Genomic DNA, 56,811 nt, shown 5'->3' on the forward strand with positions numbered 1-56,811 from the left:
TCGTCGACGAGGTGGAAACCGTCCAGCATCTCGCGGAACCGGTCCGGGCCGATCGCGATCATCAGCGACAGCCCGATCGCCGAGTCGAACGAGTAGCGCCCGCCGACCCAGTCCCAGAACTCGAACATGTTCGCCGTGTCGATGCCGAAGTCCGACACCTTCTCCGCGTTCGTCGACAGCGCCACGAAGTGCTTCGCGACCGCCTTCTCCTCACCGAGCCCGGCGAGCAGCCAGGAGCGTGCGGAGGTGGCGTTGGTGATCGTCTCGATCGTGGTGAAGGTCTTCGAGGCGATGACGAACAGCGTCTCCGCCGGGTCCAGGTCCCGTACGGCCTCGTGCAGGTCCGCGCCGTCCACGTTCGACACGAACCGCACCGTCAGCGAGCGGTCGGTGAACGGCCGCAGCACCTCGTAGGCCATGGCGGGACCGAGGTCGGAGCCGCCGATGCCGACGTTCACGACGTTCTTGATGCGCTTGCCGGTGTGCCCGGTCCACTCGCCCGAGCGGACCCGCCCGGCGAAGTCCGCCATCTTGTCCAGGACCGCGTGCACGGCCGGCACGACGTTCTCCCCGTCGACCTCGACCACCGCGTCCCGCGGCGCCCGCAGCGCGGTGTGCAGCACCGCCCGGTCCTCGGTCACGTTGATCTTCTCGCCCCGGAACATCGCGTCCCGCAGCCCGAACACGTCCGTGGCGGTGGCGAGTTCCTGGAGCAGGGCCAGGGTCTCGTCGGTGATCAGGTGCTTGGAGTAGTCGATCCGCAGATCGCCGACCCGGACGACATGGCGCTCGGCGCGCGCGGGGTCGGCGGCGAACAGGTCACGCAGCCGCGGGTGGAGCAGCGCGGTCGCGCGGTGGTCCTCCAGGGCCACCCACTCCGGACGGCGGGTGGGCTTGGGGTAGTCAGACACGGGGGGTCTCCTTGGGGGCCTCGCCGCGCAGGGCGATGGCGTACATCTCGTCCGCGTCCAGGCGGCGCAGTTCCTCGGCGATGAGCTGGGAGGTGGAGCGCACCTTCAGCGCGAGGGTGCGGGAGGGCTGGCCGGGCAGGGACAGGGTCGCCAGCGGGCCCTCGGGGCGGTCGATGACGATCTCGCCGTTCTCGGTGCCGAGGCGGACGGCGGTCACTACGGGGCCCGCGGTGACGACACGCTCGGTCTTGACCCGGAGGCGGGCCTCCAGCCAGCGGGCCAGCAGTTCGGCGCTCGGGTTCTGCGCCTCGCTCTCGACGGTCGCCGAGATCACCTTCGTACGGGCCTGGTCGAGGGCCGCCGCCAGCATGGAGCGCCAGGGGGTGAGCCGGGTCCAGGCGAGGTCGGTGTCGCCCGGCGCGTACGAGGCGGCGCGGGCGTCCAGCGCCTGGAGCGGTGCCTCGACGGCGTACATGTCGGTGATCCGGCGCTGGGCGAGGGCGCCCAGCGGGTCCTTGACCGGGTTGGCGGGCGCGTCCACCGGCCACCAGACGACGACGGGGGCGTCCGGCAGCAGCAGCGGCAGGACGACCGAGTCGGCGTGGTCCGAGACCTCGCCGTACGTCCGCAGGACGACCGTCTCGCCGGTGCCCGCGTCCGAGCCGACGCGCACCTCGGCGTCGAGTCGGGGTTTGGTGCGGTCGCGCGGGGTGCGGGCGACGCGCTTGATGACGACGAGGGTGCGCGAGGGGTGCTCCCGCGAGGCCTCCTCGGCCGCCTTGATGGAGTCGTAGGCGTTCTCCTCGTCGGTGACGATGACCATCGTCAGGACCATGCCCACGGCGGGGGTGCCGATGGCCCGGCGCCCCCGTACGAGCGCCTTGTTGATCTTGCTTGCCGTGGTGTCGGTCAGGTCGATCTTCATGGCCTGCGCCAGCTCCGTCCGTCTCGTGCGAGCATCTCGTCGGCTTCCTCCGGGCCCCAACTGCCCGAGGGGTACTGCGCGGGCGTGCCGTGGCTCTCCCAGTACCCCTCGATCGGGTCGAGGATCTTCCAGGACTCTTCCACCTCCTGGTGGCGGGGGAAGAGATTGGCGTCGCCGAGCAGGACATCCAGGATCAGCCGTTCGTACGCCTCCGGGCTGGACTCGGTGAACGACTCGCCGTACGCGAAGTCCATGGTGACGTCCCGGATCTCCATGGAGGTACCCGGCACCTTGGATCCGAAGCGCACGGTCATGCCCTCGTCGGGCTGGACGCGGATGACGATCGCGTTGGCGCCGAGCTCCTCGGTGGCCGTGGAGTCGAACGGGGAGTGCGGGGCGCGCTGGAAGACCACCGCGATCTCGGTGACCCGGCGGCCCAGCCGCTTGCCGGTCCGCAGGTAGAAGGGGACACCCGCCCAACGGCGGTTGTCGACCTGGAGCTTGACGGCGGCGTAGGTGTCGGTCGTCGACGCGGGGTCGATGCCGTCCTCCTGGAGGTAGCCGCGCACCTTCGCGCCGCCCTGCCAACTCGCCGCGTACTGGCCGCGTACGGTGTGCTCGCCCAGGTTCTCCGGCAGCTTCACGGCTCTGAGGACCTTGAGCTTCTCGGCGAGCAGCGACTCGGCGTCGAAGGCGGCCGGTTCCTCCATGGCGGTCAGTGCCATGAGCTGGAGCAGGTGGTTCTGGATCACGTCCCGGGCGGAGCCGATGCCGTCGTAGTAGCCGGCCCGGCCGCCGATGCCGATGTCCTCGGCCATGGTGATCTGGACGTGGTCGACGTACGACCGGTTCCAGACGGGCTCGTACATCTGGTTGGCGAAGCGGAGCGCCAGGATGTTCTGGACGGTCTCCTTGCCGAGGTAGTGGTCGATCCGGAACACCTGGTCCGGGTCGAACACGTCGTGCACGATCCTGTTCAGCTCGCGGGCGCTCGCCAGGTCGTGACCGAACGGCTTCTCGATGACCGCGCGCCGCCAGGACCCCTCGGGAGGGGTCGCCAGCCCGTGCTTCTTGAGCTGCCGCACCACCTTCGGGAAGAACTTCGGCGGTACGGAGAGGTAGAAGGCGTAGTTGCCGCTGGTGCCCCGGGAGGCGTCCAGCTCATCGACGGCCGCGCGCAGTTGCTTGAACGCCGTGTCGTCGTCGAAGTCGCCCGGGATGAACCGCATGCCCTCGGCGAGCTGCTGCCAGACCTCCTCGCGGAACTCGGTCCGCGCGTGCTCGCGCACCGAGTCGTGCACCACCTGCGCGAAGTCCTGGTCCTCCCACTCGCGGCGGGCGAACCCGAGGAGCGAGAAGCCCGGCGGCAGCAGACCCCGGTTGGCGAGGTCGTACACGGCCGGCATCAGCTTCTTGCGGGACAGGTCGCCGGTGACACCGAAGATGACCAGGCCGGAGGGGCCCGCGATCCGGGGGAGCCGGCGGTCGCGCGGGTCGCGCAGCGGGTTGTCCCAGTCGGCCGCCACACCGAGCGCGTGGGCGAGGACCTCGGTCGCCGAGTCACCGAGCCCGCGGGCGAGGATCTCGGTCGCCGCGTCGCCGAGGACCTCGGTCGCCGGGACGGCGAGCGCCGCGGCCGGGGCTCCGTGCGTCAGGCGGTCCTGTTCCACGGCCGGGTCACCGGATCCCTGCGCCGCGGCGGCCGCATCCTTCGGGTCGCCGTCGGAAAGCGCCTCACCCTTGGTCATTCCCCTTCAACTCCCTTGCCGCGCAGCGAGGTCGCCACCGCTTCGAGAAGGTCCTCCCAGGCCGCCTCGAACTTCGCGACGGCCTCGTCCTCCAGTTGCCCGACGACCTCGTCGTAGGAGATCCCGAGCGCCTCGACCGCGGCCAGGTCGGCGCGCGCCTGAGGGTAGCCGCCGGTCACCGCGTCGCCGTGGATGTCACCGTGGTCCGCGGTGGCGTTCAGCGTCCCCTCCGGCATGGTGTTGACCGTGCCGGGCGCGACCAGCTCGTCGACGTACAGGGTGTCCTTGTACGCGGGGTCCTTGACGCCCGTGGAGGCCCACAGCGGACGCTGCTTCCGGGCCCCGGACGGGGCGAGCGCGGTCCAGCGGTCGCCGCCTCGCGCCGAGCCGTCGACCGAGCCGAACACGTCCTCGTAGGCCTCGTAGGCCAGACGGGCGTTGGCGAGCGCCGCCCTGCCCTTGAGCGCGAGGGCCTCGTCCGTGCCGGTCTTCGCGAGCCGCCTGTCGATCTCGCTGTCGACGCGGGAGACGAAGAAGGAGGCGACGGAGTGGATGCCGGTGAGGTCGATGCCCGCGGCCAGCGCCCGCTCCAGGCCCGCCAGATAGGCGTCCATGACCTCGCGGTAGCGCTCCAGGGAGAAGATCAGCGTGACGTTGACGCTGATGCCGAGGCCGATGACCTCGGTGATCGCCGGAAGGCCGGCCTTCGTCGCCGGGATCTTGATCATCACGTTCGGGCGGTCGACCAGCCAGGCGAGCTGCTTGGCCTCGGCGACGGTCGCGGTGGTGTCGTGGGCCAGCCGGGGGTCGACCTCGATGGAGACCCGGCCGTCCCGGCCGCCGGTCGCCTCGTACACCGGGCGCAGGATGTCGGCGGCGGCGCGCACGTCCGCGGTCGTCATCATCCGGACGGCCTCGTCGACCGTCACGCCGCGCACGGCGAGGTCGGCGAGCTGCTGCTCGTACCCCTCACCGGAGCCGATGGCGGCCTGGAAGATGGACGGGTTGGTGGTGACGCCCACCACGTGGCGGGTCGCGACGAGTTCGGCCAGGTTGCCGGACTCGATCCGCTTGCGGGAGAGGTCGTCGAGCCAGATGGAGACGCCTTCGTCGGAGAGGCGCTTCAGGGTTACCGCGGGCGCGGTCGCTTCGGTCACAGTGATCATCTTCCTTTGTGCGAACGGATCAACCGCGGACTGCGGCAAGAGATTCCCGCGCGGCGGCGGCGACGTTCTCGGGGGTGAAACCGAACTCGGCGAACAGGGTCCCGGCGTCGGCCGAGGCGCCGAAGTGCTCCAGCGAGACGACGCGTCCGGCGTCACCGACGTACCGGTACCAGGTCAGGGCGATCCCGGCCTCGACCGCCACGCGGGCCCGTACGGCCGGCGGAAGGACGCTCGCCCGGTACTCGGGGGACTGCTCCTCGAACCACTCGACGGACGGCATCGACACCACGCGGGTGCCCACGCCCTCGGCCTCCAGCAGCTCACGCGCCGCGACGGCGAGCTGCACCTCGGACCCGGTCGCGACGAGGAGGACGTCCGGGGTCTCGGTGGAGGAGTCCCGCAGGACGTAACCGCCGCGCGCCGCGTCGGGGTTGACGGGGTGGGTCGGTACGCCCTGACGGGTGAGGGCCAGACCGTGCGGGGCCGGGTTCGTGGCGTGCCGCTTGAGGATCTCGGCCCAGGCGATGGCCGTCTCGTTGGCGTCGGCCGGGCGGACGATGTTGAGGCCGGGGATGGCACGGAGCGAGGCGAGGTGCTCGACCGGCTGGTGGGTGGGGCCGTCCTCGCCGAGACCGATGGAGTCGTGCGTCCACACGTACGTCACCGGCAGCTGCATCAGCGCGGAGAGGCGGACGGCGTTGCGCATGTAGTCGGAGAACACCAGGAAGGTGCCGCCGTAGATACGGGTGTTGCCGTGGAGCGCGATGCCGTTCATCTCCGCGGCCATGGAGTGCTCGCGGATGCCGAAGTGGATCGTGCGGCCGTACGGGTTCGCCTCCGGCAGCGGGTTGTCCGCCGGGAGGAAGGAGGAGGTCTTGTCGATCGTCGTGTTGTTCGAGCCGGCGAGGTCGGCGGAGCCGCCCCACAGCTCGGGGAGCACGGCGCCGAGCGCCTGGAGGACCGTGCCGGAGGCGGCGCGGGTGGCGACGTTCTTGCCCTCCTCGAACACCGGCAGCGCGCTCTCCCAGCCCTCGGGAAGCTGGCCGGCGACGATCCGGTCGAAGAGCTTCGCGTTCTCGGGCCGTTCGGTGCGCCACGCGCCGATCCGCTTGTCCCAGTCGGCGTGCGCCTCGGCGCCCCGGTCCAGGGCCTGACGGGCGTGGGCCAGCACGTCGGCGTCGACCTGGAAGGTCTGCTCCGGGTCGAAGCCCAGGAGCCGCTTGGTCGCGGCGATCTCCTCGGCGCCCAGCGCCGAGCCGTGCGAGGCCTCGGTGTTCCGCGCGTTCGGCGCCGGCCAGGCGATGACGGTGCGCATCGCGATGATGGAAGGACGCCCGGTCTCGGCCCGCGCGGCCGTGAGCGCGGTGTACAGGGCATGGACGTCGATGTCGCCGTCGGGCGAGGGCTCGACGCGCTGCACGTGCCAGCCGTACGACGCGTAGCGCCCCAGCACGTCCTCGGAGAAGGCGGTCGCCGTGTCGCCCTCGATGGAGATGTGGTTGTCGTCGTAGATGAAGACGAGGTTGCCGAGCTTCTGGTGGCCGGCGAGCGAGGAGGCCTCCGCCGAGATGCCCTCCTCCAGGTCGCCGTCGGAGACGATCGCCCAGATGGTGTGGTCGAACGGGGACTCGCCCTCGGAGGCCTCGGGGTCGAACAGGCCGCGCTCGTAGCGGGCCGCCATCGCCATGCCCACCGCGTTGGCGGCACCCTGGCCGAGCGGGCCGGTCGTGGTCTCCACGCCCGCGGTGTGCCCGTACTCGGGGTGGCCGGGCGTCTTGGAGCCGTGGGTGCGGAACGCCTTCAGATCGTCGAGGCCGAGTTCATAACCTGACAGGAAGAGCTGGGTGTAGAGGGTCAGCGAGGTGTGGCCGGGGGAGAGGACGAAGCGGTCGCGGCCCGTCCACTCCGGGTCGGCCGGGTCGTGCCGCATCACCTTCTGGAAGAGCGTGTACGCCGCCGGGGCCAGGCTCATCGCGGTCCCGGGGTGACCGTTGCCGACCTTCTGCACGGCGTCGGCGGCCAGAAGGCGGGCGGTGTCGACGGCGCGGCGGTCGAGCTCGGTCCAGGTGAAGCCGTCGGAGCTCTGCGTACTCATCTTCAAGAAGTCCTCACGGGATGCGCTGAAACAGGGTCTGTGCCTTCAAACCTAAAAGTCAGACTTTTGCTGGGGAAGGTGCCCGTGTGTCAGCCTTCGGTGAAAGTGGGACACATGGAGCCGTGGCGAGCCGACGCGAGAAGGACATGAACGACAGAACCACCCAAGGCGGCACCGGCGGTGAGCGCGGCCGGGACGGGATCAGGACCTTTCCGTTTCCGGCCGATCTGAGCCTGTCCGGCGTGGGCATGCAGGTCGGAGCGATGGGAACCGGACGCACCTGGCACGCCGACGCCCCGCTGGAACGCGTGCACCGCATCGACTTCCACGTCGTGATGCTCTTCCACGAGGGGCCCGTACGGCACATGGTCGACTTCGCCGAGTACGAGGCCCGCGCGGGCGACCTCCTGTGGATCCGGCCCGGCCAGGTGCACCGCTTCTCCAGCACCGACCCCTACCGCGGGACCGTCCTGACCATGCAGCCGGGCTTCCTGCCCCGCGCGACCGTCGAGGCGACCGGCCTCTACCGCTACGACCTGCCCCCGCTGCTGCGCCCCGAGGCCGAACGGCTGGCCGCGCTGGAACACGCGCTGACCCAACTGGAGCGCGAGTACGTCGACACCACCACGCTGCCGCTCAGTCTGCACACCGCGGTGCTGCGGCACTCGCTCACCGCGTTCCTGCTGCGTCTCGCCCACCTCGCGGCGAGCTCCGCCGGGGCGACCCACGAGCACACGGACACCACGTTCACGCGGTTCCGGGACGCGGTGGAGAGGGACTTCGCCGTCAATCACAGCGTCAGCGCCTACGCCGACGCCCTCGGATACTCGCGCCGCACCCTGGTGCGCGCCGTGCGGGCCGCCACCGGCCAGACGCCCAAGGGGTTCATCGACAAGCGGGTCGTCCTGGAGGCCAAACGGCTCCTCGCCCACACGGACATGCCGATCGGGCGCGTCGGGGCCGCCGTCGGCTTCCCCGACTCGGCCAACTTCTCGAAGTTCTTCCACCAGCACACGGGGGCGACCCCGGTGGCCTTCCGGACGGAACTGCGCTGAGCGGGACGGACCGCGTACGTCCGTCCCGCCCGGCCTCGCGACGGGTGGCTGCTTGTCCCCTCTCCTGTCGGTGACCGACCGGAGGACGAGTGACCGCCCGTCATTTCACCTGTCAGTGACCGAAGTCGAACCAGTTGACGTTCACGAAGTCCGCGGGCTGGCCGCTGGTGAAGGTGAGATAGACGTCATGGGTTCCGGTCACGGAGCTCATGTTCGCCGGTATGGTCCTCCAGGACTGCCAGCCGCCGGTGTTGGCCAGCGCGAAGCTGGCGACCGGTGTGCTCGTACGGCTGTCGAGGCGCACCTCGACCAGGCCGCTGACCCCGCCCGCCGCGCCGCTCGCGACCCGGCCGTAGAACTGGGTGGCCGCCGAGGAGCCGAAGTTGACGCCCTTGTAGAGCGCGTAGTCGCCGTTCGCGATGGTGCCGATGTCCTGGCCGCCGCCGGTGTCCGTCGTGGTCTCGCTGACGACACCGCTCTGGCTGTCGTAGGACTCGGCCTGGATGGCGCTGTAGGCGTCACGGTTGCCGGTGGGCGGCGGAGTGGTGCCACCGCCGCCACCGCTGCCGGCCGCCTGGAGCACCTGGACGTAGTCGACGACGAGCGGGTGACCGGGTTCCGTGCCGCTGTCGGGGCCGCCGCCGAAGGCGCCCGGGAAGCCGCCGCCCATCGCGACGTTCAGGATGACGAAGTAGCCGTGGTTGGTGGCGTTCGCCCAGGTGGTCGCGTCGACCTGGTTCGCCTTCACCGTGTGGAAGTTGACGCCGTCGAGGTAGAAGCGGACCTCCTCGGGGCTCGTCGACCTGTCCCACTCCATCGCGTAGGTGTGGAAGCCCGCCTGACAGGTCGTGCCGGTGCAGGGCGTGTTGTTGCCGATGCCGCTGGTCTCGTTGCAGGGGCCGCCCGGGCTGGTGCCGCAGTGCATCGTGGCCCACTCGGTGTTGAGGCCCTGGACGTTCTCCATGATGTCCAGCTCACCGACGCCCGGCCAGTTCTGGTAGTTGCCGCGGTAGGGCGCGCCGAGCGCCCAGAAGGCGGGCCAGTAGCCCTTGGCCGCGGCGCCGGTCACGTTCGGCATCTGCAGCCGCGACTCGATGCGCAGCTTGCCCCCGGCGGGGGGCTCGAAGTCGGTGCGCTTGGTCTCGATGCGGCCCGAGGTCCAGTTGCCCGACGCGTCACGGCGCGGGGTGATCAGCAGGTTGCCGTTGCCGTCCAGGGCGACGTTGTTGGTGCTGGAGGTCATCGTCTCGACCTCGCCGGTACCGAAGTTGGCCGGCCCGCCCGGGTAGCTCGTACCCGTCGTGTACTGCCAGTTGGTGGTGTTGACGCCGCTCCCTGCCGACCCGGTGAAGTCGTCGACGAAGACCTGGGACCAGCCGGAGGGGGGTGTGGGCGCGGACGCGTTGGCCGGGAGGGTGGCCGCGGTCGCCGCGGCCGCCGCCAGGCTCAAGGTACTGAGCACGGCGATGAGGACGCGCCGGGCCGAGCCGCGTCTGGGTGTGCCGGAAGTTTCACTCATGGGTGCCTCTTCGCGTACGGAGTGTGGGGTGCGCGGGTGGGGGAGCGCTCCCATGGAGACCTTGAGAGCGCTCTCAAAAAAGGTGCGCGGCCAATGTGCTCTCTGTCACTCCGGTCGTCAAGAGGTGAAGCCGAGAAAGTCCTTACGCCCCAAGGGAGTTCACGCCGTGAAGGAAGGGAGAAGGCCCGATGAGCGCCCCACGGCGGGCCGTTGAAGTCCGCTCATCGGGCCTGACCCTCACAGGGCGCTGCCGGCCTTCCAGTCGGCCCACGACAGGTTCCAGCCGTTCAGACCGTTCGACGCTTCGACGGTCCGCTCGCCCGAGTTCCGGACGACCACCACGTCGCCGAGCATCGAACTCTCGTAGAACCGGTAGCCCGCCACGGAGCCGTCGTTCGCGCCCTTCGTGTCGTGCAGGCCGACGCAGCCGTGGCTGGTGTTGCTGCCGCCGAAGACCGAGGGCGCGGCCCAGTAGTTGCCGTGGATGAAGGTCCCCGAGGTGGTCAGGCGCTGGGCGTGCGGCACGTCCGCGATGTCGTACTCGTCGCCGAGCCCGACCGTGGAGGACTCCATCCTGGTCTCCTTGAACCGCTCGCTGATCACCATGATCCCGGACCACGTGGTGTGCGCCGGGGCGCCGCCGCTCACCGGGTAGCTCGCGAGCGCCGCCCCGTCCCGCTCGACGGTCATGGTCTTCTTCGCGAGGTCGACGGTGCTCACCTGGCGGCGGCCGATGCGGAAGGTGACGTCCTTGGACTGGACGCCGTAGACGCCGTCCCCGCCCTCGACGTCCTTGAGACGCAGGCTCAGCGTGATCTTCGTGCCGGCCGCCCAGTACTCGGCGGGGCGGAAGTCGAGCCGGGTGTTCCCGAACCAGTGACCGACCACCTCGACCGCGGGCTCCGCGGTCACCGTGATGGCCTTTTCCACCGCGGCCCGGTCCGTCACGGCCCGGGTGAAGTTGATCGACACGGGCATACCGACGCCGGAGGTCGAATTCGCCTCCGGCGTGAAATAGCCGGCGAAGGTCTCGCCCGGAGACTTCGTGACGAACGTCGCGGTGTGCTCCGCGGCGCCCGTCGCTTTCGCCGTCACCGTGTATTTGGTACCCGAGTACGGATTCCCGGCCGAGGTCCAGCGCGTACGGTCGTCGTTGAAGGATCCGGCCAGAGTGGAACCGTCGTTGCCGGAGACCTCGACCGCCGACAGTGTGCCGTCCGTCACGGAGACCACGACCGGATCGGTGAAGCCGGCCTTCCTCGTACCGTCCGCGGGGGAGACGGTGACCGTCGGCGTCTTCACCTGGGCCTTCGCCTTCGACCCGGCCCCGCCGGACCCCGTCGCCTTCGTGTCCTTGCTCTCGGCCGCGCCCGCCGGGCTGCCGCACCCGCTCAGCGCGAGGACCGGAACGGCCGATCCGACGGCCGCGAGGACTCCGCGCCGTGACCAGGCCGGACGCCCCGGACGCCGCCGTGTCCACCCCGGGTCCCGCGGTGCGGACTCGGGCCGATTCGATATCTCAGGGACGCCCACGGAACGCCTTTCCTCGCGTGTTTCTCTCACCATCACTGCCGGTGCATCCTGCGGGACTTCCCTGGGTTGATTCTTTGAATACGGCTGCCCCAGCCTGAGATTCCGGTGAAGACACCCGGAGAGACGGCCTGAATCCACGGTTGCCGGGCCGCCCCGAATCGTGAACAGAGTATGAAGTGCCCAGCCCGCTCCCTGAGATTTCCGTGAGATCCGCGTTCCCGGTGCCCTTTCCGGCCTCTGCGGCCTCTGCGGCCGCACGAGTGAAGGAGGAGTTCCGCTTGTCGGATCCGCGACGACCCACGCCGGAGGCATCAGTGAGTCCAGCCCGTGAGAGGCACACCCTGGCCATCGTCGGAGTGGGCGCCGCCGGCACGCTCACCGCCGTGCAGCTCTGCGAGACGGCGACCCGCCGCCGCACCCCGCTCGACGTCTTCCTGGTCGACCCCGCCCCCGAAGCCGGGCGCGGCAGCGCGTACGCCACCACCGATGCCCGGCACCGGCTGAACGTGCCCGCGGGCGGCATGAGCTGCTATCCCGACGACCCCGGCCACTTCACCCGCTGGCTGTGCCGGCACGGCGAACCCACCGTCAGGGCGACCGACTTCGCCACCCGCTACCGGTACGGCGCCTATCTCGCCGACACGTTGGCCCAGGCGATCGTCCACGCCCACGGCACGGTCGCCGTGCACCGGCTGCGCACCAGGGCGAAGGCCTGCGTCCCCGCTCCGGACGGGGGGCTGGAGCTGCGGCTGGCCGACGGGCGCGGCCTCGTCGCCGACGGTGTCGTCCTCGCCACCGGACCGGCTGCCACGACGAGTTCCTGGGCCCCGCCCCGACTCCGTACCTCCGGACGCTTCATCGGTTCACCCTGGGCGCCCGGCGCGCTCGACGGACCGCTCGCCGAACCCGCCGACCGCGCGCGAACGGGCGCGAGCGACGACGTCCTGCTCGTGGGCACCGGGCTCACCGCGGTCGACCTCGCGCTCAGCCTCGACCGCCCCGGACGCACCGTCCACGCCCTCTCGCGCACCGGACTGCTGCCCCAGCCGCACGCTCTCGACCCCGCACCCGCGATGGCCTCGCCGGAAGGGCTCGACGCGCCGACCCTGCCCGCGCTGCGCCGGGCCGTCTACCGCCACATCGGCCGCGCCCTGCGCGCCCACGGCGACTGGCGCCCCGCGCTCGACAGCCTGCGCCCGCACACCGCGCACCTGTGGCGCAGCCTCACACCCGAGGAACGCGCCGCCTTCCTGCGCGGCGAGGGCGCGCTCTGGAACACCCACCGGCACCGGATGGCCCCTTCGACGGCCGAGTCGCTGGACCGCGCCCGCACGGCCCGCCGCCTGCGCGTCCACGCCGGCAGCGTCACCGACGCCGTCCCCCGCCCGGACGGCTCCGAGCTGATCACGCTCTCCGACGGGCGGCGCATCACGGCCGGCTGGGTGATCGACTGCACCGGACCGGGTCCGCGCCCCGAAGACCCCCTGTGGGCCTCGCTGTTCGACACGGGCACCGCCGTGCCCGGCCCGCTCGGCCTCGGTGTCACGACCCGCGACGGCCGGCTCCTCGACGCCGAAGGCGGCGCCGGGCCCGCGGTGTTCACCCTCGGCGCACCACGCCGTGGAGAACTCTGGGAGACCACGGCGATCCCCGAGATCCGAGTCCAGGCCGCCGAACTGGCCGAGCGGTTGCTCGCACCCCTGGCCCCCCGGCGCCGCCCCGCGCGCCGCCGGCCCCTCGACGCGCACGGACTCCCGCTGTCCACCCACGCCGAGGCGGCGGCCGCCCACCGCACCGGCCTCGAACGCGTCCTCAAGGTCAGGGCCGGTGCCGAGGACGCCTTCGCGCGCGCCGTCGCCCTCGACCCCGGCTTCGCGCTCGGGCACGCGGCCCTCGCCCTGCTCGGCCACGAGTGCGGCGCCGACGTCGACGTACCGCGAGCCCTGGCCGACGCACGGCGCTGCGCACGGGAACGGGCCGACGCGCGCGAACGCTCCTTCGTCGACGTGGTGAGCAGGCGCGTGCACGGCGACAGCCCGGACACCGGTACCCGTGCCCTGCTCGGGCATCTGGCCGCCCACCCCGCCGACGCGCTGGCGCTCGCCGTGGCCGTGCCCACCATCGCCTTCTCCGGCATCAACGACCTCGACACCACCTACGCGCCGGACCTGGTCGAGCGCTCCCTGCCCGCCTACGACGGCCACTGGTTCCCCGCCTCGCTCCTCGCCTTCCTGCGCCAGGACCAGGGCCGCCACGACGAGGCGGCCGAGCTGGCCGGGCGCGCGCTGGACGCCGAGCCCGCCTCCGGCCACGCCGTGCACGCCCTCGCCCACGTCCACTACGAGTCGGGAGCCCACGCGTTCGGCCGTGACTGGCTGGACGCCTGGGTGTCCGGGCACGGACGGGGCGCCGTCCACCGCGCCCACTTCTCCTGGCACATCGCCCTGCACGAACTGGCCCTGGACGATCCCGCCGCCGTCCGCCGACGCTGGTTCGCCCAGCTCGCGCCCGGACGGGTGACCGGGGTACGCGCCCTGGTCGACTCCGGGTCGCTGCTGTGGCGCGCGCGGATCAGCGACAGTTGGCGGGGCCGGGTGCCGGCGGCGGACGTGCTCGACAGCGTCGCCCGCGAGATCGTGGAGCGGCCCGCGACCGCCTTCACCGCGCTGCACGCCGCCGTCGCGCTCACCGCCGCCGGTGACATGGCGGGACTGCGCCGGCTGCGCGACCACGCCGCGGGCGCCGATCCGGTGCAGCGGGAGGTCGTCGTCCCGCTGTGCGAGGCCCTCGCCGCGCTCGTCGAGGAGCGCTTCCACGAAGCGGCCCGGGGGCTCGACGCCCTGCTGCCGGTCCTCGTCCGGGTCGGCGGCAGCGCGGCCCAGCGCGAGGTCGTCGAGGAGACACTGCTGTACGCCCTCGTGGCGGCGGGCCGCTGCGAAGCCGCCCGGCGCCTCCTGGACACCCGTCTCGACCGCGGCCACGCGCCGCGCGACCGGCGCCTGCTGGCGGCACTGCCCCACTGAGGGCCTGCCCGCGCGCACGTCAGGCGCCCGGCTCCGCGCGGGGTGCCGGGCGCCAGCCGAGGGCCCGGGAGATTCCGCGGGCGGCCAGGCGCACCGCCGGGATCAACGCCGGTACCCGGGCCTCGGCCCGGGGCACGACGAGCGATACGGCCGCGACGACCGAACCGTCCGCGCCACGCACCGGCGCGGCCACCGACAGGGCATCCTCCGTCACCTGACGGCTGCTCACCGCGACGCCCGTCCGGCGTACTTCGGCCAGTGCCCGGCGCAGGCGGACCGGATCGGTGATCGTGTACGGGGTGTAGGCGGCCAACGGCCCGGCGCAGTAGGCGTCCTGGAAGGCGGGCTCCGCGTGCGCGAGCAGCGCGAGCCCGACGCCCGTCGCGTGCAGCGGCCAGTGGGCGCCCACCTGGATGCGGACCCCGACCGAGGAACGGCCCGAGATCCACTCGGTGTAGACGACCTCGGCGCCGTCCCGGACCGCCAACTGCACGTTCTCGTGCGTCGCTTCGTACAGGTCCTCCAGAAACGGCAGGGCCGTCTGGCGCAGCGCGAGGCCACGCGGGGCGAGCGCCGCGAGCTCCCACAGGCGCAGGCCCACGTGATAGACGCCGTTCATGTCCCGCTCCAGCGCGCCCCACCCGGCGAGCGCGGCCACCAGTCGGTGCGCCGTGGTGAGGCTGAGGCCGGCCCGGCGGCTGATGTCCGTCAGGGACAGCGCGGTGTGCTCGTGGTCGAAGGCACCGAGCACGGCGAGGAGACGGCCGGAGGCGGACGGGGCGGTCATGATGCCTGGATCCAACAGGCCGGACGGGCGTGACGGCAACGGCCGGTGCCGAGGAAAGACGTCCGAGGGGCGGCCGGTCCTCGGGAACGGACGCGCGCGATGGCACGCTGCTCGTCGGAAGACCTGGGTGGAACAGGCGGCCGGCGTGCTCCCTCGCCGCGCGGCCTGTGGCACCGTACGAACTGCGAAGGTGGTACTTGCGTGAGGCTGACCATTCTGGGCGGCGGCGGATTCCGTGTCCCGCTCGTGTACGGGGCACTCCTCGGGGACCGGGCCGAGGGCCGCGTCACACGGGTCGTGCTGCACGATCTGGACGCGGGACGGCTCTCCGCCGTGGCCCGCGTGCTCGCCGAGCAGGCCGCCGGGGACCCGGACGCACCGGAGGTGACCGTCACCACCGACCTCGACGAGGCCCTGCGCGGCGCCGACTTCGTCTTCTCCGCGATCCGCGTCGGGGGTCTGGAGGGCCGGGCCGCGGACGAGCGCGTCGCCCTGGCCCAGGGGGTCCTCGGCCAGGAGACGGTCGGCGCAGGCGGCATCGCGTACGGGCTGCGCACCGTGCCCGTCGCCGTGGACATCGCGCGGCGGGTGGCCCGGCTGGCACCCGACGCCTGGGTCATCAACTTCACCAACCCGGCCGGACTGGTCACCGAGGCCATGTCCCGGCACCTCGGCGACCGCGTGATCGGCATCTGCGACTCGCCGGTCGGCCTCGGGCGCCGGATCGCCAAGGTCCTCGGCGCGAACCCGCGCGAGGCGTGGATCGACTACGTCGGGCTCAACCACCTCGGCTGGGTACGCGGCCTGCGCGTCGCCGGCCGCGACGAACTCCCGCGCCTGCTCGCCGATCCCGAACTGCTCGGCTCCTTCGAGGAGGGCCGGCTCTTCGGCCCGCAGTGGCTCAGGTCCCTGGGCGCCGTCCCCAACGAATACCTGCACTACTACTACTTCAACCGCGAGACCGTCCGCGCCTACCAGCGGGCCGAGAAGACACGCGGCGCGTTCCTGCGCGACCAACAGGCCGGTTTCTATGAGGAGATGAAGCACCCGGAGGCGGCGGCCCTGGCTGCCTGGGAACGCACCCGGGCCGAGCGCGAGGCCACGTACATGGCGGAGAACCGGGACGCCGCCGGTGCCGGGGAACGCGAGGAGGACGACCTCTCCGGCGGCTACGAGAAGGTGGCGCTCGCCCTGATGCGCGCGATCGCCCGCGACGAACGGACCACCCTGATCCTCAACGTCCGCAACCGCGGCACCCTGGGTGTCCTCGACGCGGAGGCCGTCATCGAGGTGCCGTGCCTGGTGGACGCCAACGGGGCCCATCCGGTCGCGGTCGACCCGTTGCCGGGGCACGCCGCCGGACTGGTGTGCGCGGTCAAGGCGGTGGAGCGCGAGGTGCTCTCCGCCGCCGAGTCGGGTTCCCGTACGACCGCGGTGAAGGCCTTCGCCCTGCACCCGCTCGTCGACTCGGTCGGCGTGGCGCACGCGCTCGTCGACGGCTACACGTCGGTACACCCCGGTCTCGCCTATCTGACCTAGGGTCCGCGAGCGAGCCGGACCGGGCGCGGGCGGGCGGTGACGGGTCCCTCCCGATGACGCCCGCTTTGCGCACCGGACTTGCCGACGCCTTGACGATCCGTTCCCTGCGTGTTCAGCCGGCTGTCCGTGCCCGCGTTGTGTAGCGTCCCTAAGGTCCCTGAGTGCTTCGAGTGCGTCGAGTGCTTCGAAGGAAGGGACCCATGGACAGACCCCTCGCCGTCCGGGCTCGCGGGATCACCAAGTGTTTCGGCGACGTCGTGGCACTCGACGGCGTCGATCTGGATGTGGCACGCGGTCAGATCCACGGCCTGGTCGGACCGAACGGCGCCGGCAAGACGACCCTGCTCGGTCTGCTGCTGGGCCTGGCCGTCGCCGACGAAGGCCGCCTGGAGATCCTCGGCACCCCGGTCGGACGGGCGCTCGCCGCCCCCGGCGGTGTCGCCGGCTTCGTCGACGGACCCGGCCTCTACCCCTCGCTCACCGCCCGGCAGAACCTCGCCGCCCTGGCCGCACTCCGCGGCCGGAGCGCGCGGTCGGCCGGCGTCGACGACGTGCTCGGCCAGGTCGGGCTCACCGATGTCGCCGACGACCCGGCCCGCGGCTACTCCCTGGGGATGCGTCAGCGGCTCGGCCTCGCCGCCGCGCTGCTCACCGAGCCCCGGCTGCTGGTCCTCGACGAACCGTCCAACGGCCTCGACCCGGCGGGCAAGCGCCATGTGCACGGTGTGCTCGGCCGGCTCGCCGCGAGCGGGACCGCGGTCGTCCTCTCCAGCCACCGCATGGACGACCTCCAGGCCCTGTGCTCCGAGGTCACCATCCTCGCGACCGGACGGGTCGTCTTCAGCGGCCCGCTGGGCAAGCTGGCCGCCGAGAACCGTGAACTCGACTACCGGCTGCTCACCTCCGACCCGGCGGCCGCCCGCTCGCTGGCCCTGGACACGGCCGGGATCCGGGTCGTCGACGACGCGGCACCACGGCACGCCGCCGACGTGCTCGTCGTACGCGCTCTGGTGCCCGCCGTGGACGGACTGGTGGTGCGGCTCGTGGGCGCGGGCGTCGCGCTGCGCGAGCTCGCCCCCGTGGTGTCGCCCCTCGAAGCCGCGTTCCTCGCCCTCACCGAGCAGAAGGAGACCGGCGGATGACCACGACCGTCGCCGAGGACGCCGGCCCCGAAGCGCCGGGCCCGGAGGAGGACGGTGCCGCCGCCCCCCGTGTGCCGGTCGGCCGCGTCTACCGCTTCGAACTGGTCAAACTCGTCTCCCAGTGGCGGATCCGGCTGCTGGTCCTCGCCTGCTGGATCGTGCCCGCGCTCTTCGTCGCCGCCGTCGGCCAACAGAGCACCCTCCCCGTCGACACCCTCTTCGGCCGCTGGATGCACGCCACCGGATGGGCCGGAGCGCTGGTCGTGCTCGGCTTCGCGGGTACCTGGGCGCTCCCGTTGCTGACCTCGGTCGTCGCCGGTGACGTGTTCGCCTCCGAGGACCGGCTCGGCACCTGGCGCCATCTGCTCGTCGCGATCCGGTCGCCGCGCCGGATCTTCGTCGCGAAGACACTGGCCGGCCTCACGGTCGTCCTGCTGCTCGTGGCCGGACTGGTCGCCTCCAGCTCGGCCGGCGGGGCCGTGACGATCGGCGTCCATCCGCTCGTCGGCCTCGACGGCCGTCTGCTGACCCCGGCGGACGCCGCCGGCAGGGTCCTGCCCGCCTGGCTCTGCGTCCTCGCCCCGACCCTGGCCCTCGCCGCGGTGGGACTGCTCGGGTCCGTCACGCTGGGACGCTCCCCGACGGGACTGCTGCTGCCGGCGCTCGTCGCGCTCGCGATGCAGCTCGCCCAGATGATGCCGCTCCCCGTCGCCGTGCGACTCGCCCTGCCCAGCTACGCCTTCATCGCCTGGAGCGGTCTGTTCACCAGCCCCGCACAGCTCGGCCCGCTCCTGATCGGCGTCGTCGTCAGCCTGGCGTGGGCGGCGACCGCGACCGGGTCGGCCTATCTGCTCTTCATGCGGCGGGACTTCACCGACGCGGCCCACGACGGCTCGGGCCGCGGCGCGGTCACGGGAGGCGTTCTGCCGCTCGTCGGGCTGGCCGCCGTGACCGCCGTGACCATCGGGCTCACCACCGGGGCCACGGGCTCCGGGATCGAGCAGGACAAGGTGCAGCGCTCGGCCGCGACGGCGTTCGCCCACCTCTACCGGCTGCAGACCAGTGAGCTCAACCGCCCGGCCGTCACCGAGGCGCAGCTCAGGGCCACGGCGGCCTGTGACAAGGGCAGCGTCAAGGTGGCCGCCGAGGGGCCGGGCAACGACTGGCGCTGTGTCATCACCTGGCATCTTCCCGGCGTCGACGGCGTGGGCACGGCCGTCTACCAGCTCGACATCACCCCGGACGGCCGCTTCATGGCCGACGGCGACGGACCGAAGGAGGTGAACGGCTACTTCCTGGTCCGCACACCGGCCGGGGACGCACCGAACCCGCTGTGGCAGTTCGACGGCGACGTCGACCTGCTCGCCACCTCGAAGGGATGACTCCATGCAGGTAACGCGTCGCCGAAGGAGTGCGGAGAAGGGCCGTTCGAGCCCTCTCGGCAGACACACGGGACGACGGATACCTCTGGTGACGGCGGGCATCACCGTGCTCGCCCTCGTCGCGGCAGGGGCCGCGTTCGCCCAGACACATCAGTTCGGTACCGACCAGGTCGGCCAGGTCACCGATCGCGGCCAGGTCGTCTCCAGCGACCAGTACATCGCCCCGTACGGCGACCGGCTGGTCCTCCAGAACGGGAAGATCATGTCGTCCTCGGTCAGCCCGGACGGCACCCACCTCGCGGCCTCGGTCACCGACGGCGGGAGCGCCTTGTCGATCGTCGACCTGAAGAGCTGGAAGGTGCAGCAGCTCGTCGGCAGCTCCGCCTCCTCCGTCCCGCGCATCAGCGGCAACAGCGTGGGCCAGGAAGGCCCGACGTACTCGCCCGACGGCTCGCAGCTCTGGCTCGGCCAGACCGACGGCTACACCCGGTTCACCGTGACCGCGGACGGCGGCGTCACCAGCCCGGTGTTCGTCCCGATCGCGGCGGACGGGCCCCGGCACGCGCTCGTCGGCGCGGCGGTGTTCTCCTCCGACGGCGCCACCGTGTACTCCGCGGTCAACGGACAGAACCGGGTCGTCGCCATCGACGCGGCCACCGGGACCGTCCGGCAGAGCTGGAACGTGGGCAACGCCCCGCGCGGCCTGGCCGAGGCGGGCGGCAAGCTCTACGTGAGCAACGAGGGCGGGCGCCCGGCGCGGGACGGCGACACCACCATCAACTCGTACAACACCCAGGTGCCCGCGGACCCGGTCACCGCCGCGACCACGACCGGCACCGTCAGCGTCATCGACCCGGCGGATCCGGCCGCCGCCGTCACGAGCATCCCGGTCGGCCTGCACCCGACCGCGCTGTACGCCAAGGGCCGGGCGCTGTTCGTCACCAACACCGCCACCAACGACGTGTCGGTCATCGACACCGTCAGGAACAAGGTCGTCCAGACCATCGCGACGCAGCCCTGGCCCGAGGCCTCGGTGGGCTACGAGCCCGACGCGGTGACACTCACCGACGACGGGCACCTGCTGGTGACCCTCGGCCGTGCCAACGCCGTGGCCGTCTACCGGTACCGGTCGCCGCAGGATCCGGTCCGGTACATCGGGCTGCTCCCGACGGACTACTTCCCCGCCGAGATCGCCGCCGTCGGCAAGGACATCGTGGTGTCCAACACCCGTGGTGTCGACGCCCGCCGGACCACCACCGCCGCCGGCCACGGCACCCACGACACCACGTCGAGCGTGCAGCGCTTCACCTTGCCCGACGACAGCGTGGTCCGGGCCCGGACGGCCGAGGTCTTCCGGCAGAACGGCTGGACCAGCGGCTCGGTCGCCCGGTCCAGGGGCAGGATCCACGCGAAGCCGGTGCCCGTCCCCGGGCGGCTCGGCGAGCCCTCGACGATCAAGCACGTCTTCCTGATCGTCAAGGAGAACCGCACCTACGACCAGGTCCTCGGGGACGTCCCGGAGGGCAACGGCGATCCCTCGCTGGCGCAGTTCGGCGAGAACGTCACGCCCAACCAGCACGCGCTGGCCCGGCAGTTCGGCCTGTACGACAACACGTACGACATCGGCACGAACTCGGCCGAGGGCCACAACTGGCTGATGCAGGCGGACGATCCGGAATACACCGAGTCATCGGCCGGTGAGTACGCGCGCAGTTACGACACCGAGGACGACGCCCTGGGCCACCAGCGGACCGGCTTCCTGTGGACCGGCGCGCAGGCCGCGGGCAACTCGGCGCGGGACTTCGGCGAGTTCCAGCAGTTCCTCACCAAGCCGGCCGACGCCACCTGGCAGAACCTGTACTGCGACTCCCGGAACATGACGTCGACGGGACAGGACACCGCGTACACACTGAACTCGTCCTCACCGATCCCGTCGCTCAACGACGTGTCCGTGCACGGCTTCGCGAAGTTCGACACCAGCGTCCCGGACATCTACCGGGAGGAGATCTGGAAGCGTGACTTCGAGAAGAACGGTCCGGCGAACCTGAACATGTTCTGGCTCTCCAGCGACCACACCGGCGGTCCCGCGAACGCGGCCGCCCAGGTCGCGGACAACGACCTCGCGACCGGCAGGATCGTCGACGAGATCTCGCACAGCGCGTACTGGAAGGACTCGGCGGTCTTCGTCGTCGAGGACGACTCCCAGGCCGGTCTCGACCACGTCGACGGCCACCGTGCGCCCATCCAGATCATCAGCCCCTGGGCCCGGCGCGGCGTCGTCGACAGCCACTACTACTCGCAGATCACGCTGATCCGGACCATCGAGCAGATCCTCGGCGTCCACCCCATGAACCAGAAGGACAGCGCGGCCAGCCCGATGCGCGCCGCCTTCACCGGGCACCCCGACTACACGCCGTTCACGGCGCTGCCCAACCGGACCTCGCTGACCGACGGCCTCAAGACCGCGCCCTCCTGCGGTCTCGACACCCCGGCGCCCCAGAATCCCGCCGCGGCGCCCGTGCCGTCGGCGAAGGTTCCGGCGGACAAGCGGGCGCTCGCGGCGAAGTGGGACACCTGGAAGTCGCACCAGCGGCTGAGCGGGCCGAACGCCGTTCCGGACTTCGCCAACCCCGCGCAGATGAACCACTTCACCTGGTACCAGACGCACGGGTGGACCAAGCCGTACCCCGGCGAGCACGAGATCTTCGCGCCGCAGGACGTGCCGGGCGCCTACCTCCCGTCGTCGGAGTCCGACGGCTGACGTACGAAGGCGTGCGGGGCGTGAGCACGACGCGACGGGCCGCCCGGATTCCCCGGGCGGCCCGCCGTGTTCGCTCCGTCGACGTCAGCCCGTGAAGCCGGCCGTGATCGACGTGAACTGCCAGGTGCTCTGGCTGATGCCGGAGCAGTTGCTCACCACGCCGCCTCCGGGGCAGGACCGGTCGCGGTTGACCGACCAGTAGGCGAGCCGGGCGATGTGGTGGCTGTTCGCCCAGTCACGGATCGAGGTCCAGATCGCCGGGGTCGTGTTCTCCTGCTGGTCGGACAGACCGTTCATGCCGGAGATGCCGATGTGCGAGTAGGCCGTGGTGTCGTCCCAGCCGAACGTCGACTTCAGCTTGGTCTTCAGCCCCTCGGTCGCGTTGACCGTGTTGCCGTACATGTCGGAGCCGCCGCCGAAGTCGAACGGCATGATGGTGAAGACGTCGATGTTCGCGTTCAGCGACTGCGCCTGCTCGATGAGCCGGTTGCCGTAGTAGGTCGGGCCGGTCGTCGAGGTGCCGAAGGTGACGATCGTCTTCAGGCCGGGGTTGTTGGCCTTGACGGTCTTCAGCGCGGTCAGGATCCTGGCCTGCACGGCCTCGTTCTCGAACTCGTCGGTGTTCTCGATGTCCATGTCGATCGCCTTGAGGCTGTAGGCGTCGATCACCTTCTGCAGCGCACCGGCGAGCGCGCTCGCCGAGGAGCAGTTGGCGCCGAGCTTGCTGCCCTGCCAGCCACCGAACGACGGGACGATGTCACCGCCCGCGGAACGGATCTGGTTGATCGCCGTCTGGTCGACACCGCCGGTCAGCGCCCGGCTTCCGTCCCAGGCGGGGTTGCAGCCGCCGGAGTCGAGCACGAACGCCATCGTGAACCACTTGATCCCGGTCGCGCTCATCACCGTGGTCGGGTTCGGGGGGTCGCCCCAGCCCTCGTACAGATAGGGAGCGGCCTGCTTGAAGCCCGTGCCGCCCCCGCCGCCCGCGCTCGTCGTGACGCTCACGGAGTTGGAGGCCGCCGAGGTGTTCCCGGCCGCGTCACGCGCCTTCACGGTGAACGTGTACGCGGTGCTCGCCGACAGCCCGCTGACCGTGGCACTCGTACCCGAGACGGAGAGCACCTGGTTGGAGCCGCTGTAGATGTCGTACGCGGTCACGCCGACGTTGTCGCTCGACGCGCCCCACGACAGCGAGACGCTGGAGGAGGTCTTGCCGGTGGAGGTCAGGCCGGTGGGCGTGGTCGGCGCCTGGGTGTCGGAGCCGCCACCGCCACCGCCGGGACCGTCGAGGCTGATGTCGTCGGCGTAGTAGGTGCCCTGGGCGTACCAGCCGTGGGCGTAGATCTTCGCGCTGGTCTGCGAGGCCCCGGTCGTGAAGGACACGGTGAGCTGGCTGTACGCCGACGGGGAGGTCGTCCAGGTCGAGGCACCGCCGTCCACACCGAGGTAGACATAGCTGCCGCGCACCCAGCCGGAGAGGCTGTACGTCGTGTTCGGCTTCACCGAGACGGTCTGGGTGCACTGGGCGTTGTCACTCGAACTCGCCGCCCCCGCAAGGGCTTTGGAGCCCCCGTGCACGGGGCTGGAGACGATCGACCCCAGGTTGCCGGAGCAGGACCAGGGGGAGAGGCTGCCGGTCTCGAATCCCGGGTTGGACAGGATGTTGGCCGCCTGGGCGGTACCCGGCAGGGCGACCGCGCCGGCGAGGGCCAGCGCGGCCGTGCCCAGCAGGGCGAGGAAACGATGTCTGGAACGTCTGAGGATGGTCATGCGCACGCGATCTCCCTGGAGATATGGGGGTGTTCGGGAGTGCAGAGAGGTGCGCAACCAAGTTGGTATGGACCAATCGCGCTGTCAAGACACTGCGCGATAATTGGTCCAGACCGGTAAAGGAGAAGAGGTGACCCGGCCTCCCCGGCCGGGGTCGCGGGCCGTGTCCGCTAGGCGGGCGCGATCGCCGCGGTGGCCGCCGCGGCCGACGGGGCGGGGACGGCGGAGGCGGTCGCCTCGACCGGCGCGGGCTGCGTGGAGGTCACGGACTGCGCGGGCTGTACGGGCGGTGCCGACTGCAAGGACGGCACGGGGTGTACGGGCTGCGGGGACGCCGGTTCCGTGGCCTGCGCCGGCATCGCGGACAGGGTGGGCACGCCCGGCTCGGTTCGCTGCGCCGGCAGCGACACCGGACGCACCGGACGCGGCCCCGCGACCACCGTGTAGTCCGGTCCGAGGAACGGCGGGACCACCTCGCCCGTCTCCTCGCCAAGCGCCAACTGCACGGCCGCCCATGGGGCGTTGACGCCGCACTGGGCGATCTGGTGCAGCCCGCCCGCCGGACGCGTGTTCACGTCCATCAGCACCGGCTCGTCGCCGTACATGCGGAACTGGATGTTGGACAGATAGTGCAGCCCGAACGCCTCGGCGAGCAGCCGGGCGGGCCCGATCCACGCGTCGTCGAGGGTGAACCCGCGACGACGGCCGTTCTTGGTGCGGCCGATGGCCATGCGGACCCGGCCGTCAGGCCCGGTGAGGCAGTCCACCGACACCTCCGGCTGTCCGAGGTGCGGCATCACCAGCCAGTCGACGGGCTCGTCGGACGTGCGCAGCGCCTCCACCACCAGATCCAGGGGGACGTACGCGCTCGGGAACCCGTTGAGGTGCATCATCGAGAAGGAGGAACGGGTGATCACCCGGAAGCCCACCCCGCCCGCCCCGGCCGCCGGCTTGAAGCAGGCCCGCTGACCCGCGGCCTCCAACTCCTCGACCGCCGTCATGAGTTCCTCCGCCGTGCGCACGCGGTACCAGGGAGGAACCGGGATGCCCACGGCCTCCACGGCCTGGTAGGCGACGGCCTTGTCGTGGAAGACCGCGACCGCCTCCGCCGGCGGCGCCAGCAGCGCCGTCCCGAGCGCCGCGAACTCGGCGCGCTGCGCCACGATCGCGTTCTGGTGCAGGACCGGCACGAACACGTCGACGGAACGGCGTGCGCACATGTCGAGCGCGTACTCGACGTAGGCGCGCGGCGACAGGCCCTCGGGCTCCGGCTCGGCGGTGTCCGCGGCGGCCAGGACGGGGGAGTCGGCGTCACCGTGGGTGGCGTGGATCTCGACCGCGCGGTGCTGCGGATTGTTCCGCAGCTGGTCCATGAAGAACACGTTCTCCGCGTACGTGCGGTTGAGCCAGACGCGTACGCGAGAGCCCATGCAAGCCACCATTCGGGGTGTGCGGGCACGGCGGAGCGGGCCGAGCCCGGCCAGGGGAGGGGAGGTACACCGAGCCGTCGCACGCGAAAGCAGATTGGAGCGGTGGTGTTGGGGCGATCATAGGGGTCGCGGAACCCCGATGCTGCTACGGGGATGTTACGGATTCGCCTGCCTGCCCGACCGGGCCTCCTTGTCCGGCGGCGGGAGCGTGTGCTGTTGTGTCGGTATTCGCTTTCTACGGGGGTGGCGCGTGCGGCCGACAGACGGCGGTGCCGGGCATCTGCTGGCCATCAGCGACCTGCACATCGGCTACGCCGAGAACCGCGCCCTCGTCGAGAACATGCGCCCCGAGACGGACCGGGACTGGCTCCTGGTGGCCGGTGACATCGGAGAGATCGTCGAGGACATCCGGTGGACCCTCAGGACGCTCGGCGACCGCTTCGAGAAGGTCGTCTGGGTGCCCGGCAACCACGAGCTGTGGACCCATCCCAAGGATCCGGTCCAGCTCCGCGGCGTGGCCCGCTACGAGCATCTGGTGGCCTTGTGCCGGGAGTTGGGCGTCGTCACCCCCGAGGACCCCTACCCCGTCTGGAACGGACCGGGTGGCCCTGCCGTCGTCGCCCCGCTCTTCCTGCTGTACGACTACTCCTTCCTGCCGGAGGGCTGCGCCACCAAGGCCGAGGGGCTCGCGTACGCCGAGGGGACCGGCATCGTGTGCACGGACGAGTACCTGCTCCACCCCGACCCGTATCCGAGCCGCGAGGCCTGGTGCCGGGCCCGGGTGGCCGAGACCGAGCGCAGACTCGCCGAGATCCCCGACGGCCTGCCGGTCGTCCCGGTGAACCACTACCCCCTGGACCGCCACCCGATGGACGTCCTGTGGCACCCCGAGTTCGCCATGTGGTGCGGTACGGAGGCGACCGCCGACTGGCACCGCAGGTTCCGCGTGGAGACCATGGTCTACGGACACCTGCACATCCCCCGGACCACCTGGCACGAGGGTGTCCGGTTCGAAGAGGTGTCGGTGGGCTATCCGCGAGAATGGCGTACGCGACCGGAACCACCGGGCACGCTGCGCCGCATTCTGCCGATGGAGGTCAAAGCCGGTGATGGAGGAGCTGCTTCCGGAGTCGGTGGTGGCCGTGGAGAACCACGGTGACGAACCGGCCGGGGACGCGAGTCTGTACCCCGAGGAACTGGCGGTCCTGACCCGCGCCGTGGGCAAGCGGCGCCGCGAGTTCGCCACCGTGCGCGTCTGCGCCCGGCGTGCCATGGAGAAGCTGGGTGTGGCCCCCGCGCCCGTGCTGCCGGGCGAGCGCGGTGCCCCGCGGTGGCCGGCGGGCGTCATCGGCAGCATGACGCACTGCGAGGGCTACGCCGCCGCCGCGCTCGCCCGTGCCGGCGATCTCGCCTCGCTCGGCATCGACGCCGAACCCCATCTGGCCCTCCCCGACGACGTCCTGGACGCCGTCGCCCTGCCCGGGGAGTCGGAGCGTCTGGACCGGCTCGCCGCCCGGGTCCCCGGCGTCCACTGGGACCGGCTGCTGTTCAGTGCCAAGGAGTCGGTCTACAAGGCGTGGTTCCCGCTCACCGGCAGGTGGCTCGACTTCTCCGGCGCGGACATCGTCATCTCCCTCGACCCGACGCCCGCACCGGACGGCCTGTCGGGGGACCTGAGCGCTCAACTCCTGGTCCCGGGGCCCGTGGTGGACGGGATTGCCGTCCAGGTCTTCACGGGCCGCTGGACCGTACGGCGCGGCCTGGTCGCGAGCGCGGTCACGGTCCCGCACACCGGACCGGGCCCGGCGCCGGGGTCGCGCGCCGGCTGACCGTACGATGCCGCGCGGGCGCCTGACCTGTAAGCCCCACCGCCCGGACGCCTGACCTGTAAGCCTCACCGCTCGGGTACCTGACCCGTACGCCGCCACCACCCGGCCGCTGCCCCGGAGCCGCCCGCGCGAGGTCAGCCCGGATCCGGGCACCAGGAGTGCAGCAGTTCGAAGAACGCGTCCTCGTTGCCCGCGAGGCCGGCCGCCTCCAGGGCCCGTTCCGTCTCGGCGAGAACGCCGGGCGGGACCATGGGTGGCCGGCCGCCGTCCGTCGGGCCGTCGAAGGCCGCTCGTACCGTCTGGAGGAGGCGGAGGTAGGCCTGCACGGCGGCGCGTTCGTGGTCGGTCAGTACGGCTGTCGGCATCGGACGGCTCCCCTGGTCGGCTTGTCGTGACACTGGTCCTGACCCCAGCTTGCCGCCCGCCACTGACAATCCGGTTTCCGACCGCGGAGGTTCGTCCGCTTAGCGGAGGCGAAACCTCACGGAAACCCCAGGTGGAACAGGACCCCTACGCTGGAGGGAAGAGCTTGGGGCCGTCCGAGGGACGGCCTCGCAGGCCGCCGTGAAGGCGGCTCGGGTGCCGCCTTCGCGGCGGCCTGGGAACGGGAGGTCCGGCCCGTGGTCGACGTACAGCCCCGGCAGTCGCGGCGCACCGCGCGGCTGCGTTCCGTCGGTGACGGAGAACTGCGTCTGCATCACCGCCTCGTGCACGGCTACCGGCGTGCCTACCGGATGGCGGGACAGGGCCCGGCGCTCGTCCTGATCCATGGCATAGGCGACTCCTCGGCGACCTGGGCGGAGCTGATCCCCGACCTCGCCCGCACCCACACCGTCATCGCGCCCGACCTGCTCGGCCACGGCGCGTCCGACAAGCCGCGCGCCGACTACTCGGTGGCCGCCTACGCCAACGGCGTGCGCGATCTGCTGGCCACGCTCGACATCGAGTCCGCCACACTGGTCGGGCACTCGCTGGGAGGGGGAGTGGCGATGCAGTTCGCGTACCAGTTCCCCGAGCGCACCGAGCGGCTGATCCTGGTCAGCGCGGGCGGAGTCGGCGGCGAGGTCAACCCCGTCCTGCGTGCCGTGTCGCTGCCGGGCGCGCATCTGATGCTGTCCATGCTGCGCCTGCCCGGCATGCGGCTGCACGTGGGCCTCTTCCTGCGGCTGATGCGGCTGCTCGACGCCGATCTGGCCCAGGACGCACCGGAGTTGGTGCACCTCGTGGACGCGCTTCCCGACGCGACCTCCCGCAGCGCGTTCGTCCGGACCCTGCGGGCCGTGGTCGACTGGCGCGGCCAGGCGGTCACCATGCTCGACCGCTGCTATCTCACCGAGGGCATGCCCACCATGCTGCTCTGGGGAGACCGGGACAGCGTGGTGCCGGTGCGGCACGCCCATGGGGCGCACGAGGCCATGCCGGGCAGCCGTCTGGAGATCTTCGAGGGAGCCGGCCACTTCCCCTTCCACAGCGATCCGGCGCGTTTCCTCGCCCTGGTCGAGGAGTTCACGACCACCACCAGCCCGGCCGACTGGAGCCGCGAACGCTGGCGCGAGCTGTTGCGCACCGGACGCCCGGGTACCGCGGCGGGGCAGCCCGACACCGCCCGGAACCGTTCGCTGGAGCGGGACCTGCGCGAGGCGAGCGAACGCAGCGCGACCTGAGGGCCCGGCCGGGGAACGCCGGCGCCGGTTCAGCCGGTTCGTTCGCGGGCGTCGCGCCCCGGTCCGGTCGTCGCGTCCGCCCGCCCCCGGACGGCCGCGACGACCGGCGAGTGACGCAGCGCGTCGGACATGCGGACGAGGTCGCGGCGGCCGTCGGTGTCCGCGGACGCGGACCCGGTCACGGGCGGCGGGTCCGCCGTCTCCGCCGACCGGATGACCCGGCCCTCGGGGTCGGCGGCCCGGGCCCGCACCGCGACCGTCACCATCGCCGCGTCGGCCTCGGCGTGCGCCTCGGCGGCGGAGGAGCCCGCCGCGACCGCGGCCCCGAACGCCCGGGAGCGCACGGCGGAGTCGAAGTAGGGGTAGAGGCTCAGCATGCCGTCATGGATGTCGGACTCCCGCTGGGTGACCTGGAGTTCGGCGGGCGTCCACCAGGACATCCGCGCCGCGCGGTCCTCCGGCACGGCGACCGGCTTCAGTTCCCGCCACAGCGGCCCGAGCCGGCGATAGGCCGACCAGGTGTTCCAGACGTCCTCGACGCGCCGCCAGGCGAGGGGGAGACAGAAGCCGACCGCGGTGATCTGGGCCCCGGCCGAGGCCAGCATGGGGGCCACATTGGTACTGAGGACGTCCAGGTCCGTGTCGTTCCACCGGGCGACCACCGCGGTGAACTTGGCCGCGGAGTAAGGGATGTTGCACAGCGACCCGAAGGCGATGATCACCAGCCCGGCGCGCAGCCGGCCGCGGACCTGGATCGCCCAGCGCCAGCACATGAAGTTCATCGCGACACCGGCGACGGTCAGCGACGCGAGATAGAGGACGATCATCTCGCGGATGTAGGGCGTGTTGGCGTAGTACGTGTCGAGGTCGCGCAGCCGTTCGACGGAGGCGTCCCCGAGGACGAACAGGACGATCAGTGTCACGCCGACCACGGTGTACCCGAGGATCCAGCGGCGGGAGAGCCGCCGGGTCACCTCGGGCGGTCCGCCGCGCCAGTTGATGATCAGCACCAGACAGGAGGCGCTGTAGGCGCTCAGCAGGCAGTAGACGAGGGGGGCCGAGACGTTGGCTATCCCGGTGGCGTCGTTGACGGCCGCGATGGTCGGCGGGGCCGCGAAGAGGAACACCAGGCCCGCGAGGGCGAGGAGTACGCCCACGGAGCGCAGCAGCGGATCGCGCCAGCCGCGCAGCAGTGAGGGCCCTTTGAACGCGATCGCCGCGCCCATGGCGACGGCCGGGATGTAGTAGCTGGATCCGTCCATGCCCCCGGGACCTTCAGCCTCGCGGCCCGCGACAGCCCAGGGAGGCCTCGATGCGGCCGGCCAGACCGTGCCGCTGTACCGGGCCGCGCAGTGAGGAACCGGCCAGCCACGTACGGCACTTGCTGGCGAGCAGGAGTCCGAAACTCTCGGCCTCCTGCTCGTCGGCGCGATCGAAGCGGGTGCGCGCCGCCACTTTCAGGACGGTGGCCTGCAGGTCGGCCCCGTCGTTCAGTAAGCGCGCCGCGACGGCGGCGCCCTCGACGTGATGGCTGCAGTGCCCGGCCTTCATGTGCCACAGCTCGTGACCGAGGATGACCAACTGGTGGTCGGGTGCCGTGCGTTCCTCGATGACGACCAGGTCCTGTTCGGCCATGTCGAGCCACAGTCCGCTGGCGGTGCCGGGCGGGAACGCGGCCGTACGGAACTGGACGGGACGGCCGCGGCGTCGGCTCATCGCGCCGCACAGCTCGGTGTAGAGGTCGGCGGGTGCCGCCGGTGCCGGGAGCGAGAGCTCCGAGACGAGTTCGCCGCACAGGCGGCGCATTTCCCTTCCGATGCCCACTGGTCTCCCCCGGCTCACGACTCTGGCCGTTTGACGCTCTCCAGGAGCATGTCCAGCCATTCCGCGACCTTGTCCCGGTGCTGGTCGGTGGGCAACTGCGCGGCCCGCCAGGCGATTCCGCGGACGCCGTGGTCGAGGAGCAGCCGTTCGAGCGGATCGTGGGCGACGGAGGCCGCGGCGCGTTCGCGGTCGGCGAGACGCTGAAGGAGTTCCTGCTCCGACCGCTGGAGCGCGCCCACGAGGGCTTCGGAGTCCTCGGCCGTGAGGAATCCGGCGTGCACCCGGAAGAAGCGCTGGATGGCGTCGCAGTGCTCCATGGTGGGACGCCGGTCGCCGTTGATGAGGGCGCCCGCCTGCTGGCGGGACATTCCGGCTCCGTCCGCTATCTCCTGTTGCGTGTAGCGGCGGCCGTTGGGCTTGAGCCGGGTGCGCCGCAGCAGGTCGAGGCGTTGCAGGAAGCGTGCCTGCAGGTCGGGTTCGCCCGCCGGGCGGCCGCCCAGCAGGGCCTTCGCCACGGGTTCGGGGACACCGGACTCGGCCGACAGCCGCCGGACGTCGAAGACTTCGGCCTGCGGCACGCCGAGCCGGCCGGCGAGTGCGGTGACCCTGGCCACGACGGCCTGCAGCAGAACCGTCGCCGTGGCGCACGGAACCTCGAAGCCATCCGTCACCGACAGATCTCCTACGTCTCTCTCAGGTGGCTCTCACGAAGTTCGGGAACCATGTGGACACGAGGGTCAGGAACCATCCCGGCGGAAAGACCGGGGACCAACCGGAGCCTAGCCGGTCGCTCGAACTCACATCCAGGTCTCGCCACAACTGTGGCGAGATTCAGCCGTCAACAAGCGCCAAATGCCACGATAGTTGACACGCCTGCCCCGGGGCAGCAGGATCGGGACGCCGCGTGAAGGCCGCAGAGGCAAGAGGGGTGACCTCCCGATGGCGTACCAGGCAGGAAGGCAGCGGTCCCAGCCGCGACCTGTCCCCGAGAGTCTCGAAGCGCAGGCGTACCTCCAGGACTACGCCACGCTCCTCGGGGCCGTGCCCTTCCCCTCCTTCGTGTTCGACCGCCGCTGGGACGTCGTGCTGTCCAACGACGCGTTCGAGACACTTTTCGCCGGCGTGGGCGCGCACCCGACCGCCATGCCGGGCGACAACTTCCTGCGTTTCGTCCTGTTCCACCCGGACGCGGGGTCGGTGCTCGGCGAGCACGAGTCGAGCTGGTGCCTGCCGATGCTCGCGCACTTCGCCTCGGCGGTGGAGCGCAACGGCCAGGACCGCGGGCTCCAGGCGATCCGCCGGGACATCGCCCAGGACCCGATCATGGACGCCGCCTACCGGCACGGCCTGCCGCACTGGATCGAGGCCGTCGGACCGCGCGGGGTCGAGCACGACGGGGCCGTGCGCCCGCTGGTCCACCCCGATCCCCGTTGGGGCGGCACGGACTGCCGGATCGTCGACGAGACCCCCAAAGCCCTTCAGGACATGGGGTATTCACGGATCACCCTGGTGCTGCGCGACGCGGCCCGGCCGGTCGCGGGCGGACCGGGCAGGGCACGCAAGACGCGCAACGGCGCGGCGGAGCTTCGTGCCGTGTGACGCGCGTTGACCCGTCGGCGCAGAGGGCCGGGGGTTCTGGAGGGACGTGGTCCCTGGGGGCTGGACCGGCCCGTTCAGCCGGCCGGCATCACGAGGACGAGGGGCACGCTGTCGCAGGGGACGAGCCGCATGTCCTCGTGGCGGGTGCCGCGGCCCGCCGCCAGCACGGCCGCGAAGTCGGGCCCCTTGATGAGGGAGCCGGCCAGATGCGCGGGGTCCGCCGACGCGGCCACCCGGCCCCGGGCGTTCACCAGGTAGGCGGCTCCGGGCAGCCGTTGCAGGAGCGGGACCACCGCCCGCTCGAAATGCCGCAGATACACGTCGGCCGCGGCGACGCCCACGAACCGGCCCTCCACCTGGACCGGCGCGGACAGCGTCAGGCTGTACTCGTCGGAGCAGAGGTAGTCGACGTAGGGCCCGGCGACCGCGCGCTGCCCCGTGTCGCGGGGGAGGGCGAACCAGTCCCAGTGGGTGTAGTCCGAGTACGCGGAGTGCGCCGGATCGAGGTCGAGCAGCAGCGGTCGTACGCTCCCGTCGGAACCCTGCTGCCACCACTCCAGCCACGCCGGTACGTCACCGAGCAGGCCCGGTGCCGCCACGAAACCGGCGCCCGACACCAACTCCTGCCGGGTGAGCCGCAGATGCAGTCCCGGGCGCAGTGCCGCCAGATCCACCGTCGCGGGGCGGCGGCCCCCGGCGGCGACGCGGGTGAGCAGCGCGGCCGCGTCGGCCCGGGTGTCGGCGACGGCGTCGAAGACGGCCTCCAGCGTGCGGCGGACCTGCGTGGCGACGGCCGCATCGGCGGAGACGTCAAGCGTCGCCGTCGCGCCGGCCGGCCCGGGGCTCCTGCGCATGGGTGCCCTCCAGTGGACGCGGACCTGACATGGAACGCGGCATCTGGAGGCGCAGGGTGATGAGCCGCGCCGTCGAGTCCACCACGCACCGCTCGGCCAGTGCTCTGGCCGATTCGTGGGCCCCATCTTGCACGGCGGAGATTACGGAGCGGTGACGGTCGGCGACTTCTTCACGATATTCGTCGTCCCCGAGCACGAGGCACATCAGCGCGCCCACTTCGGTCTGGAGCACGACCTGCTCACGCGTCAGCCGGGCGGACTGCGCCGCCGCGGCGAGTTCGACGTGGAAGCGGCCGTAGACGCGGCTGCGGGCGGCTGCGTCCCCGGCGGCCGACAGGTCGTCCAGGGTGCGCCGCAGGGCCTTGAGGTCGTCCGGTTCGGTCCGCTGCGCCGCGAGCCGGGCCGCCGCTCCGGACAGGGCCGCCCAGTGGTCGCCCAGGTCCCGCAGCTCCTCGGTGCTCCAGCCGGCCAGCCGGGCCAACAGCCGTTCCTCGCCCGGAACTTCGGGGAGCGACACGAAGCTGCCGCCGCCGCGCCCGCGCCGTGTGGTGACCAGTCCCTGCTGCCTCAGGGCCATGAGGGCCTCGCGCAGGGTGACCGTGGACACGCCGAGCTGACCGGCCAGCTCCATCTCCCCCGGCAGCTGCTCGCCGTCGGCGAGCAGCCCCAGCTCGATGGCGTCGCCGATCCGGTGCACGACCGTCTCGACGCGGGCGCGGTTGTCCACGGGTGTGAAGACGGCTCTGCGGACGCCGTCGTCCCTGTGTTGCTTCACGGTCACCACCTTGTGCGTTGACTCAACTTTTACTCTAAAGGGGTCTTGAGATTTGAACTATGGCTTCATATCTTTCCGGTCAGTGTTGCAACGCACCAACGCACCAGAAAGGTTCCCCGCCCATGGAGGCAAAGGCGATCCGGCTCCAGGGCCTGCGAAAGGCGTTCGGTGAGACGACCGCCGTGGCCGGAGTCGATCTGGAGATAGCCGACGGCGAGTTCTTCTCGATGCTCGGCCCGTCGGGCTCGGGCAAGACGACCGTGCTGCGGATGATCGCCGGATTCGAGAGCCCGACGGAGGGCAGGATCGAGCTGGCGGGCCAGGAGGTCACCGGTCTCGCCCCCTTCGAGCGGGACGTGCACACCGTCTTCCAGGACTACGCCCTGTTCCCGCACATGACCGTCGAGGAGAACGTCGCCTACGGCCTCAAGGTCCGCAGGGTGCCCAAGGCCGAACGGCTGGTCCGGGCCCGCAAGGCGCTCGCCGACGTACGCCTGGAGGGGTTCGGCCGCCGCCGTCCGAGCCAGCTCTCCGGCGGCCAGCGCCAGCGCGTGGCCCTCGCCAGGGCCCTGGTCGGCCGCCCCAGCGTCCTGCTCCTCGACGAACCGCTCGGCGCCCTCGACCTCAAGCTGCGCGAGCAGATGCAGGTCGAGCTCAAGGCGATCCAGCGCGAGGTCGGGATCACCTTCGTGTTCGTCACCCACGACCAGGAGGAGGCCCTGACGATGAGCGACCGCATCGCCGTCTTCAACCGGGGCCGCATCGAACAGGTCGGCACCCCGGCCGAGATCTACGAACGCCCCGCCACCGCCTTCGTCGCGGGCTTCGTCGGTACGTCCAACCTGCTCGACGGACAGTCGGCGCAGCAGATCGTCGGCGCCCCGGGCACGTACAGCATCCGGCCGGAGAAGATCCGGGTCCTCGCGGAGCCCGCGGAGCTCACGGAGCCCGCCGAGGGTGCCGAAGGTGCCGGGTCCCGGTCCGCCGACGCCGGCGCGGCCGCCGAGCAGGAGCACTCCACCGCCACCGGCACCGTCGCCGAGGTCGTCTATCTGGGCGACGCCACCCGCTTCCTGGTGGACCTCGACGCGGGCGGCCGCCTCACCGCGCTCCAGCAGAACCTGGACACCTCCTCCGAGGACGTCGCCGCCCTGCGCGGCACCCGGGTCCGGCTCCGGTGGCACCGCCGCCACGCCTTCCAGGTCCCCGACCCCCGCTGACCCCCGCTCAGTCCACCGTCACGTATGGAGTACGCCGTGCGCCTCACCCCAACTCTCAAGGCCGCCGCCGCCGTCGCGGTGCTCCTCGCCGCCACCGCCTGCGGATCGTCCGGTACGGGCTCCTCCGCGTCCACCGGCCTCAACCCGCCCGACCTCAAGGCGCAGTCGAAGCTCGGCAAGACCGAGGGCCAGGTCAACCTGATCGCCTGGGCCGGCTATGTCGAGGACGGTTCCAACGACCCCAAGGTCGACTGGGTCGGCGACTTCGAGAAGCAGACCGGCTGCCAGGTCAACTCCAAGGTCGCCGCCAGCTCCGACGAGATGGTCAAGCTGATGAAGACCGGCCAGTACGACGCCGTCTCCGCCTCCGGGGACGCCTCCCTGCGCCTCATCGCCTCGGGCGACGCGGCCCCGGTCAACACCGGCCTCGTACCGAACTACAAGAACGTCTTCAGCGGCCTGAAGAAGGGCGCCTGGAACTCCGTCAAGGGCCAGATGTACGGCATCCCGCACGGCCGGGGCGCCAACCTGCTGATGTACAACACCGAGAAGGTCAGCCCCGCCCCCACCTCCTGGTCCGCGGTCTTCGACGACGCCTCGGCGAACAAGGGCCATGTCACCGCGTACGACTCGCCGATCTACATCGCCGACGCGGCCCTCTACCTGAAGTCCGCCAGGCCCGAGCTGAAGATCAAGGACCCCTACGCGCTCGACCAGAAGCAGTTCGACGCGGCCGTGGATCTGCTGAAGAAGCAGAGCGCGAACGTGGGGGAGTACTGGAGCGACTACCTCAAGGAGATCTCCGCCTTCAAGAGCGGCGACTCCGTGGTCGGCACCACCTGGCAGGTCATCGCCAACCTGACCGCCGACGAGGGCGCCAAGGTGAAGGCCTTCGTGCCCGAGGAGGGTTCCACGGGCTGGTCCGACACCTGGATGGTCTCCGCCAAGGCCAAGCACCCCAACTGCGCCTACAAGTGGATGGACTGGATCATCTCGCCGAAGGTGAACGCCCAGGTGGCCGAGTACTTCGGTGAGGCGCCGGCCAACTCCGAGGCGTGCCGGTACACCAGCGACAAGTCCTTCTGCGACACCTACCACGCCACCGACGAGAGCTACTGGAAGAACATCGCGTTCTGGAACACGCCCATCGAGCAGTGCCTCGACGGCCGCACCGACGTCAAGTGCGTCCCGTACGCCAAGTGGGTCCAGGCATGGACCGAGATCAAGGGCTGACCGAACGATGACCTCCACCCCGCAGGCCGCCGGACGCTCCCCCGTCCGGCGGCTCGCGGGGACACTGCACCGGCACTCCCGGCTGCGGCTGTCCCTGCTGCTGACCGCACCCCTGCTCTGGCTGACGGTGCTCTATCTCGGCTCGCTGGCCGTGCTGTTCGTCTCGGCGTTCTGGACGACGAACTCCTTCACCTCCGAGGTGGTGAAGGTCTGGTCGACCGACAACTTCCATCAGCTCCTCACCGTCCCCGTCTACCGCCAGGTGATCCTGCGCAGCATCGGCGTCGCCCTCGCGGTCACCGCCCTGTGCGCGGTGATCGCGTTCCCCGTCGCCTTCTACACGGCCCGGATCGCCCGGCCCGAGCGGCGCCCACTGCTGGTCGTCGCCATCCTGACCCCGCTGTGGGCGAGTTACCTCGTCAAGGTGTACGCCTGGCGGCTGATCCTCTCTCAGGACGGCCTGGCCGACTGGGTGTTGAAGCCCCTCGGACTGAGCGGACCCGGGTACGGAATCACGGCCGCGATCACCGCGCTGACCTACCTCTGGCTGCCGTACATGATCCTGCCGATCCACACCGCGCTGGAGCAGTTGCCCGCCAACCTGCTGGACGCGTCGGCGGACCTGGGGGCCCGCGCGGGCCGCACCTTCCGGTCGGTGGTGCTGCCGATGGTCCTGCCGTCCGTCGCCGCCGGCTCGGTGTTCACCTTCTCGCTCAGCCTCGGCGACTACATCACCGTGCAGATCGTCGGCGGCAAGACCCAGCTCATCGGCAACGTCGTCTACTCCAACATCGAACTGAACCTGCCCATGGCCGCCGCGCTCGGCACGGTCCCCGTCGTGGTCATCGTGGTGTACCTCCTCGCGATGCGCCGCACGGGCGCCCTGAGCAGTCTCTGAGGAGCCCGCTGTGCAACTCTCCCGTCCCGCGCGTATCGCGCTGCGCGTCGCCGCCGGGCTCGGCTTCGCGTTCATCTACGTGCCCCTCGCCCTCGTCCTGGTCAACTCCTTCAACCGGGAGCGCAGCGCGAGCTGGCCGCCGTCCGGGCTCACCTTCCACTGGTGGTCCGTCGCCTGGGAGAACGAGGGGGCCCGTGCCGCCCTGTGGGTCTCGGTCAAGGCCGGTCTCGGCGCCACGGCGATCGCGCTGGTGCTGGGCACGCTCGTCGCCTTCGCGGTCGCCCGCCACCGGTTCTTCGGCCGGGACGCGATCTCCTTCGTGGTCGTGCTGCCGATCGCGCTGCCCGGCATCGTCACGGGCATCGCGCTCAACTCGGCGTTCAGCACGGTGCTCGAACCGCTCGGCGTCGGACTCGGCATGTTCACCGTGATCGTCGGCCACGCCACCTTCTGCATCGTCGTCGTCTTCAACAATGTGGTCGCGCGACTGCGCCGTACGTCCGGAACGTACGAGGAAGCGGCGATGGACCTGGGCGCGGACACCTTCCGCGCCTTCGTCGACGTCACGTTCCCGCTGGTGCGCTCGGCGCTCCTGGCCGGCGCGCTGCTCGCCTTCGCGCTGTCCTTCGACGAGATCGTCGTGACGACGTTCACGGCCGGGCCCGGCATCGAGACCCTGCCGATCTGGATCTTCGACAACATGACCCGGCCCCGCCAGGCACCGGTCGTGAACGTCGTGGCCGCCGTGCTCGTCCTGCTCTCGGTGATCCCGATCTACGTGGCCCAGCGACTGTCCGCGGACACGGCCACCGAGAGCAGGATCTGAGTCAGCGCTTGGTGGTGCTGTTGAACCGCGAGCGCGACCAGAGGTAGCCGGCCAGGCTGATGCCGGCGCACCAGGCGAGCGAGATCCAGCCGTTGTCGCCGATCTCCGAGCCGGACAGCAGACCGCGGAGCGTCTCGGTCATCGGGGTGAACGGCTGGTTCTGCGCGAACCAGCGAAGGCCCGGGGACATCGAGTCGGCCGGCACGAACGCCGAGCCGAGGAAGGGCAGGAACTGGACCAGCAGCGGCTTGTTGCTCGCGGATTCGACGGTCTTGGAGATCAGGCCGAGCGCCGCCGAGAGCCAGGTCACCGCGAACGCGATGGCCGTGAGGAGACCGGCGGCGGCGAGCCATTCGAGCGGGCTCGCGTCCGACCGGAAGCCGATGGCGAGCGCGAAGCCCACGACCAGGACCATGCTCACCATCGTCTGGACGACGCTGCCGACGACATGGCCCGTCATGAACGACGATCGGGTGATGTTCATCGTGCGGAAGCGGTTGACGATGCCTTCCGTCATGTCCGAGCAGACCGCGATCGAGGTCGACATCGCCCCGGCCGCCACACCCATGACGATGATGCCGGGTGTCAGGTAGTCCAGGTACGCGTCCCGGCCGCCGCCCATTCCGGCGCCGATCGAGTCGCCGAAGGCGTACGTGAACAGCAGGAGCATCAGGATCGGCATCATGGCGGCGCCGAGCGACACGCTCGGATAGCGCATCGCGTGCTTGAGGTTGCGCCGCAGCATCGTCATCGAGTCGTGCACGGCGTAGGTGAGGGTGCTCATCGCAGGGTCTCCTTGACGTGAGAGGGGGTGCCGGTGACGCCGTCGCCGGTCAGAGCGAGAAACACGTCGTCGAGGTCGGGGGTGTGCACGGACAGGTCGGCGGCCCTCACGCCGGCGGCGTCGAGCCGGACGAGCAGGGCGCGCAGCGCGTCGAGGCCGCCGTCGCCCGCCACACGCAGCGAGAGGTCCTCGTCGTCGCGGGCCGCGCCGGGGAAGGCGCCGGCCGCTCGCTCGTATTCCGCGGGCTCGGTGAACCTCAGCCGTACGTGACCGCCGGGGATCTGCGCCTTGAGGCTCTCGGCCGTGCCCTCGGCGACGATCCGGCCGCCGTCGAGCACCGCGATCCGATCGGCCAACTGGTCGGCCTCATCCAGGTATTGGGTGGTGAGGAAGACGGTGGTGCCGCCCGCCACCAGCGAGCGAACCGTGTCCCACATGGTGCGGCGGCTGCGGGGATCGAGTCCCGTCGTCGGCTCGTCCAGGAAGATCACCTGAGGTTCGCCGACCAGCGTCATGGCCAGGTCGAGCCGCCGTCGCATACCGCCGGAGAAGGTCGCGGCCCGTTTGCCCGCGACGTCCGCGATGTCGAACCGCCGGAGCAACTCCTTGGCGCGGAAACGCCCTTCGCGCCTTCCGAGACGCAGCAGGTCGGCCATGAGGAGCAGGTTCTCCTCGGCGGTGAGCAGATCGTCGAGCGCGGAGAACTGCCCGGTGACACCGATCGCGTCGCGTACGCCGTCGGGTGAGGCGGCGATGTCGTGGCCCGCGACCTGGGCCTGTCCGCCGTCGGCGGCGATGAGCGTGGACAGGATCTGCACGGTGGTGGTCTTTCCGGCACCGTTCGGTCCGAGCAGGGCGAAGACGGAGCCGGCCGGGATGTGCAGATCGATGCCGTCGAGCACGGTCTTCTCGCCGTACGACTTGCGCAGACCGAGGGCGGAGACGGCGGCGGGCGGCCGCGGATCGCCACTGCGCCTCGGCGAGGGCATGGGCATGACAGAGGAAGGCATGGAGCTCTCCGTTCGGAGGCCGGGTGAATGGGGTGGGGGTAGGGGAGGGGGAGGGGAGAGCCGGGGGCGGGAGCTCAGGACTTGGCGCGCAGGATGTCGATGTTGCCCCAGTTGCTCCGTGCGCGGACCGCGACCGTGCCCTCGGTCTTCTCCGGGGCCTCGGACGCGGCGAGCCTGTTGCGCACCTGCCCTCGGTTGGAGCTGACGTCGAGCCAGGTGGTGACGCCCTCGCCGACGCCGACCTCGATGGAGCCGTTGGAGGTCTCCAACCGGACCTCGCCGCGGACGACTTCGGCGACGCGCAGGTGCCCGTTGGTCGTGGTGCCGGTGACCGACGCCTCGGCGCGCGCGATGTCGATGCCACCGTTGGTGCCGCTCGCCCGCAGCTCGCCCGTCACGGTGCCGACGGTCGTGGAGCCGTGCGAGTTCTTCAGGACGGCGGGTCCAGCGACCGTGCCGACACGCACGTTGCCGGTGCTGCTGGTGATCTCGGCCGAGCCGTCGATCCGGTCCACGGTGATCAGGCCGTGCGACACCGTCAGTTCGAGCGGGCCGGTGGTGTCGAGGCGTACGTCGCCGGCCGAGGACTTCACCCGGACCTCGCCGAGCCGGCCCTCGGCGAGCACCTGGGTCCAGGAGCAGGTCAGGTCGAGTCGAGAGCCCGCGGGCAGGCAGACCGTCACATCGACGGCGCCGCTGGAGCCGACCAGGTGGCGCTGCCTCGTCCTGACCGTCAGGGCGCCGCTCGCGTACCCGATCTCCGTCTGCTCGGCGGCCCGTACGTCCCTGTCCTTCTTCGGGTCGAGGGGCCGCACCTCGACGACCGTGTCGGGGCGGTCTCCGGCGGTGAAGCGGATGGCGCCGGCAGCCACGTGAGCGGTGACCGAGATGGGTTCGGGAGTGTCGAAAGAAGGCATGGCTGTACCGTCCTCTTGGGTACTCGGGGCGTCCCCGCAGGTGGGACGCGGTGTGGGTGAAGTGGTGCTGGTGCTGGTGCTGGTGTGCGTGCTTGTGCGGGTGTGGGGTTCTGGCCCTGGTTCCGTCGCGGTCAGCGCACCCAGCCCGCGAAGCTCTGTCCGGTGGTGCGGTTCCCGCCCGTCGCACGCCGCCGGGTTCCGCCGTCGACGGCGGCCGACACGGCCAGCACCAGCCATGCGTTGACCGACTGCCCGTCGCGCTTCGCGGCCTCCTCGGCCCGCGCCTTGAGAGGGGCCGGTAGCCGCAGGTTGACGCGGACGGTGCCGCCGCCGTCGTGGCCGTCGGCGGGCCCGGAGGCCCTGAACGCTCCGACGGACCTCTCCGGTACTTCTGTGGCGCCATGGTGGCGTGGTGGTGGTGTCACCACGAACTCAGGGTCCAGTCCCCGCAGCCGTATGTCCACCGAGCCGGGAGCCAGCTCGCGGGTGATCTCGTCCACCGCGGCGGAGAGCGCGTCGAGCAGGGTCAGACGTGTCGCCGCCTCCAGCGGAGCGGTGACCCGCTCGGCCAGTTGACGAGCTTCGTCCCCGCCGGCTTCGGCGGCCACCGCGAGTTCCCGGCGCAGTGCGTCGACATACGGAGTGAGGTCCATGGCGACATGGTGGCACCATTATGGCGCCAGGTGCAAGCCTCTGTGGCGCTCGTTGGTGTCGCTGGACGGTGGCGCTGGATGGTGCCGGATGGCGTCGCGTGTAGCGGAGTGGCGCCTCGCCGTACCGGATCCGGATCCGGATCCCAGTACCGGATCCGCCTCGCCCCGGCTGTCGGGCGGGACTTCTGTCAGGCTCCGGGATTCTCGCAGAGGTATGTGACATAGTACTGACGTGAGTAGGTCTGTTACCTGCGATGTCGTGATCGTCGGAGCCGGAATGGTCGGCGCCGCCTGTGCCTTGTACGCGGCTCGCGAGGGCCTCGATGTCGCCGTGGTGGACCGCGGCCCGGTGGCCGGCGGGACGACCGGCGCGGGTGAGGGCAATCTGCTCGTCTCCGACAAGGAACCAGGACCCGAACTCGACCTCGCCCTGCTCTCCGGACGCCTGTGGGCCGACCTCGCCGAGGAGCACGGGAAGGCGGTCGAGTACGAGGCCAAGGGTGGCGTCGTCGTGGCGTCCACCCCCGCGGCCCTGGCCGTGCTGGAGACGTTCGCGGCGGGTCAGCGGACAGCCGGTGTGCTGGCCGAACCGGTCGCCGCCGACCAACTGCACGACCTGGAGCCGTACTTGGCCCCAGGACTCGCGGGCGGCGTCCACTATCCCCAGGACACCCAGGTGATGCCCGCCCTCGCGGCCGCCCGTCTCCTCCGGGCGTCGGGGGCGCGGCTGCTGACCGGGCGCACCGTGACCGAGGTGCTGCGCACGAGGGACGGCGCGGTCCGCGGAGTGCGCACCGACCGGGGCGACCTGCACGCACCCGCCGTCGTCAACGCGGCCGGCACCTGGGGCGCCGAAGTGGCCTCGCTCGCGGGCGTCACGCTCCCCGTCCTGCCCCGCCGGGGATTCGTCCTCGTCACCGAGCCCCTGCCACGCCGGGTGCGCCACAAGGTGTACGCCGCGGACTATGTCGCCGACGTCGCCAGTGACTCGGCCGCTCTCCAGACGTCGCCGGTGGTGGAAGGGACGGCGGCCGGCCCGATCCTGATCGGCGCGAGCCGGGAACGCGTCGGCTTCGACCGGTCGTTCTCGCTGCCCGTCGTGCGGGAACTGGCCGCGGGCGCCACACGGCTCTTTCCCTTCCTGTCCGAGGTGCGCGCCCTGCGGACCTACCTCGGATTCAGGCCGTACCTGCCCGACCATCTGCCCGCCATCGGCCCCGACCCCCGGGCGCCCGGTCTCCTCCACGCCTGCGGGCACGAGGGAGCCGGCATCGGACTGTCCACCGGCACCGGACAGTTGATCGCGCGGGTCCTGGCCGGCAGGGCACCCGGCCTGGACCTCGCACCGTTCCGGCCCGACCGCTTCCCCGAGGAGGCCGTGTGAACCCCCTGGACCTCGTACGGGCCGAACCCGGCCCCGCCTTCACCGTCACCGTCGACGGCAGGGCCGTCGAGGTGCTGCCCGGCCGGACCGTCGCCGCCGCGCTGTGGGCCGAGGGCATCACCTCGTGGCGCAGCACCCGTGAGGCGGGCCGGCCCCGCGGGGTCTTCTGCGGCATCGGCGTCTGTTTCGACTGTCTCGTCACCGTCAACGACCGCCCCAACCAACGGGCTTGTCTGGTCCCGCTGGCGCCCGGCGACACCATCCGCACCCAGGAAGGCACCGGCCACGATGACTGACGGACCCCACCGTCTCGCGGTGATCGGCGCGGGTCCGGCCGGTCTCGCCGCCACCCTGGCCGCGGCGGCACGCGGCATCCATGTGACGCTGATCGACTCGGCGGTGGCGGCGGGCGGACAGTTCTACCGCCGGCCCGCGAGTGCCCTGGGCGCCCGGCGGCCCCGCGCGCTGCACCACCGGTGGCGCACCTGGGAGCGACTGGAACGGGGGCTCGCCGGACACCTGGAGGCGGGTTCGGTGGAGCATTTGACGGACCATCATGTCTGGCTGGCCGAGCGGACCGGGGCGACGGGCGCACGGCCGGGATTCACCGTCCATGCTCTCCTCGGTCCACTCCAGGAGGAGTCCGTCGCTCTGCGCGCCGACGCCGTGCTCCTCGCCACCGGCGGATACGAGAAGGTGCTGCCCTTCCCCGGCTGGACCCTGCCCGGAGTCGTGACCGCGGGCGGGGCCCAGGCCATGCTCAAGGGCGGCCTCGTCGTGCCGGGACGCAGGGCCGTCGTCGCGGGAAGCGGGCCGCTGCTGCTGCCCGTGGCGACCTCCCTCGCCGCCGCCGGGGTCGAGGTCGCCGCGCTCGTGGAGTCGCTCGATCCGAGAAGGCTGCTGCGCGGCGGCGGGGCGCTGGCGGCCGAGCCGGGCAAGATCGCCGAGGCGGCCCTGTACGCGGCCCGGCTCCTGCGCCACCGCGTCCCGTTCGTCCCGCGGCACACCGTCGTGGAAGCCCATGGAGAGGGCCGGCTCGAAGCCGTCACCGTCGCCGCGCTCGGCCCCGACGGGCGGGTACGGCCCGGAACGGAGCGGCGGATCCCGTGCGAGGCGCTCGCCGTCGGGCACGGGATGGTCCCGCACACCGATCTCGCCGAGGCCCTCGGCTGCCGGACCGACGCCTCGCGGGTGGACGTGGACGACGAGCAGCGCACCGACGTGCCCGGTGTCTGGGCCGCCGGTGAGATCACGGGGATCGGTGGCGCCGCGCTCTCCCTGGCCGAGGGGCATCTCGCGGGCCGGTCGGTGGCGGCCCGGCTGCGCGGCGCCGAACCCGATCCGCGGTCGGCCGCCCGAGCCGTCAGGGTCCGCACGAGAGCGCGCGCGTTCGCGTCCGCGCTGGACGCCGTGTACCGACCACCCGCCCACTGGACGGACCAGGTCACCGACGACACGGTCGTGTGCCGCTGCGAGGAGGTCACGGCCGGCCGCGTCCGCGAGGCCGTCACCGACCTCGGCGCGGGCGACGTCCGCACGGTCAAGCTGCTCACGCGCGCCGGAATGGGGTGGTGCCAGGGCCGGATCTGCGAACCGGCCGTCGCCGGACTCGCCGGCTGCGAACAGGCGCTCGTACGGCGGCTGTTGGCGCGTCCGGTACCGCTCGGCGTCCTCGCCCGCGCCGGTTCGGACGACGACGGCCTGCCACCCGGCGCGGGCCCGCCTCCCGGCCCGCGGTGACGCTCCCCGGCCGACCCGGAACGAAGCTCCCGGCACCGGCGCGGCCCGCCCCCTGGCTTGCTGCGACTCACCTCGACCGACAGTAAAATGTCACACCCTATTGAGAGGGATGAGCACCTCATGACCGACACCCCCGAGAGCCGACGCCCTTGGCGTGGAGTCCTCGTCGCCACCGCGCTCCCGCTGAACGAGGACCTCGGTGTCGACCACGGCCGGTACGCCGAGCACTGCGCCTGGCTCGTCGAGAACGGATGCGACGGCGTCGTACCGAACGGCTCCCTCGGCGAGTACCAGGTGCTCACCCCCGAAGAGCGCGCCAAGGTCGTCGAGACCGCCGTCGCCGCGGTCGGCGGTTCCCGGGTCATGCCCGGCGTCGCCGCCTACGGCTCGGCGGAGGCCCGCCGCTGGGCCGAGCAGGCCAGGGACGCGGGCTGCGGCGCCGTGATGCTGCTGCCGCCCAACTCCTACCGCGCGGACGACCGTTCCGTCCTCGCCCACTACGAGGAGGTCTCCCGGGCGGGCATCCCCGTCGTCGCGTACAACAACCCGATCGACACCAAGGTCGACCTGGTGCCCGAACTCCTGGCGAAGCTGCACGCCGCCGGCTTCGTCCAGGCGGTCAAGGAGTTCTCCGGAGATGTACGCCGCGCCTACCGCATCGCCGAACTCGCCCCGGAACTCGACCTGTTGATCGGTGCTGACGACGTCCTCCTCGAACTCGCCGTCGCCGGGGCCAAGGGCTGGGTGGCCGGATACCCGAACGCGCTGCCCCGGGCGGGCGTCGAGCTCTACCGCGCGGCCGTCGCCGGTGACCTCGACACGGCGGGCAAGCTCTACCGGCTGCTGCACCCGCTGCTGCGCTGGGACTCCCAGGTCGAGTTCGTCCAGGCCATCAAGCTGTCCATGGACATTGTCGGCCGCCACGGCGGTCCGGTCCGGCCGCCGCGCGTCCCGCTGCTGCCCGAACAGGAGGCCGCCGTGCGCCGGGCGACGGACCGAGCCGTCGCCGCCGGTCTCGCCTGATCCGGACCCGCCCCTCCGCCGCCGGTCTCGCCCGAGCCGGCCCTGCCCGGCATCTCCGCGACCCTCCGTCCGCCCGTCGAGATCACTCAGGAGTCCCATGCGCAGCAAACTCGTCCTGCACGCCGTCGACTCGCACACCGAGGGCATGCCCACCCGGGTGATCACCGGCGGGATCGGCACCGTCCCGGGCGCGACCATGAACGAGCGGCGGCTCCACTTCCGTGAGCACCGCGACGACATCAAGCAGCTCCTGATGAACGAGCCGCGCGGGCACGCGGCGATGAGCGGGGCCGTCCTCCAGCCATCCACCCGCCCCGACTGCGACTACGGCGTGATCTACATCGAGGTGTCGGGCTATCTGCCGATGTGCGGACACGGCACGATCGGCGTGGCGACCGTGCTGGTGGAGACCGGCATGGTCGAGGTCGTCGAGCCGGTCACGACGATCCGGCTCGACACCCCGGCGGGTCTCGTCGTCGCCGAGGTCGCCGTGGAGGACGGCGCGGCCAAGGAGGTCACGCTCAGGAACGTGCCGTCGTTCGCCGTCGGCCTCGACCGCAAGGCCACGCTCGCCGACGGGCGCACGGTGACGTACGACCTAGCCTACGGCGGCAACTTCTACGCGATCCTGCCGCTGGAGCAGTTCGGCCTGCCCTTCGACCGCTCCCGCAAGGACGAGATCCTCGCGGCGGGGCTCGCGCTCATGGACGCGGTCAACGCCGAGGGTGAGCCCGTGCACCCCGAGGACCCGTCGATCCGCGGCTGCCACCACGTCCACCTGTACGCGCCCGGGGCGACGGCCCGCTACTCGCGGCACGCGATGGCGATCCACCCCGGGTGGTTCGACCGCTCGCCCTGCGGTACGGGCACCAGCGCGCGCATGGCCCAGCTCCACGCCCGGGGTGAACTCCCGCTGGACACCGAGTTCGTGAACGAGTCCTTCATCGGGACGCGGTTCACCGGGCGGCTGCTCGGCACCACCGAGGTCGCCGGAGTGCCCGCCGTGCTGCCCAGTTTCACGGGCCGTGCCTGGATCACGGGAACCGCCCAGTACCTGCTCGACCCCTCGGACCCGTTCCCGGCCGGGTTCGTCCTGTGAGCGGCCCCGCGCCGGGGCGTAGATACTGGTGTCTCAGTAAGACGTGACATGGCACAGGGGTGGTGCGGCAGAACGCCGGCGCGCCGGCCCGTACGAGGAGACCTTGATGGCCGCCCAGCGCAGCAGCGAACCCCCAGCAGCTCCCGACCTGCCCACGCTGGGCGGCAGGCGGAGCAGCTACCGCGAGCGCGTGGCCGACGCGCTGCGCGCCGCGCTCATCGCGGGCGAGCTGCGGCCCGGCGAGGTCTACTCGGCGCCGACGCTGGCGGCCCGTTTCGGCGTCTCGGCGACACCGGTTCGCGAGGCCATGCTCGACCTGGCCAAGGAGGGCCTGGTCGACACGGTCCCCAACAAGGGATTCCGGGTCACGGAGGTCTCCGAGAAGCAGCTCGACGAGTACACCCACATCCGCTCGCTCATCGAGATCCCCACCGTCGTACGGCTGGCCACCACGGCCGATCCCGTCTCGCTGGAGGCGCTGCGTCCGGCCGCCCGGGAGATCGTGACGGCGGCGGCCGCCGGCGACCTCATCGCCTACGTGGAGGCGGACATCCGCTTCCACCTCGGCCTGCTGGCCCTCGCCGGCAACTCCCATCTGGTGGAGGTCGTCGGCGACCTGCGCAAGCGTTCACGGCTGTACGGGCTCGACGCCCTGGTCCGGGCGGGCCGGCTGGAGGCCTCGGCCCGGGAGCACCTGGAACTCCTCGACGCCCTCCTGGAACGCGACGAGCGTGCCGTGCGCGCGGTGATGACGCGTCACCTCGGCCACGTCCGCGGTCTGTGGGCGGCGCCCTGAGCGGTTCCCCGGTGCGGGTGTGCGGCATCGGGCCCGCCGGACGTGGAACCGCTGGGCCCGCCGGACCCCGGACCGGACCCCAGACCGGGTCCCGCGGCCGGGAACCGGCCGAAGTTCTACGCAAGTGATTTGCAATTCTTGCGCTATTCTTGCGCTCATGACGCGACGACTTGCTCAGGTGGCGAAGAAGGTCGGGGTCAGCGAGGCCACGGTCAGCCGGGTGCTCAACGGCAAGCCGGGTGTCTCCGACTCCACCCGGCAGGCGGTCCTGTCCGCCCTGGACGTCCTCGGCTACGAACGGCCGACCCAGCTCCGCGGTGAACGCGCGCGGCTCGTCGGGCTCGTCCTGCCCGAGCTGCAGAACCCGATCTTCCCGGCGTTCGCCGAGGTGATCGGTGGTGCGCTCGCCCAGCTCGGACTCACCCCGGTGCTGTGCACCCAGACCAAGGGCGGGGTCTCCGAGGCCGACTACGTGGAACTCCTGCTCCAGCAGCAGGTCTCCGGGGTGGTGTTCGCCGGCGGTCTGTACGCGCAGGCCGACGCGCCGCACGACCACTACCGCGAGCTCGCCGACCGCAACATTCCGGTGGTGCTGGTCAACGCGGCCATCGAGCACCTCGGCTTCCCCTGCGTCTCCTGCGACGACGCCGTCGCCGTCGAGCAGGCGTGGCGCCACCTCGACTCGCTCGGCCACGAGCGGATCGGACTCGTCCTCGGCCCCGGCGACCACATGCCCTCGGGCCGCAAGCTCGCGGCCGCGCGCGCCCTGGCTCCGGATCTGCCGGACGCGTACGTGGCACGGGCGATGTTCTCGCTGGAGGGCGGCCAGGCCGCAGCCACCAGGCTGCTCGACCAGGGGGTCACCGGCATCATCTGCGCCAGCGACCCGCTCGCGCTCGGTGCCGTACGGGCCGCCCGCCGCAAGGGGCTCAGCGTCCCCGGCGAGATCTCCGTCGTCGGGTACGACGACTCGGCGTTCATGAACTGCACCGAACCCCCGCTGACGACGGTCCGCCAGCCCATCGAGGCCATGGGACGCGCCGCCGTGGAACTGCTGAACGCGCAGATCGGCGGCAGCAGTGTGACCCCCGAGGAGCTGCTGTTCGAGCCGGAACTGGTGGTGCGCGGGTCGACCGCGCAGGCACCCCGCGGCTGAGCCTCGGGTGAGGGCCGGCCGCCGCCGGTGACCGGGTCGTCGCACCGCGCGGCGGCCCGGCGGTCGTTCCGGGGCCGTTGACTCCGCTACGCAACCACCTGCAACGGAGACCCCCAACCTCTGTCAAATAATTCCAGATTCTGCGCGACATCTTGCGGACGGATGTCGTCGGTGCTTGAGTGTGCGGCGCCAGAACACGGCGGCACGCCCGCCGTGGGCCTTCCTCGCTCCAGCCCGAAGGGGTCCACCAATGAGAAGTACCGGGTTCCGCCGTAGTCTCGTCATGCTCATGGCGTCCTCGGTCGCGCTCACCGCCACCGCGTGCGGTTCGAGCGGCGACGACGATGCGGCCAACGGAAAGACCCGCATCACCGTCAACTGCGAGCCGCCGAAGAGCGCCAAGGTCGACCGCTCGTTCTTCGACGCCGACACCAAGGCGTTCCAGAAGGCCAACCCGGACATCGACGTCGTGATGCACGACGCGTTCCCGTGTCAGGACCCCAAGACCTTCGACGCCAAGCTGGCCGGCGGCCAGATGGAGGACGTGTTCTACACGTACTTCACCGACGCCAAGCACGTCGTCGACGTCAACCAGGCCGCCGACATCACGAGTTACGTCAAGGACCTCAAGAGCTACAGCACCATCCAGCAGCAACTGCGCGACATCTACACGGTCGACGGCAAGATCTACGGCATCCCGCGCACCGGCTACTCGATGGGCCTCATCTACAACAAGGCCCTCTTCAAGAAGGCCGGCCTCGACCCCGACAAGCCCCCGGCCACCTGGGAGGAGCTGCGCGCGGACGCCAGGAAGATCGCCGGGCTCGGCAACGGCACGATCGGCTACGCCGACTACAGCGCCCAGAACCAGGGCGGCTGGCACTTCACCGCCGAGCTGTACTCGCAGGGCGGCGACGTCGTCTCCGAGGACGGCAAGAAGGCGACGGTCGACACCGCCGAGGGCAAGGCGGTCCTGCAGAACCTGAAGGACATGCGCTGGAGCGACAACTCCATGGGCAGCAAGCAGCTCCTCGTCATCAACGACGTGCAGCAGATGATGGGCTCCGGCAAGCTCGGCATGTACCTCTCCGCGCCCGACAACATCCCGATCCTCGTCAAGGAGAAGGGCGGCAACTACAACGACCTCGGCCTGGCGCCGATGCCCGGTGGCAAGGGAACGCTCATCGGCGGCGACGGCTACATGTTCAACAAGAAGGACTCGCCGGCCCAGATCAAGGCGGGCCTCAAGTGGCTCGACTCCATGTTCCTGACGCCCGGCGACGGCTTCCTCGGTGACTACGCCCGCGCCAAGCAGAACAACGCGCCCGTCGGCCTGCCCGAGCCGCGTCTGTTCACCGGCGCCGCCGACGACAAGGACCAGCAGGTCAAGAAGGCCAACGCCAACGTGCCCGTGGAGAACTACCAGGCCTTCCTCGACGGCAACCAGAGCCTCGACATGAAGATCGAGCCGCCGCAGGCCCAGCAGATCTACTCCGTCCTCGACGCCGCCGTGTCCGCGGTCCTCACCAAGAAGGACGCCGACATCGACCAGCTCCTCAAGGACGCCTCCGGCAAGATCGACTCCATCCTGGCCCGAGGCTGACACTCTTCATGAAGACCGCATCGAAGCCCCCCGCAGTGCTCCCTCCGGCCGCCGTCGGCGCGCCGGAGGCGCCGCGGTCGGCCGGGCGCCGGACCGGGGGACCGTGGCGCCGGCGCCTGGCCGACCAGTTCCGCGCCTACGCCTTCCTGGCGGGCGGCCTGCTCTGCTTCGCCCTGTTCTCCTGGTACCCGGCGATCCGCGCCGTCGTGATCGCCTTCCAGAAGTACACGCCGGGCAGCGGCGGCGAGTGGGTCGGCACCGCCAACTTCACCCGGGTCTTCCACGACCCGGAGTTCACGGCCGCCTGGCGCAACACCCTCACCTTCACCCTCCTCGCCCTGCTCATCGGCTTCGCCGTCCCCTTCGTGATGGCGCTCGTCCTCAACGAACTGCGGCACGCCAAGGCGTTCTTCCGGGTCGTGGTCTACCTGCCGGTGATGATCCCGCCGGTGGTCAGCGCCCTGCTGTGGAAATGGTTCTACGATCCCGGAGCCGGCCTCGCCAACGAGACGCTGCGCGCGCTGCACCTGCCGACCTCGAACTGGTCCAACGGCGCCGACACCGCCCTCGTCTCCCTGGTCATCGTCGCCACCTGGGCCAACCTCGGCGGCACCGTCCTCATCTACCTCGCCGCCCTGCAGAGCATCCCCGGCGAGCTGTACGAGGCGGCCGAGCTGGACGGCGCCAGCCTGCTCCAGCGCATCCGCCATGTGACGATCCCTCAGACACGCTTCATCATCCTCATGCTGATGCTGCTTCAGATCATCGCCACCATGCAGGTGTTCACCGAACCCTTCGTGATCACCGGCGGCGGCCCCGAGGACAAGACCGTCACGGTGCTCTACCTGATCTACAAGTACGCCTTCCTCTACAACGACTTCGGCGGAGCCTGCGCCCTGAGCGTCATGCTGCTCGTCCTGCTCAGCGCCTTCTCCGCCCTCTATCTGCGGCTGACCCGCTCCGAAGGGGAGGACGCGTGAGCACCCGCACCCTCGTCTCTCCGCTCACCCTGGCCCGCCCCCGCGGCAGAGCCGTCTACTGGACCGTCTTCGGCGGCGTCGTCCTGCTCTTCGCGCTGGCCTTCCTCTTCCCCGTCTACTGGATGGTGACCGGCGCCATGAAGTCGCCGGACGAGATCACGCGCACTCCGCCCACCCTGCTGCCGGAACACTGGCACCTCGGCGGCTACACCGACGCCTGGGACCTGATGGACCTGCCCACCCACCTGTGGAACACCGTCGTCCAGGCCACGGGCGCCTGGCTGCTCCAGCTCGTCTTCTGCACGGCCGCCGCCTACGCCCTGTCCAGACTGAAGCCGGCCTTCGGCAAGGTGATCCTCGGCGGCATCCTCGCCACCCTGATGGTCCCCGTGCAGGCCCTGGTGGTCCCCAAGTACCTGACCGTCGCCGACCTGCCCGTCCTGCACACCAGCCTGCTCAACTCCCCGCTCGGCATCTGGCTTCCCGCCGTCGCCAACGCCTTCAACCTCTATCTCCTCAAGCGCTTCTTCGACCAGATACCGCGCGACGTCCTGGAGGCCGCCGAGATCGACGGCGCCGGGAAGCTGCGCATCCTGTGGTCGATCGTGCTGCCGATGTCCCGGCCCGTCCTCGGAGTCGTGTCGATCTTCGCCCTGGTCGCCGTCTGGCAGGACTTCCTCTGGCCGCTGATGGTCTTCTCCGACACCGACAAGCAGCCCATCAGCGTCGCGCTCGTGCAGCTCTCGCAGAACATCCAGCTCACCGTGCTCATCGCCGCGATGGTGATCGCCAGCATCCCCATGGTCGTGATGTTCCTGCTGTTCCAGCGGCACATCATCGCCGGGATCAGCGCGGGCAGCACCAAGGGCTGACGCCCGCACCCGACCCCCTCGAACGAAAGGCAACGCACCGTGGGACAGCCCCGCCCTGCCCGAAATCAGTCCGCGTGGTGGCGTTCCGCCGTCATCTACCAGGTGTACGTCCGCAGCTTCGCGGACGGCGACGGCGACGGCACCGGCGACCTCGCGGGCGTCCGCGCCAGACTCCCGTATCTCGCCGAACTCGGTGTGGACGCCCTGTGGTTCAACCCCTGGTATCTCTCGCCGCTGGCCGACGGCGGCTACGACGTCGCCGACTACCGCACCATCGACCCGGCCTTCGGGACACTCGCCGAGGCCGAGAAGCTCATCGCCGAGGCCCGCGAGCTGGGCATCCGCACCCTGGTCGACATCGTGCCGAACCACGTCTCCGACCAGCACCCCTGGTTCCGGGCGGCGCTGGCCGGCGGCCCGGAGCGCGAGCTCTTCCACTTCCGCCCCGGACGCGGCGAACACGGCGAACTCCCGCCCAACGACTGGCCGTCCCAGTTCGCGGGCTCCACCGAACCGGTGTGGACCCGGCTGCCCGACGGCGACTGGTACCTCCACCTCTTCACCCCCCAGCAGCCCGACCTCAACTGGGCGCACCCGGCTGTCCGCCGGGAGCACGAGGAGATCCTGCGCTTCTGGTTCGAGCGGGGGGTCGCGGGCGTCCGCATCGACTCGGCCGCGCTGCTGGCAAAGGACCCGGACCTGCCCGACTTCGTCGAGGGCCGCGACCCGAATCCGTACGTCGACCGCGACGAGCTCCATGACATCTACCGCTCCTGGCGGACGGTCGCCGACGCCTACGACGGCATCTTCGTCGGCGAGGTATGGCTCCCCGACTCCGAGCGCTTCGCCCGCTACCTGCGTACCGACGAACTGCACACCGCCTTCAACTTCTCCTTCCTGTCCTGCTCCTGGGACGCCGGACGGCTGCGGACCTCCATCGACGAGACCCTCGCCGAACACGCCCCCGTCGGAGCTCCCGCCACCTGGGTGCTGTGCAACCACGACGTGACCCGCACGGTCACCCGCTACGGCCGTACGGAGACCGGCTTCGACTTCGCGGCCAAGGCCTTCGGCATCCCCACCGACCTGGCGCTCGGCACCCGCCGGGCCCGCGCCGCGGCGCTGCTCTCGCTCGCCCTGCCCGGTTCCGTGTACCTCTACCAGGGAGAGGAACTCGGTCTGCCCGAGGTGGAGTTGCCGCTCGACAGCATCCAGGACCCGATGCACTCGCGCTCCGGCGGCGCGGACCCGGGCCGCGACGGCTGCCGGGTCCCGCTGCCCTGGACGGCCGAGGAGCCGTACGCCGGATTCGGCGGTGAACCCTGGCTCCCGCAGCCCGCCGGCTGGCCCGCGTACGCCGCCGACGGACAGGCGGAGGATCCCGGGTCCATGCTGAGCCTCTACCGTGCCGCGCTCCACGTCCGCCGCACCGAACCGGGCTTCGGGGACGGCGCGTTCGGCTGGCTGCCCGCACCGGAGGGTGTCCTCGCCTTCACCCGTGCGGACGGAGGACTGCTCTGCGTGGTCAACCTGGCCGACGGCGCGGTCGAACTCCCGGAGCACTCCCGGGTCCTCCTCCGCAGCGGCCCGCTGGACGCCGACGGGTTCCTCCCACCGGACACGGCGGTCTGGCTGCGCGCCTGAGCGGGCCCGCACCGCACGGCGAGCACCGTTCCCACGGGTCTCACCGATCGGACGGAGGGGCGTCCTCGACGACCGGCTCCCCGCGTTTCGCCGCCTGGATCTGCTCGTACACATGGGTCCGCAGCTCGGCGAAGCGCGGGGCGACCCGGGTGCGCAACTGGTCCCGCTCCTCGGGAAGATCGACCTTCAGTTGCTCCCGCACGACGGTGGGGGAGGCCGAGAGGACCAGAACCCGCTCGCCCAGATAGACGGCCTCGTCGATGTCATGGGTCACGAACAGGATGGTGATCCCGCGCTGTCGCCACAGCCTGCGTACCAGATCCTCCAGATCGGCGCGGGTCTGCGCGTCGACCGCCGCGAACGGCTCGTCCATGAGCAGCACTTCGGGCTCGTACGCCAGGGCCCGCGCGATGGCGACCCGCTGCTGCATCCCGCCCGAGAGCTGCCACGGATAGGCTCTCGCGGCGTCGGCCAGGCCCACGGACTCCAGCGCGTCGTCGACCAGATCCCGGCGCTGCCACTTGCTCAGACTCTTCTGCTTCAAGGGGAGTTCGACGTTCTCACCGACCCTCATCCAGGGGAACAGGCTGCGCCCGTACTCCTGGAACACGAACGCCATGCCCGGCGGCGGGCCGCTCACGCGCCGGCCCCCGAGCAGGACCTGGCCCGACGTCGGCGCCAGCAGACCGGCCACGCACTTCAGCAGGGTGGTCTTGCCGCAGCCCGACGGGCCGACCAGACAGACGAGTTCACCCGCGTCGACCGTGAACGTGAGATCGCGGACCGCCTCCACCCGGCGCCCCGACCCCTCGTAGACCTTCCGCAGGCCCGATACGACCAAAGACGCGTGCATGGACCGCCCTTTCACGAGCGTCGTCACGGGGACCGCCTGGAGGAGTCGCGCAGACCGTGGTACCAGCCGAGGACCCGGCGTTCGACCACCTGGAAGACGACCGAGAGGAGGAAGCCGAGCAGGCCGAGGACGAGGATCCCGGTCCACATGTCGGGGATCGCGAAGCCGCGCTGGAACTGCACGATGGTGAAGCCGAGCCCGTTGCTCGCCGCGAACATCTCGCTGATGACCATCAGGATGATGCCGATGGACAGCGCCTGGCGCAGCCCCGCGAAGATCTGCGGGCTCGCGGACGGCAGGACGACGGACCGGATCCGGGCCGGACCCGTGATGCCGTACGAGCGGGCCGTCTCGGACATCACGGAGTCGACGGCGCGCACGCCCTCGATCGTGTTGAGCAGGATCGGCCACACACAGCCGCTCGCGATCACGACGATCTTCATCGTGTCCCCGATGCCCGCGAACAGCATGATGACCGGAACGAGGACGGGCGGCGGCACCGCGCGCAGGAACTCCAGAACCGGTTCGCACACCGCCCGCACCTTCCGGTACGAGCCGATGAGCGCCCCGAGCGCGATCCCCACGGTCGCGGCCGACGCGTAACCGGCGAGCAGCCGCAGCAGGCTGGGCACCAGATCGGCGCGGAGCCGCGCGCGGGTCCAGACGTCGGGGAACGTCCTGAGGATCGTGCGCAGCGGGGGCCAGTAGACGTTGTGGCTGCCGTCCGAGGCGAGCCACCACACGAGGAGCAGCAGCGTGGGGAGCGTGACGACGAACAGCGCCCGCAGCAGGAGGCCGCCCCACGGGTTCGGCCTCGTCCGCCCGGCCGGGACGTCCGTCATACCGCCACCTCCCCGCGTACCGACTGGTGCCAGGCCAGCGCGTACCGCTCCACCGACCGGGCACCCACGTTGATCAGCAGTCCGAGCAGACCGGTGACCACGATCAGCGCGTACATCTCGGGCACCGCCTGCGAGGTCTGGGCGACCGCGATGCGGGCGCCCAACCCCGGTGCGCCGATGACGAGTTCGGCGGTCACCGTGAGGATGAGGGCGACGGCCGCGGCGAGCCGGACCCCCGTCATGACGTACGGGAGCGCGGTGGGCCACAGCACATGACGGACCCGGGCCCAGGTGCCGAGGCCGTACGAGCGTGCCGTCTCCTCCGCCACCGGGTCCACGTCCCGCACGCCGTACATGACCTGGACGAGGACCTGCCAGAAGGACGCGTACACGACCAGCAGGAGCACCGACCGCAGCTCGGTGCCGTAGAGGAGGACGGCGAGCGGGATCAGGGCCACGGAGGGGATGGGGCGCAGGAACTCGATCGTCGAGGCGGTCGCCTCGCGCAGATGGGGCACGACCGAGACGACCACCCCCACCACGACGCCCGCCGCGACCGCGATGGCCAGGCCCAGCGCCCAGCCCGTGAGGGTGTCGCCCAGGTCCCTCCAGAAGGTCGCGTCGTCGAGCTCGTCACGGAGCGCCCCCGCGATCCGGCTGGTCGGCGGGAAGAACTGCTCCTTGACGATGCCGAGCCGCGGCACCGCCTCGCCGAGGGCGAGGAAGGCCGCGAGCCCGGCGGCGCCCAGTGCGGCGTTCACGGACCGGCCGGTGGAGCCGCCGCCACGCGCTCGCGTCCGTGTCACGGCAGCAGCTTGTCCAGATCGGGCGCCGTCTTGAAGAGGCCGTCCCGCTCGCCCAGCTTCTCCAGCGTCTCGATCGAGGCCCGGTTCGGCTCGGCCGGCCATTTCGGCAGGGTCACCTTCGCCAGTACGGCCGCGGGGATCGTGGTGTACGTCGTGACGATCTGCCGGACCTCGTCCGGGTGCGCGTCGGCGTAGGCGAGGGACTCCGCGGTGGCCTCCTGGAAGTTCTCGACCACGTCGGGGTGCTGCTGTGCGTACTGGTTCGAGGTGAAGTACATGGCGACGGTGAGGTTCTTCGCCACGTCGACCAGGGAGGAGGCGATCTCGGTCGCGCCCTGGCTCTTGACGGTGGCGAGCGCCGGCTCGACCACCATCGCGGCGTCGATCTGGCCCTTGTCGAGGGCCGCGGGCATCAGGTCGAAGGCGAGCTCGACGAACTTCACCTTGGAGGGATCGCCGCCCGCCTTGCGCACCGACTCGCGCACGGCCGTCTCGTTGATGTTCTTCAGCGTGTTGACGGCGACCTTCTTGCCCTCCAGGTCCTTCGGCGACGCGATGGAGCTGCCCTTCCTGACCGTGATGGCGCCGAAGTCCGCGCCCGCGACGCCGGTCGAGGCGACGCCGTTCGCGATGGCCTTCACGGGAACGTTGTTGGACTGGGCGATCATCAGCGAGGTCACGTTGGAGAACCCGAACTGGAACTGGCCCGACACGACACCCGGGACGATCGCGGCGCCGCCCTGCGCGGTCGTCATCGACAGGGTCAGTCCGTGCTTCTTGTAGAAGCCCTTCTTCTGGCCCAGATAGACGGGGGCGACATCGACGATGGGGATGACCCCCAGCTTGACGGTGGTGGTGCCGCCGGACGAAGAGTTCTTGTCCGAGGCGCCACCGCCGCCGGACGAGCCGCAGGCCGACGCGGCGACCAGTAAGGCTCCGGCCGCGATCCCGGCGAGCAGACGACGCATGGCTCCTCCTGTGCAGACGAGAGTGTTCCGACAGGGCGTGCGCACACCGCACAATGGTGCTCAGCGCGAAGGTAGAACCCTGTCCGTGCCGGGTCAATGGCCTTGGCTGACAATATTGTTGACAGTTATCGAAGTGTGCTCCCGTCCCGGACGAGAGCACTCCGTGTGTCCCT

Annotated in this window: 48 protein-coding genes and 1 pseudogene; 25 read left to right on the forward strand and 24 right to left on the reverse strand. The window is 71.2% G+C overall.

Annotation, left to right across the window (positions count from 1 at the left end; translation table 11 throughout):
• From ACWEBX_RS15560 to tkt, 5 genes and pseudogenes are all read right to left on the reverse strand, one after another.
• Positions 1-911: pseudogene (locus tag ACWEBX_RS15560) on the reverse strand (glucose-6-phosphate isomerase); the annotation flags it as partial.
• Positions 904-1,836, reverse strand: a complete 933-nt coding sequence (opcA, locus tag ACWEBX_RS15565) for a glucose-6-phosphate dehydrogenase assembly protein OpcA (protein WP_451885374.1) — start codon at positions 1,834-1,836, stop codon at positions 904-906. The pseudogene ACWEBX_RS15560 and the gene opcA, both read right to left, overlap by 8 nt.
• Positions 1,833-3,362 carry a glucose-6-phosphate dehydrogenase gene (zwf, locus tag ACWEBX_RS15570; RefSeq protein ID WP_451885424.1) on the reverse strand — a complete coding sequence of 510 codons (1,530 nt, stop codon included), beginning with the start codon at positions 3,360-3,362 and terminating at the stop codon, positions 1,833-1,835. Before zwf ends, opcA begins: the two co-directional genes overlap by 4 nt.
• 218 nt (positions 3,363-3,580) lie before the next feature.
• The gene (tal, locus tag ACWEBX_RS15575; RefSeq protein ID WP_451885375.1) at positions 3,581-4,750 is read right to left on the reverse strand and encodes a transaldolase; all 1,170 of its coding nucleotides are present in this window, start codon (positions 4,748-4,750) and stop codon (positions 3,581-3,583) included.
• Between the two features lie 19 nt (positions 4,751-4,769).
• The gene (gene tkt / locus ACWEBX_RS15580) at positions 4,770-6,845 is read right to left on the reverse strand and encodes a transketolase (protein WP_451885376.1); all 2,076 of its coding nucleotides are present in this window, start codon (positions 6,843-6,845) and stop codon (positions 4,770-4,772) included.
• 146 nt (positions 6,846-6,991) lie between these two features.
• On the opposite strand from tkt, the gene ACWEBX_RS15585 reads away from it, so the two are divergent.
• A complete protein-coding gene (locus ACWEBX_RS15585; protein WP_451885377.1) occupies positions 6,992-7,900 on the forward strand; it encodes a helix-turn-helix domain-containing protein in 909 nt (302 codons plus the stop codon).
• A gap of 112 nt (positions 7,901-8,012) precedes the next feature.
• On the opposite strand, the gene ACWEBX_RS15590 is transcribed toward ACWEBX_RS15585, so the two are convergent.
• Positions 8,013-9,419, reverse strand: coding sequence for a glycoside hydrolase family 16 protein (locus tag ACWEBX_RS15590; RefSeq protein WP_451885378.1), 1,407 nt, complete (start codon positions 9,417-9,419; stop codon positions 8,013-8,015).
• 237 nt (positions 9,420-9,656) lie between these two features.
• Positions 9,657-10,952: a L,D-transpeptidase gene (locus ACWEBX_RS15595; RefSeq protein WP_451885379.1), complete on the reverse strand. Its 1,296-nt coding sequence runs from the start codon at positions 10,950-10,952 to the stop codon at positions 9,657-9,659.
• A 314-nt stretch (positions 10,953-11,266) separates the two neighbouring features.
• On the opposite strand from ACWEBX_RS15595, the gene ACWEBX_RS15600 reads away from it, so the two are divergent.
• Positions 11,267-13,975: an FAD/NAD(P)-binding protein gene (locus ACWEBX_RS15600; protein ID WP_451885380.1), complete on the forward strand. Its 2,709-nt coding sequence runs from the start codon at positions 11,267-11,269 to the stop codon at positions 13,973-13,975.
• Between the two features lie 19 nt (positions 13,976-13,994).
• On the opposite strand, the gene ACWEBX_RS15605 is transcribed toward ACWEBX_RS15600, so the two are convergent.
• Entirely contained in the window at positions 13,995-14,762 is a 768-nt protein-coding gene (locus ACWEBX_RS15605) for an IclR family transcriptional regulator (RefSeq protein ID WP_451885381.1), read from the reverse strand.
• A 201-nt stretch (positions 14,763-14,963) separates the two neighbouring features.
• Between ACWEBX_RS15605 and ACWEBX_RS15610 the strand changes: the two genes are divergently transcribed.
• The 4 genes from ACWEBX_RS15610 to ACWEBX_RS15625 all read left to right on the forward strand — a co-directional run bounded on the left by ACWEBX_RS15610 (position 14,964) and on the right by ACWEBX_RS15625 (position 21,586).
• Complete coding sequence (locus ACWEBX_RS15610; protein WP_451885382.1) at positions 14,964-16,301, forward strand: 6-phospho-beta-glucosidase; 1,338 nt, start codon at positions 14,964-14,966, stop codon at positions 16,299-16,301.
• Between the two features lie 200 nt (positions 16,302-16,501).
• Entirely contained in the window at positions 16,502-17,443 is a 942-nt protein-coding gene (locus tag ACWEBX_RS15615) for an ABC transporter ATP-binding protein (RefSeq protein WP_451885383.1), read from the forward strand.
• On the forward strand, positions 17,440-18,825 hold the full coding sequence (locus tag ACWEBX_RS15620) for an ABC transporter permease (RefSeq protein ID WP_451885384.1): 1,386 nt from the start codon (positions 17,440-17,442) through the stop codon (positions 18,823-18,825). The genes ACWEBX_RS15615 and ACWEBX_RS15620 overlap by 4 nt, the downstream gene beginning before the upstream one ends.
• 4 nt (positions 18,826-18,829) lie before the next feature.
• On the forward strand, positions 18,830-21,586 hold the full coding sequence (locus ACWEBX_RS15625; RefSeq protein WP_451885385.1) for an alkaline phosphatase family protein: 2,757 nt from the start codon (positions 18,830-18,832) through the stop codon (positions 21,584-21,586).
• Positions 21,587-21,670: 84 nt separating this feature from the next.
• Here ACWEBX_RS15625 and ACWEBX_RS15630 read toward each other — a convergent pair whose 3' ends face one another.
• Positions 21,671-23,356, reverse strand: coding sequence for a carbohydrate binding domain-containing protein (locus tag ACWEBX_RS15630; RefSeq protein ID WP_451885386.1), 1,686 nt, complete (start codon positions 23,354-23,356; stop codon positions 21,671-21,673).
• A gap of 170 nt (positions 23,357-23,526) precedes the next feature.
• Positions 23,527-24,786, reverse strand: coding sequence for an ATP-grasp domain-containing protein (locus ACWEBX_RS15635; protein WP_451885387.1), 1,260 nt, complete (start codon positions 24,784-24,786; stop codon positions 23,527-23,529).
• A 250-nt stretch (positions 24,787-25,036) separates the two neighbouring features.
• Between ACWEBX_RS15635 and ACWEBX_RS15640 the strand changes: the two genes are divergently transcribed.
• Positions 25,037-25,945 carry a metallophosphoesterase family protein gene (locus ACWEBX_RS15640; RefSeq protein WP_451885388.1) on the forward strand — a complete coding sequence of 303 codons (909 nt, stop codon included), beginning with the start codon at positions 25,037-25,039 and terminating at the stop codon, positions 25,943-25,945.
• Complete coding sequence (locus ACWEBX_RS15645) at positions 25,893-26,615, forward strand: 4'-phosphopantetheinyl transferase family protein (protein ID WP_451885389.1); 723 nt, start codon at positions 25,893-25,895, stop codon at positions 26,613-26,615. Before ACWEBX_RS15640 ends, ACWEBX_RS15645 begins: the two co-directional genes overlap by 53 nt.
• Before the next feature lie 134 nt (positions 26,616-26,749).
• On the opposite strand, the gene ACWEBX_RS15650 is transcribed toward ACWEBX_RS15645, so the two are convergent.
• The gene (locus ACWEBX_RS15650; protein WP_451885390.1) at positions 26,750-26,980 is read right to left on the reverse strand and encodes a hypothetical protein; all 231 of its coding nucleotides are present in this window, start codon (positions 26,978-26,980) and stop codon (positions 26,750-26,752) included.
• A gap of 255 nt (positions 26,981-27,235) precedes the next feature.
• Between ACWEBX_RS15650 and ACWEBX_RS15655 the strand changes: the two genes are divergently transcribed.
• On the forward strand, positions 27,236-28,279 hold the full coding sequence (locus ACWEBX_RS15655; RefSeq protein WP_451885391.1) for an alpha/beta fold hydrolase: 1,044 nt from the start codon (positions 27,236-27,238) through the stop codon (positions 28,277-28,279).
• A gap of 29 nt (positions 28,280-28,308) precedes the next feature.
• Here the strand turns inward: ACWEBX_RS15655 and ACWEBX_RS15660 are convergent, their stop codons facing one another.
• Genes ACWEBX_RS15660 through ACWEBX_RS15670 form a run of 3 tightly spaced genes read right to left on the reverse strand, consistent with a single transcriptional unit; the run spans position 28,309 to position 30,774 of the window.
• Complete coding sequence (locus ACWEBX_RS15660) at positions 28,309-29,541, reverse strand: MAB_1171c family putative transporter (RefSeq protein ID WP_451885392.1); 1,233 nt, start codon at positions 29,539-29,541, stop codon at positions 28,309-28,311.
• A 13-nt stretch (positions 29,542-29,554) separates the two neighbouring features.
• Complete coding sequence (locus tag ACWEBX_RS15665) at positions 29,555-30,085, reverse strand: toxin-antitoxin system, toxin component (protein WP_382796194.1); 531 nt, start codon at positions 30,083-30,085, stop codon at positions 29,555-29,557.
• A gap of 32 nt (positions 30,086-30,117) precedes the next feature.
• Entirely contained in the window at positions 30,118-30,774 is a 657-nt protein-coding gene (locus tag ACWEBX_RS15670) for a helix-turn-helix domain-containing protein (protein WP_451885393.1), read from the reverse strand.
• A gap of 268 nt (positions 30,775-31,042) precedes the next feature.
• On the opposite strand from ACWEBX_RS15670, the gene ACWEBX_RS15675 reads away from it, so the two are divergent.
• On the forward strand, positions 31,043-31,702 hold the full coding sequence (locus ACWEBX_RS15675) for an MmyB family transcriptional regulator (protein WP_451885394.1): 660 nt from the start codon (positions 31,043-31,045) through the stop codon (positions 31,700-31,702).
• Between the two features lie 74 nt (positions 31,703-31,776).
• Here the strand turns inward: ACWEBX_RS15675 and ACWEBX_RS15680 are convergent, their stop codons facing one another.
• Together ACWEBX_RS15680 and ACWEBX_RS15685 are read right to left on the reverse strand one after the other, a co-directional pair.
• Positions 31,777-32,556, reverse strand: coding sequence for a cache domain-containing protein (locus ACWEBX_RS15680; RefSeq protein ID WP_451885395.1), 780 nt, complete (start codon positions 32,554-32,556; stop codon positions 31,777-31,779).
• Entirely contained in the window at positions 32,513-33,331 is an 819-nt protein-coding gene (locus tag ACWEBX_RS15685; protein ID WP_451885396.1) for a FadR/GntR family transcriptional regulator, read from the reverse strand. The genes ACWEBX_RS15680 and ACWEBX_RS15685 overlap by 44 nt, the downstream gene beginning before the upstream one ends.
• A gap of 122 nt (positions 33,332-33,453) precedes the next feature.
• Between ACWEBX_RS15685 and ACWEBX_RS15690 the strand changes: the two genes are divergently transcribed.
• From ACWEBX_RS15690 to ACWEBX_RS15705, 4 genes are read left to right on the forward strand one after another with little or no spacing between them, the layout of a single operon-like run.
• Positions 33,454-34,551 (forward strand): ABC transporter ATP-binding protein, encoded by a 1,098-nt coding sequence (locus ACWEBX_RS15690; protein ID WP_451885397.1) that lies wholly within the window; start codon positions 33,454-33,456, stop codon positions 34,549-34,551.
• Positions 34,552-34,575: 24 nt separating this feature from the next.
• Positions 34,576-35,784: an ABC transporter substrate-binding protein gene (locus ACWEBX_RS15695; RefSeq protein WP_451885398.1), complete on the forward strand. Its 1,209-nt coding sequence runs from the start codon at positions 34,576-34,578 to the stop codon at positions 35,782-35,784.
• A 7-nt stretch (positions 35,785-35,791) separates the two neighbouring features.
• Positions 35,792-36,682, forward strand: coding sequence for an ABC transporter permease (locus ACWEBX_RS15700; protein WP_451885399.1), 891 nt, complete (start codon positions 35,792-35,794; stop codon positions 36,680-36,682).
• 10 nt (positions 36,683-36,692) lie between these two features.
• Positions 36,693-37,508 carry an ABC transporter permease gene (locus tag ACWEBX_RS15705; RefSeq protein WP_451885400.1) on the forward strand — a complete coding sequence of 272 codons (816 nt, stop codon included), beginning with the start codon at positions 36,693-36,695 and terminating at the stop codon, positions 37,506-37,508.
• 1 nt (position 37,509) lies between these two features.
• Here the strand turns inward: ACWEBX_RS15705 and ACWEBX_RS15710 are convergent, their stop codons facing one another.
• From ACWEBX_RS15710 to ACWEBX_RS15725, 4 genes are all read right to left on the reverse strand, one after another.
• A complete protein-coding gene (locus ACWEBX_RS15710) occupies positions 37,510-38,292 on the reverse strand; it encodes an ABC transporter permease (protein WP_451885401.1) in 783 nt (260 codons plus the stop codon).
• A complete protein-coding gene (locus ACWEBX_RS15715) occupies positions 38,289-39,281 on the reverse strand; it encodes an ATP-binding cassette domain-containing protein (protein ID WP_451885425.1) in 993 nt (330 codons plus the stop codon). The genes ACWEBX_RS15710 and ACWEBX_RS15715 overlap by 4 nt, the downstream gene beginning before the upstream one ends.
• A gap of 95 nt (positions 39,282-39,376) precedes the next feature.
• Positions 39,377-40,219, reverse strand: a complete 843-nt coding sequence (locus ACWEBX_RS15720; RefSeq protein ID WP_451885402.1) for a DUF4097 family beta strand repeat-containing protein — start codon at positions 40,217-40,219, stop codon at positions 39,377-39,379.
• A gap of 131 nt (positions 40,220-40,350) precedes the next feature.
• Positions 40,351-40,872 carry a hypothetical protein gene (locus ACWEBX_RS15725; protein ID WP_451885403.1) on the reverse strand — a complete coding sequence of 174 codons (522 nt, stop codon included), beginning with the start codon at positions 40,870-40,872 and terminating at the stop codon, positions 40,351-40,353.
• Positions 40,873-41,104: 232 nt separating this feature from the next.
• Between ACWEBX_RS15725 and ACWEBX_RS15730 the strand changes: the two genes are divergently transcribed.
• From ACWEBX_RS15730 to ACWEBX_RS15780, 11 genes are all read left to right on the forward strand, one after another.
• Positions 41,105-42,256 carry an NAD(P)/FAD-dependent oxidoreductase gene (locus tag ACWEBX_RS15730; RefSeq protein ID WP_451885404.1) on the forward strand — a complete coding sequence of 384 codons (1,152 nt, stop codon included), beginning with the start codon at positions 41,105-41,107 and terminating at the stop codon, positions 42,254-42,256.
• Positions 42,253-42,552, forward strand: coding sequence for a (2Fe-2S)-binding protein (locus ACWEBX_RS15735; protein ID WP_451885405.1), 300 nt, complete (start codon positions 42,253-42,255; stop codon positions 42,550-42,552). The genes ACWEBX_RS15730 and ACWEBX_RS15735 overlap by 4 nt, the downstream gene beginning before the upstream one ends.
• The gene (locus ACWEBX_RS15740; protein WP_451885406.1) at positions 42,545-43,996 is read left to right on the forward strand and encodes an FAD-dependent oxidoreductase; all 1,452 of its coding nucleotides are present in this window, start codon (positions 42,545-42,547) and stop codon (positions 43,994-43,996) included. Before ACWEBX_RS15735 ends, ACWEBX_RS15740 begins: the two co-directional genes overlap by 8 nt.
• 120 nt (positions 43,997-44,116) lie before the next feature.
• Positions 44,117-45,019, forward strand: coding sequence for a dihydrodipicolinate synthase family protein (locus ACWEBX_RS15745; RefSeq protein WP_451885407.1), 903 nt, complete (start codon positions 44,117-44,119; stop codon positions 45,017-45,019).
• A gap of 97 nt (positions 45,020-45,116) precedes the next feature.
• Positions 45,117-46,118, forward strand: a complete 1,002-nt coding sequence (locus ACWEBX_RS15750; protein ID WP_451885408.1) for a proline racemase family protein — start codon at positions 45,117-45,119, stop codon at positions 46,116-46,118.
• Positions 46,119-46,224: 106 nt separating this feature from the next.
• Entirely contained in the window at positions 46,225-46,914 is a 690-nt protein-coding gene (locus ACWEBX_RS15755) for a GntR family transcriptional regulator (protein WP_451885409.1), read from the forward strand.
• A gap of 157 nt (positions 46,915-47,071) precedes the next feature.
• Positions 47,072-48,070 carry a LacI family DNA-binding transcriptional regulator gene (locus tag ACWEBX_RS15760; RefSeq protein WP_451885410.1) on the forward strand — a complete coding sequence of 333 codons (999 nt, stop codon included), beginning with the start codon at positions 47,072-47,074 and terminating at the stop codon, positions 48,068-48,070.
• Positions 48,071-48,320: 250 nt separating this feature from the next.
• Positions 48,321-49,673: an ABC transporter substrate-binding protein gene (locus ACWEBX_RS15765; RefSeq protein WP_451885411.1), complete on the forward strand. Its 1,353-nt coding sequence runs from the start codon at positions 48,321-48,323 to the stop codon at positions 49,671-49,673.
• Positions 49,674-49,681: 8 nt separating this feature from the next.
• Positions 49,682-50,653: a carbohydrate ABC transporter permease gene (locus ACWEBX_RS15770; protein WP_403638804.1), complete on the forward strand. Its 972-nt coding sequence runs from the start codon at positions 49,682-49,684 to the stop codon at positions 50,651-50,653.
• Positions 50,650-51,525, forward strand: coding sequence for a carbohydrate ABC transporter permease (locus ACWEBX_RS15775; RefSeq protein WP_451885412.1), 876 nt, complete (start codon positions 50,650-50,652; stop codon positions 51,523-51,525). Before ACWEBX_RS15770 ends, ACWEBX_RS15775 begins: the two co-directional genes overlap by 4 nt.
• Before the next feature lie 39 nt (positions 51,526-51,564).
• Positions 51,565-53,169 carry a glycoside hydrolase family 13 protein gene (locus ACWEBX_RS15780; RefSeq protein WP_451885413.1) on the forward strand — a complete coding sequence of 535 codons (1,605 nt, stop codon included), beginning with the start codon at positions 51,565-51,567 and terminating at the stop codon, positions 53,167-53,169.
• A 40-nt stretch (positions 53,170-53,209) separates the two neighbouring features.
• Here ACWEBX_RS15780 and ACWEBX_RS15785 read toward each other — a convergent pair whose 3' ends face one another.
• Genes ACWEBX_RS15785 through ACWEBX_RS15800 form a run of 4 tightly spaced genes read right to left on the reverse strand, consistent with a single transcriptional unit; the run spans position 53,210 to position 56,638 of the window.
• Entirely contained in the window at positions 53,210-54,022 is an 813-nt protein-coding gene (locus ACWEBX_RS15785) for an ABC transporter ATP-binding protein (protein WP_451885414.1), read from the reverse strand.
• A gap of 23 nt (positions 54,023-54,045) precedes the next feature.
• Positions 54,046-54,864 carry an ABC transporter permease gene (locus ACWEBX_RS15790; protein ID WP_451885415.1) on the reverse strand — a complete coding sequence of 273 codons (819 nt, stop codon included), beginning with the start codon at positions 54,862-54,864 and terminating at the stop codon, positions 54,046-54,048.
• On the reverse strand, positions 54,861-55,670 hold the full coding sequence (locus ACWEBX_RS15795) for an ABC transporter permease (protein WP_451885416.1): 810 nt from the start codon (positions 55,668-55,670) through the stop codon (positions 54,861-54,863). The genes ACWEBX_RS15790 and ACWEBX_RS15795 overlap by 4 nt, the downstream gene beginning before the upstream one ends.
• Positions 55,667-56,638 (reverse strand): ABC transporter substrate-binding protein, encoded by a 972-nt coding sequence (locus tag ACWEBX_RS15800; protein WP_451885417.1) that lies wholly within the window; start codon positions 56,636-56,638, stop codon positions 55,667-55,669. Before ACWEBX_RS15800 ends, ACWEBX_RS15795 begins: the two co-directional genes overlap by 4 nt.
• Between the last annotated feature and the right edge of the window lie 173 nt (positions 56,639-56,811).

The sequence above is a fragment of the Streptomyces sp. NPDC005070 genome, from assembly GCF_053600395.1.

Excerpts from the sequence above, each read along its gene's own strand:
- opcA (WP_451885374.1), bottom strand. The coding sequence starts at position 1,836 with ATGAAGATCGACCTGACCGACACCACGGCAAGCAAGATCAACAAGGCG.
- tal (WP_451885375.1), bottom strand. The coding sequence starts at position 4,750 with ATGATCACTGTGACCGAAGCGACCGCGCCCGCGGTAACCCTGAAGCGC.
- tkt (WP_451885376.1), bottom strand. The coding sequence starts at position 6,845 with ATGAGTACGCAGAGCTCCGACGGCTTCACCTGGACCGAGCTCGACCGC.
- ACWEBX_RS15585 (WP_451885377.1), top strand. The coding sequence starts at position 6,992 with ATGAACGACAGAACCACCCAAGGCGGCACCGGCGGTGAGCGCGGCCGG.
- ACWEBX_RS15590 (WP_451885378.1), bottom strand. The coding sequence starts at position 9,419 with ATGAGTGAAACTTCCGGCACACCCAGACGCGGCTCGGCCCGGCGCGTC.
- ACWEBX_RS15605 (WP_451885381.1), bottom strand. The coding sequence starts at position 14,762 with ATGACCGCCCCGTCCGCCTCCGGCCGTCTCCTCGCCGTGCTCGGTGCC.
- ACWEBX_RS15615 (WP_451885383.1), top strand. The coding sequence starts at position 16,502 with ATGGACAGACCCCTCGCCGTCCGGGCTCGCGGGATCACCAAGTGTTTC.
- ACWEBX_RS15620 (WP_451885384.1), top strand. The coding sequence starts at position 17,440 with ATGACCACGACCGTCGCCGAGGACGCCGGCCCCGAAGCGCCGGGCCCG.
- ACWEBX_RS15625 (WP_451885385.1), top strand. The coding sequence starts at position 18,830 with ATGCAGGTAACGCGTCGCCGAAGGAGTGCGGAGAAGGGCCGTTCGAGC.
- ACWEBX_RS15630 (WP_451885386.1), bottom strand. The coding sequence starts at position 23,356 with ATGACCATCCTCAGACGTTCCAGACATCGTTTCCTCGCCCTGCTGGGC.
- ACWEBX_RS15635 (WP_451885387.1), bottom strand. The coding sequence starts at position 24,786 with ATGGGCTCTCGCGTACGCGTCTGGCTCAACCGCACGTACGCGGAGAAC.
- ACWEBX_RS15650 (WP_451885390.1), bottom strand. The coding sequence starts at position 26,980 with ATGCCGACAGCCGTACTGACCGACCACGAACGCGCCGCCGTGCAGGCC.
- ACWEBX_RS15660 (WP_451885392.1), bottom strand. The coding sequence starts at position 29,541 with ATGGACGGATCCAGCTACTACATCCCGGCCGTCGCCATGGGCGCGGCG.
- ACWEBX_RS15665 (WP_382796194.1), bottom strand. The coding sequence starts at position 30,085 with ATGCGCCGCCTGTGCGGCGAACTCGTCTCGGAGCTCTCGCTCCCGGCA.
- ACWEBX_RS15675 (WP_451885394.1), top strand. The coding sequence starts at position 31,043 with ATGGCGTACCAGGCAGGAAGGCAGCGGTCCCAGCCGCGACCTGTCCCC.
- ACWEBX_RS15680 (WP_451885395.1), bottom strand. The coding sequence starts at position 32,556 with ATGCGCAGGAGCCCCGGGCCGGCCGGCGCGACGGCGACGCTTGACGTC.
- ACWEBX_RS15690 (WP_451885397.1), top strand. The coding sequence starts at position 33,454 with ATGGAGGCAAAGGCGATCCGGCTCCAGGGCCTGCGAAAGGCGTTCGGT.
- ACWEBX_RS15695 (WP_451885398.1), top strand. The coding sequence starts at position 34,576 with ATGGAGTACGCCGTGCGCCTCACCCCAACTCTCAAGGCCGCCGCCGCC.
- ACWEBX_RS15700 (WP_451885399.1), top strand. The coding sequence starts at position 35,792 with ATGACCTCCACCCCGCAGGCCGCCGGACGCTCCCCCGTCCGGCGGCTC.
- ACWEBX_RS15710 (WP_451885401.1), bottom strand. The coding sequence starts at position 38,292 with ATGAGCACCCTCACCTACGCCGTGCACGACTCGATGACGATGCTGCGG.
- ACWEBX_RS15715 (WP_451885425.1), bottom strand. The coding sequence starts at position 39,281 with ATGCCCTCGCCGAGGCGCAGTGGCGATCCGCGGCCGCCCGCCGCCGTC.
- ACWEBX_RS15720 (WP_451885402.1), bottom strand. The coding sequence starts at position 40,219 with ATGCCTTCTTTCGACACTCCCGAACCCATCTCGGTCACCGCTCACGTG.
- ACWEBX_RS15725 (WP_451885403.1), bottom strand. The coding sequence starts at position 40,872 with ATGGACCTCACTCCGTATGTCGACGCACTGCGCCGGGAACTCGCGGTG.
- ACWEBX_RS15740 (WP_451885406.1), top strand. The coding sequence starts at position 42,545 with ATGACTGACGGACCCCACCGTCTCGCGGTGATCGGCGCGGGTCCGGCC.
- ACWEBX_RS15745 (WP_451885407.1), top strand. The coding sequence starts at position 44,117 with ATGACCGACACCCCCGAGAGCCGACGCCCTTGGCGTGGAGTCCTCGTC.
- ACWEBX_RS15750 (WP_451885408.1), top strand. The coding sequence starts at position 45,117 with ATGCGCAGCAAACTCGTCCTGCACGCCGTCGACTCGCACACCGAGGGC.
- ACWEBX_RS15755 (WP_451885409.1), top strand. The coding sequence starts at position 46,225 with ATGGCCGCCCAGCGCAGCAGCGAACCCCCAGCAGCTCCCGACCTGCCC.
- ACWEBX_RS15760 (WP_451885410.1), top strand. The coding sequence starts at position 47,072 with ATGACGCGACGACTTGCTCAGGTGGCGAAGAAGGTCGGGGTCAGCGAG.
- ACWEBX_RS15765 (WP_451885411.1), top strand. The coding sequence starts at position 48,321 with ATGAGAAGTACCGGGTTCCGCCGTAGTCTCGTCATGCTCATGGCGTCC.
- ACWEBX_RS15770 (WP_403638804.1), top strand. The coding sequence starts at position 49,682 with ATGAAGACCGCATCGAAGCCCCCCGCAGTGCTCCCTCCGGCCGCCGTC.
- ACWEBX_RS15785 (WP_451885414.1), bottom strand. The coding sequence starts at position 54,022 with ATGCACGCGTCTTTGGTCGTATCGGGCCTGCGGAAGGTCTACGAGGGG.
- ACWEBX_RS15790 (WP_451885415.1), bottom strand. The coding sequence starts at position 54,864 with ATGACGGACGTCCCGGCCGGGCGGACGAGGCCGAACCCGTGGGGCGGC.
- ACWEBX_RS15800 (WP_451885417.1), bottom strand. The coding sequence starts at position 56,638 with ATGCGTCGTCTGCTCGCCGGGATCGCGGCCGGAGCCTTACTGGTCGCC.